Source organism: Candidatus Omnitrophota bacterium (assembly GCA_028712255.1).
Taxonomy (GTDB): domain Bacteria; phylum Omnitrophota; class Gorgyraeia; order Gygaellales; family Profunditerraquicolaceae; genus UBA6249.
The window spans coordinates 1-57,671 of the sequence record JAQTQJ010000005.1 but is presented as its reverse complement, the minus strand read 5'-3'; the positions used below and the strand labels follow the sequence as shown (position 1 = coordinate 57,671).

Below are 57,671 nucleotides of genomic sequence, written 5' to 3'. Positions count from 1 at the left end.
CCGTGCTTTCTAAGTATGCCCAGCATTTCAATATTACGTTTTTCTTTTTCGCTAAAATCTTCTTTTTGTAAATCTAATAATTGCATAATATAAAATTACTTAGCTTTCTAAAAAGTTAAATAAAATATTAATTTTACTGTACTACTAAAAAACTCTTAAGTCAAGCGATTTCAAGAAAAGTGAATGTTTAAATCTAAGGGGGCGGTTCTATTTTTTGTTTGTTTTTAAAACAAAAAAAGGAAAGGGACCGTTTCTATTTTTTTTAAAAAAAATAGAAACGGTCCCTAGTTTTCAGCGGAATCCAGGTTAATAGACATCCACCATGGTAAAAGAACGGTCTATAGTCCCTGAAGGTGAAATCGTAACCATATTTATTGCTTTTGTCCCGGGATCGGAATAGTTACATTGAAGACTATCATTGTTTACCGGGGAAATAACATCACCTATATCACCGCTCCAGAGATACTGCAATTGGACCTGGTTGCAGCCACTCTGAGGCATATTAACAGAAGAGAAAACTGTAACCGGCTCTCCTTTTTTTAATACATAACTTGAAGATTTCAATTCTGCTTTGCCCATTTCACTGAGAGAATTTTCATTTTTAAAACAAAGGTCTAAAAATGTTTTTAAATTGTAGTCGAGCTGTTTATTTTCCTGGATTTCCTTGAGCCTTTCCTTAGCCCGGTCAACAACTGAAGGGTATTGATCTACAGCATTCTTCAACAATAGCTCATAATACTCTTTGGCTTTGACTAAATCCCCTTCCCATTGCGCCAACAACCCTAACTGGTATAAACTGGAAATAACATGGGGACTAAACTCTTGTTTTGCCGCAAGTATATTAAAGTATTTTTTTGCTTCTTTTATATTAGAGAATACATACGCATTAATCATAGCAATTTTATAATTGGCCTCGTCAAAAATTTTACTGTCGGGATAAAGCTGGATCAACTGCAGATAAAGTTTTATTGCCCCCTTATAATCTCTTAGTTTCTCTAAGTTAAATGCGCGCAAGTAGATTGTCGTCTGGTTAAAAACATCTGCTTTGCCTAACCCTTCTATCTTGGAATAGATTTCTTCAGCATAAGCCATATCATATAAACCTTGCGGCTTATAGACGAAAAGGCTGGCAACTTCAAATAACTCCTGGATAAATTTTTCCGGTTCAAGAGTTTTTGAAATCTTTTCTATACAAATATTTATATAAATATTATAAAGAACCTCGGCTAATTCTACATTGCCTTCCTTATAGGAAGCGCCTGCTATGCTTTTGAGCTGCGCATCAGTAATCTCGCCTGCGATAAGCTGGTCGACATAAAGTTTATAGATTTGGCGGGCCTTTGACTTTTCTTCGCCAGCCAAAAGAGTATCGGCAATATTTTTAATTAACCCCGGATTTCTTTCATCTTTAGCATAAGCGCCAACGTCTGTAAGCAGGTCATCTAAGGCAGCCTGAGCAAGAACATCCTGCTGGCCGTGATGGTATTGCCAAAGTAAAAGCCTGGCTTTTAGCCTTAAGGGATTATCGGTTTGAGCCTGGCTGATAACTTTCTGGGCGCTCTGCTCTAACTGCTGGCGATAGCTGTTGCCATTAGTAAAATAATCATCCCAGGATTGCTTTTCTTCTAAATACTTAAGTTGCAGGTAACGCGCTTGCGCTTTATAATAATTAAGACAAAGCTGGTTAACTAAATCTTTCTCTTTAAAATTGCTGAGGAAGTCAATAAATTCATTATACTGATTGACTGCCAAATATTTTATCTTGGATTCTTCAATAGAAGAACAGCTTGTCTGCTCAACAGAGTAAAGTGAAGGCAGGCATAAAAATAAACTTAAAAAAATTGTCAATAAGTATTTTAAGAAAACTGTCATACGGCCTCCGTCTTAAAAATAAAGGGGACGGTTCTCTTTTTTAAGAGAACCGTCCCCTTTGTTTTATTTCTTCTTACGCGTTTTTTTAACTACCGGATTCTTCCAAAACTCCCTAATTACATAATAAGCCTTACGCGGTATGCGCTTATTTAAACCGTTTTCCAACTGCTCTCCTAATGCAACAATACCAAACCATTCTTCATTCATATTCATATTATTTTGTGCGCGGATATCAAAATAATAGCTTCCATTAGACCAACCGCTCTCGGTATTATGAACTTTCCATCCTTGCGGATTATCAGAAGCATATTTCCACCATTCATCCACCCATTCAAAAATTGTTCCGCCTATACAATTACCTACGCCTTCTTTTTTATTGGCTAAGTTTTTGTAAATCTGCTCCCACTGTGATTGCAAGAAAAACGCCTGCATATTTTGATCTTCCTTCTTAAGATAAGCATCATAACAATCCGCGCCAAATTCTGCTAACAGCATCGGCTTATCAAATGTTGCTTTGAGGGAATTAAAAAGGTTGCCGAAGGTTTTACCACGGTAAATTATACAGGCTACAAAATCAACATCCTGACAAAATTTATTGGCAGAATCTAAACCTACTAATTCGCCATTACCCAATCCTACAGGATGCTTTAGGTCAACCTTATGTATTTCCTTAGATAAATCATTTACAAAAGAATAATAAATTTTTGCACGCATCAATTTTTGTTTCTGTGGATCAGGTTCTTGATCAACCTCTGGGCTTGACCAGGGATTTACATGTCCAAGGCAGGAATAATTATTCTCATTTCCCAAAATCCAGCCTAAAATTCCGGGTTCATCTTTATAGAGATTAACCATCTCCAATACCTGGGCCTTTACCTTATCCTGAAATTTTTTGTCACCATAAAAAGGGCAGGGATACTCCCAGAAGCCCAACCAATCACCTAAAAGAGTACGGATTCCATACAAATTATACAGGTCTCGAATTACTTGTTTTACCTCCTCAGGATTATCATGCGCTTGATAAAGACGAATAGTATTAACCCCCATATCCTTCATAAGTTTCCCGTCAACAATCCAGGGCTTATTCGGATCACTCCACCAATCATATTCATGATTCTGGCCTATCGGGATTGGGTTATAACAAACCCCTTTGACAACATACGGGCGACCGTTAACGATAAGTTGATAATGCTGGTTTTTGAGTTGTTTAATAAAAACCTTGGGAGAAGGGGCGCAGGAAATACTGGTGATAACCGTAAAAATTAGCGCAAAGACGAGAAAATAATATTTTTTCACTGATTTTTTAAATATGCTTGTGTCATTGCGAGTCCGCCGAAGGCGGACGAAGCAATCTAATAAAAGATTGCTTCGTCGCTTGGCTCTTCGCAATGACACAGAACTAAACTCAAAATGTTATTTTATTCAAACTTAATCTCATCCAGATAGAATGTTGCGCCTTCCGGGTTATTATCCACATTGGCTGACCAGGCAAAACCTCCGATAATATATGACATATCTTTGCCTTTCAAATCAATAGTGTATTGAGTCCACTCTTTGTTCAAGAGAACTGGCCCGATGGTTGCGCTATCTGAATCTGAAAACTCTCCCATAATGCCGCCAACCTTAAACTCTTCGATGCGCTCACCGCCTTTTGCGCCGCGCGCCCAGAAAGTAAGCTTGGTTGCTTTGGAAAGATCAATACCCGCATCCACACTGCCCCAGTTGTTCGCCGGATTCTGCCAGAAAATTCCTGCCCAGCGCGCCCCTTGGGTAGCCTTACCACTATAGATTATTTTAACGCAAGTATCCCCTAAATACGCATCCTCTTTTGAGGCTCCATCATATTTTATGTCGCCGTAATCACCCATCCAGCCACTAGGAATAAAATGATTGGCTGCGCTTGATCGATCGGCATAAATATAAAATGGCATCGCCTGCTGCTTTTTACCTTCAGGTTTTAAAGTTGCATCAGACTCAAACTTTATGTCATCGATATAGAATGTGGCGCCCTCCGGATTTAAATCCGCAGTCGTCGTCCAACCAAAAGCTCCGTTAACATAAGAAAGGTCTTTGCCTACTAAGTTAACCGTAAACTGTTTCCATTCATTGGTCAATTCAATAGGGCCATCCTCAACCATCACGGTATCAGGATATGTACCTTTGATCCCGCCGACCATTACCTTTTGAATTATCTCTCCTCCCTTTGCGCCGCGCGCCCAGAAAGTAAGTTTAGTCATGCCGGTTAGATCAAAACCGCCTTTTTTATTTCCCCAATTGTTCGAGGGATTCTGCCAGTAAACTCCAGCCCAACCTTGATTCTGTGATTTCTTAGCGCTATAAATAAACTGAATGCTGCTTGTGCCGCTATGCGGATTATCCGCTGCCTGGTCATTCATTTTAATATCGCCATAATCACCCATCCAACCGCTAGGAATATAATGATTATCCTTGCCATTCTTATCCAAGAAAACCACAAATTCCTTAGGGGACATTGCGGCTTTTTCTTCAGCTGCGGCCATTACCGGAGCTAAAAGAAATAAAGCCAATAACACCACTAACAACTTCCTCATACCCACCTCCATCATTTCGTCATTGCGAGCCCGCAGGGCGAAGCAATCTCGATTTGGATTGCTTCGTCGCCTTCGGCTCCTCGCAATGACACCCTTGTCTTCTATTATTTATTTCCATTTCTTCTGATACATATAATATACTTTTCGCAACTGCCTTAAAAATGGGCTCTGTGAACCATCCCCCTGGCCAGCCACGCCCAGCCATTCTTCATGCATATATCCATCGGGAAATGGCCCAGCCCATAGACCTTTTGTATCATGAATCGCCGGTTCATACGCCTTCCACCATTCATCCAGCCATTCAAAAACCACTCCACCTAATGCATTACCCTGCCCTCCTGCAAATGCCATATTATTCTGGATGTCTTCCCAGGAACCCAAGTGGTATTGCGCCTGAAACTCCTCAGCCTCATCAACACTCTTTCCCTCAGCATATGCAGGACAGCCAAACTCCGTAATAAAAGCTGGTTTACCCGACTGCTCCTTAACCTGTCTCCAGAAAGCGCCAAAACCATAATCCCCGCGGTAAGCATTGGTCCCAAAAATATCTATGTCTGGGGTATTCTTACCAAATTTATCTAAAAATAGGATGTCTCCACTGCATATAGCTACCGGATGATTCGGATCAATTGACTTAATTATCTTAGCCACTTCATTGGCAAATTTAAAATAAACTTCCGGATATTCATTGGCATTACAAGCATAACCATAAACATTTTCATTACCCAAGAGCCAGAATAGAATATAGGGTTCATCTTTAAATTCATTGACCATCGCCTTAACTGACTCAACCATTTTCTTTTTATGTTCTTCGTTATTATAGTCGGTTCCAGGATTCCAGGCAGCGCCGCTACCAATGGCGTATTTACCTAAAAAATCACCCATAATTACGCGCATACCATAAGTATTATACATATCGCGCATTAACTCTTTATTAATCTTTAAAGGATGGTGGTAAAGCCTGATAGTATTAACCCCCATATCCTGCATCAATTTAAAATCACCGACAGCTGGCTCATCAGTATCATCGCTGTTATTTCTATTTTTATCTACAAAGGCATCATAAGGGCCATCGGTTTTACCGTTTTTATTTAAGTCTTCCTCCATCCAATTCTGGAGAGTCCCGTCATCCGGAGACTGCCCAACCTTGGTAGGGGCATAAGTAATTCCTTTGATAATATAGGGCTTATCATCAACCAAAAGCTGCCAGTCATCATTTTTATATTGCACTAAACGCACCTTACCTGTGCCAACTTCCTGTTTGATCCCCACAGATTCAGCTGTAGGTTTTACTTTGGCTGCCTCCTGGATCATGTCAACTTTCACGAATTTCCCAGGATTAGTTATGGCAACATCATTGGAGATATCATTATCAAAACCATTAACAATATCAATCTGGGCGCCTTCTAATTTATAACCTAGCTGCGGATTACGTTTGAGAAGAAAATTTATTTTAGCTAAAGATGCAGGCCCAACATACCAAGGAGTATGCCAATAAGTCCAACCATAGCTAGCAGGAAAATGCACGACTATCGAATAATAACATTTGATCGCCTGAGTAATTAATCCTGCTTTTTCTAAAATCAAGCCGGTGCCAAATAACCTAACCCCCACAGGCTCATTGGAGGTCGTCCATTTGACAAATGCTGCCTCTAAATCAGGAGAATAGATAAAATCCCAAACATCACCTTCTAAACGCTTATCTTTAATAACCTGCTTAAAGATCGGATCCTTCCTGACTGCGCTATTATTAGGATAAACACCTTCCCCTACCGCATCGATTAAGCCCTGCTGATCGGTAACAACATACTTATAATCTTTTTCGCCGATATTTTGAAACTCACCGTATTTTACATAATCGACAAATTCTTCTTTGCCCGGACTAAACAAAACCAATTTCGTCGGAAGCTGGCTGACCTTTTTTTTCTGCTCTATTTCGATAGAGCCGGTTTCGATTTTTTTGATGCTTTGTTCGGCAGCGAGCCTAATTGACCAGAACCATCCGCGTGGATCCCAGCCCTGGCCGTAAGAATATTTATCGATAATTAACTTGAATATTTTCTTAGCCTCATCAAGTTTTTCCTGGCGCATCAGGCTCTCTGCCTGGATAAAATAACAGGTAGTTACGTCATTTAAAACTTGCACTGCCTCAATCTCTTTTTTATTTTTGGGCAACGCAGTTAATGAAGCCTGCTCCTTATCTGCCTCTTCCTTATATAAATCTATACAGGTTTGAGTATATTTTTTTGTAGCTTCGATATCTTTTTTACCATGCGCAATCCAGGCCTGAGTAGTAAGTTCGCCTGAGGAAGGTTTGGCCGCCTGAGGAATTGATTCTTGCGCCCAGACATTTACACATTGGCACATTGAAAACACAACTATTGTCATTGCGAGGAGCCGAATAAAACCAACTCCGTCATTGCGAGGGCACGAAGTGCCCGAAGCAATCCCATTTTTAGAGATTGCTTCGTCGCTTCGCTCCTCGTAATGACTAATATAACGGGCTCGCAATGACACATTAAATTCAAATTTTAAACAACTCATCCTACCACCGCCCCTTGAGTAACACCTTTAATAATATATTTTTGCATAAATAGGTATACCAAAATTATAGGTAGGGCAGTAATGGTTAGGCCTGCCATTAATAGCGGATAGTTGGTAACAAACTCTCCCTGGAAAGATTGTAAGGCCACCTGAAGAGGCATAAATTTACGGTTATCAAAAATAATCAAGGCTAAAATATATTCATTCCATACGGCCAGAGCATTAAACACAATAACTACCGCCAAAACCGGTTTTGCTAGCGGCAAAGCCACATGCCACCAGATTCCAATCTTTGAGCAGCCGTCGATGCGAGCGGCATCTTCTAACTCTTTGGGCATCTTGTCAAAAAAAGTTTTAAGTAGAAATATACTCGTAGATAAACCCACATTAATCATACATAAAATATAACCAATGGGGGTATTTCTTAGATGCAATTTGTTCAATAAAACATAGAGAGCAACAAAACTTCCCGGTATAGGAATCATCATTGCCGCCATAAACATAATAAACAGAAATTTGCTTCCCACAAAACGCAGGCGGCTGAAAGCATACGCAGCCATGGAAGAAATAATCACTATTCCAAAAACTACTGATACTGTATAAACAATACTATTAAAGAAGTTCCCGCCAAAGCCCCCCTCTTTCCAAGCCTGAGTATAGTTTTCAAAATGAAACTGATGAGGAATCAAAGAAATATCTTTAAAAATCATATCTTGAGTCTTCAGGCTAGAAACGATCATCCAAAGCAGCGGGTACAAACAAGTTACCGCTACGCTGATTAGAAGAATATGAATCAGAGTATTTACAACAAATTTTTTACTCTTATAATAAAATGAATTCTTCAATTTTTATCTTACTGGCCTTTCTTAATAATCCCGTCATTCTGAGGAACCCCTCCAACGGCAGGGCGACGAAGAATTTTAAAACGAGATCCTTCGCTGACGTTCAGGATGACAAACTTTAGATTTTCACAGTATTTACTATTGCCCTTTCTTGGAAAAACGATACTGAATAAAAGATATCATAATTAACACCATGCCAAAGGTAATCCCCTGGGCGCAGGCATAGCCGAAACGTGAAGAGCCGCGCATAGAAGCCAAAATCCTTAAGACCGGCACCGAAGTATGGCCGGCAAATTCTCCTCCGACAAGGCTCACAATCAATACAAACACCTGCATCGTACCCAAAACCGTCAGGATTGCAACCAATACCATCACCGGAATCATTAGGGGAATAGTTACTTTTTTAAATGATTGCCAGGCGCTGGCTCCATCAACACGTGCGGCTTCGTAAAGTTCACGCGGTATGGTTTGTAGCCCCGCCAAGAAAATAAGGAACCCCCAGCCAAAACCCTTCCAGCAATGGACTAAAGCAACAGTGGTAAGCGCAGTGTTAGGATCTGAAAGCCAATTATGTACCAGATGCGGAAAACCCATCTGTGTAAGTATACGGTTAACTACATTTGCTCCATCAATATCGTTAATGATAAAACGCCAAGCCATACCCACGACTACTTCCGAAAGAACCGGAGGAATAAAAAAAATCACCCGGTAGAAATTTTTCATTCTGATTTCACGGTCGCATGCCCAGGCAAGCATAAAAGCCAGGATATTTTGAAAGGTAAGAGCAATCAAAGTAATGTAACCGGCATTCCATATCGACTGCCACCAATTCTTATCCTGCAGAAAAATCTCTTTAAAATTCTGTAAACCTACAAATGTTTTGGTAAAGGAGATACCATCCCACTCAAACAGGCCCAACTGAAAAACCCAAATAAAGGGAATAACATAAAATATGGCGAATATAGTTACTGCCGGCAGGATAAAAATATAATTCTCTAGTGTATTTTTTATTTTCATCTGGTTAATCGTTATTATGTGTCATTGCGAGGGCACGAAGTGCCCGAAGCAATCCCGGTTTAGATTGCTTCGTCGCTATCGCTCCTCGCAATGACTAACGGGCCTTCCTCTTATCTAATTCCCTTTCCTTAATCTGCTGCACTTCGCTGGCAACCTGTTCGGGAGTTTTTTCACCGATAATAATCGATTGGATTCCTCGATCAAAAGCTTCAATCACAAGAGAAAACTCTGAAACCCCCCAGATATTCGGATGAGTGGCATAATCCATGCCGCGGGCAAACTGGGCCAAAACCTCGGGAATCTTAGCTAAACAATTTTTGTTAGCAGGCAGATTATTGGTAACTTTAGATAAATATGCCTGTTGCTCCTGATCGGTCAACCAGATTAAAAACTTAACTGCTTCTTCTTTGTTTTTAGAACGGGCGTTTACCATAAAAGAAGAGCCTGCTCCTCCCCATATAGAAACCGGATACTTATCGGATACCTGTGGCGGAAGCATTGCTCCGTACTCAAGGCTAGGATTCATTCCTTTGTAAACGTTTACACACCATGAACCGTTAAAAGCAAACACTGCTTTTTCATTGGCAAAAAGCTGCTCAGCAGATTTATTAATCATCGTCACCAAGCCCTTAGCCAAAACACCTGAGCCCTGCATCTGCTTAAAAATAGAAAATACCTTGATCCAATCCGGGTCAGTGTAAGAAACTTCCCCTCTTATCGTAGCCAATACCTTATCTTTACCCATAATATTAAAGGCGAAATCATTGGCCAAACAATCAATCATCCAAACCTCTCCCCATCCGGAAACCAACCCCTGCATTCCGGCAGCCTGAATCTTAGGGCCAATATCCAAAAACTCTTGCAGAGTCTTCGGCGGCCGATTAGGATTCAGGCCTAATTGTGAAAAAAGTTTTTTATTATAGACCATCTGAATGGTCATAATATCTATGGGCGCGCCGTATATGCCGGGATTTATTCCGTAACTGTTACCTGCGGTAAATTCATTTACCGCCAAAGCCTTGGGAAAGAAATTATTCTTCCAAATATTATTGTTTGCATCCATATAAAAAGTAAGATCTAAGATATGTCCGGCTTTAATGAAAGAGGCAAAATCCCTCTTTTCTCCTAAAATACCAAAGACATCCGGAAGGTTTATACCTTGGGCAGCGGCACGGATCTTCTGCGAATAAGCATCTGAAGGAGCATAAAGTTCAAAATTTACCCTTATGCCTGTTAAAGTTTCATATTTTTTTGCTAATTCCTGGAAAGCCGCATCGCGGTCAGTCATCCAATGCCAGATACTAATGGCAGGTTTTGAATCTGTTTTTTGGCCTGAACAACCTAAGACTGAAAACAATACAAAAATACCCAAAAATACGTTCTTAAACAACATTTTATCTCCTTCCGTTTGTCGTGGAGGCTTAACCCAATAGGAATAGATTATAAAAAGACGTAATATTAAAATTTAACATATTTTAGCCAGCAGGTCAAGTTTTTTATTGGCTAAATCAAGCACGTAACAGGCGCGAAATACCCATAAGATCAGCTCTTTCCAGTTCAATACCTGAGTGATACCCCACCCCTGATCCCGAAAGCCTTGACCAGACGACCTGGCCCCGTGTATATAACGGTTCAGTACTGTTGGGAACGTCTAACCAAATCTCCAAAGGAACATTGGATTCCAATTCATCGGTAGTGGATAACCCTAAGCCTTTTGCGCTCACGTCAAAAGTCTGAGCCTGCCTTTCGTTTCCATCTAAACCGATAAATCGGGCGGAAAATTCCTTATTGAACCTTTCGAATATCCGGTGATCATTCATATCTTCACCTCCTTCCTCCTTTTCTAATTCCATAGCTCCCAAAGATGGTTTCTGTTCGGAATTACGACAAGAATACTTATTAATAAATTTATAAATTTTATCTTTATCAACATCTTTTATCTTACTAAAGAAAAGCCCATAATGATTAATACCATTAATAACCTTACTCCGAGCAACCCAAACCTCAGTATCAATAGAACAAGCATTATCAAGCTCCAAGCTTATCCTAAACGATTTATCCTCCGGTAACTTTGTGTTTAAAGTAATCCTGGCGCCTCTGGCATTAATATCTTTAACTTGACATAATAATTCTTTTGAACCTACGTCCTGCTCTAATTTAAGCTTGGCATGCTGATTTATCTGAGATCTGACTAATTTTCTATGCTCTTTCATTTATACGCCTTTCCACCATTGCTTAACTAACAATCCAGGAAAATTTTTCTTAACATATTCCCCTATCCTACTTTTTACCGAATCGTCAATCCTGTTGAATGAAAGGCCGTAGATATTTTTTTCATATGACTGATCGCGCCAGGCCACATGAGCGCCAATGTCTAACTCAAAATCTTGCGCCAGGGCTAACTTAAAATTTAAAAACACATCATCGAATAAGTTCCTCTTCAGAGAAACACAGACACCTGTAGGGCTAATATCTTCTACGACACAGGGGATAGCGCGAACCCCGTTTTCAACGGTTAACTCTGCCTCCTGATTAATCTGCCATCTAGGCTCAATCCTACGCTCATCCATTATTTTCTCCCATCCCTAAGCCACTGAGACAAGTTAACTTACAAATATTATCCCTTATTTCACCGAATAAATCAAGGAAAAAAATATTTTTCTACACAAACGCATTTATTCCAAACCATTTGCAGTACAACATGTTACACCGAAACAGTTTCCAAGCTAATCGGGAAATAGAGTCACTTTTCCCAATGGATAAAATCACGGCCAAGGTCAGATGAAATAAGTATTCTGGCTATTTTTTTGAGCTTACCTGTTTTGATATCCATAATACATAAATACTTATTATCGTAAGTTCCACTTATCGTTTTAGTTATAAAATATTTAAATTTACTAAAAACCTCATAACCTACTGATTTAATCCAAGTGAACCAATCATTAAATGGTCCATAAGGAAACGTGGCTACGAAAAGAATTTGTTTGCTATCTGGAGTAAAGACAAAAAGATCGTGTTCGATATCTTCAATTCCGCTATCGATACCATAAAAATCCCTGACAAAATTTAAATCATTATTTTCATCTAATATATAGAATGGCCTATTTTTAAAATGACCAATAAATGTTATTTTTTTACCATCAGGAGAATATTTCATCTCAGCAATGTAGCCTAAATAACCATGCTGATCAGGATTATCCAATATGTTAATTTGTGTCATACCTGCCCCACCTACATCCATAGAATAAAATACAAATCGAAAAGCATTTCTTTCTGTCGTTACCAAAGTAATTTTGTCTCCGTTTGGAGACAAAGCGAAATTATCAATAAATCGTAAACCTTCTACCTTATCAGGCCGATCAATATCACTAGTATTAAAGTGAGTTAATCTAGTTAAAGTACCTTTATAAATATCCACCACATGAAGATCCCCTCGAAGAACAAAAAAAACTTTTTGGCTATCAGGAGAAAATCTTGCCAACTGAGAAATTCCCCACCCCTTTGCTAAAGTTATTTCATTGGAACCATCAGAATTAATTATTTTCAGTTCTTCGTAAAGTGGATATTCGGGTAAAGGGTCTGAGTGAAACAGTATCTTCTGATCATTAAAAGAAAAAAATAGCAAACCACTTCCTATAGAGCTATAAGTTAAACGAGTCTGATGTTCTCCATTTATATCCATACTATATACATCACTTAATCGAGATACATGTTCCCACCCAATGGGTTCCCCCTTATAATCAAAAATAGTTTTTTTACGGGAATTCTTATCATCGCGATCTGATTCAAATATTATTCTATTGCCATTATGAGAGAAAGAAGATCTAAAATCTGATATCCACGTGTTAAATGTGGGACCAAAAAATGAGTATTCTGTTAGTCTTTGTAAACCAGTACCATTAAGGTTCATTAGATAAACCTCATTATCCCCACGCAAACCTGAACAAAATACAATTTTACCTTTAGGTAAGCCAACGGTAACGATATGAGCTTTAAAAAAATTATAAACTTGAAACAACATAAATAAAATTATCAATCCTACTAATATTTTTGATCTCTTTGTCCCTAAATGACTCATTCTACACTCCTTTTTAAGGTCCATTACCCGGTCTTTGAATAGGACTCGAGGGCATGCTAATACTAGGCGGAGAAAAATCAATACTTGGGAGAGGTTTAAAACTACTACCATTCCAAGAACTAAAATCTGGCACCTGATAATTTGATGAAGAATTAAATGGTTGCGGTGCAACAAATTGAGTAGACGGAATACTTGAATTCGAAAAAATCTGGTAATTTGAACCATAATTAGATGTAATATTTGTTTGGGTAATTCTTACATCTGGAGAAGGATAAATAACTGTCTCTCGCACGCTAAAAGTACCAGAAAAATAAGGATCAGAAAAAGAACCAGTAGAAAAATTAGAGTAACCAATAGGAATATTTACTCCTGTAGCCATTGAAAGTGCGGTTTGCCTTACACCTGAGTCTGAAAAATAACTCCCATGCGCTCCTATAAAATCTAAACCAAGAATATAATGCGTATCTGGATTCAAAAATGACAGACTCAACCAAGCAATAGGATCAGCTGTATTAACGAAATTTTCATACCTTACAATGTCTTTATTCTGCTTTAAAAATTTAAGGTAATCAATAGTCCTAAATGGAGACGGTGATCCGATGCTAACAATATTGATTTTTATCCCTTTCTTTCTAGCGTCATCAACTATACTAGAAATCCCATCAAAAGCCACATTGTTAGCTTCGCTATGTAATATAAATGTTAAATTGCCTGCTCTAGAAATCTCAGCTTGTTGAAGAAGATTTTTTGCATAATCTATTACACAGCACCGTTTCCTTCTAACTTTTTGGTATATATAACGTTCCAAAGGAACTGTCCCCTTTTTAATTATCCTTAAACCAATCTATCTGAATATAATCTTTAATTTTATTTTCTAATCCATTGCAAAATTGATAACTACTCCAAAAGTAATCTTCGACCCTTGTAACCATGCCTGCCCTTACGGGATTGTTATGGATATAGTTTAAACATTCAATAATATATCTATCACCATCAATGACATTACTTTTGAACCTTCCCTGCCAAACGTATCCAGAATAAAGATACTTTCTCCTAAACTTAACGCTGTAAGACAGCGTTATGGCATGCATAATCTTTGATATATTTATCTTACTGTTAGTCCCAATAATAAGATGAACGTGGTTATCCATTAAAACGAAAGCGTGGAGCTTAAATCCAAAACGAGATTTGAATCTTACTAAAGACTCAAGAAAACTTTTTTTATCCTCGTCTTGCTTCAAGATATTTTGTTTATTATTACCTCTTATTGTTATGTGGTAAACAGCATTCTCAAAGTAAATTCTCTCTTGTCTTGCCATATACCCTCCCTCCTAAGACAATAGACGGAGAAAGAAGATATTTCTAACAAGCTTTTCAAAGAACGGAACCGTTCCGTTGGAACTAATTAATCTACAAATAGATAAAAACAGACGGTCCTTACTTATGCTTATGTTTGTTCTGCTTATGTTTTAGATATATATTTAAACATGCTTTTGGTAGATGGAAGCATAAAATATATAACGAAAAATGACAATGAAATTATGGGAATGAACTGTTCGATCTTTAGGTACTTGATTATTTTAGTATTTAAAAAATACATATCTAACCCTATCAAAAACAAATGCATCAAGACTGTTATAATAAAAAATGCGTAATACGCCCATTTTTTAAATTTAAATAAATTTATAATCGAAACAATAAAGATGGTTGGCGCCGATATAACAATAATCAATAATAAAATTGGAGATAAATAATACCCTATAGGCATAGCGGTCATAAAAAAAAGAAAGTACCCAGCATAACAATCAACGCAGATTGCTATTAAGCTTATTACTATTAGTAAAAATAAATTTATCTTATTCATTATACTCTCTCCTCTCTATTTAACGCTGCGCGGTGATAGTGTATAAGTCTATTATGGCAGCGTGTATGATGGTATAGTTACCGCTAGGCTTATTTCCAAAAAAACACCTATAAATTAATAGTTTTTTTCATCTTCTTTCTTATTTCCCAATCCCACCGAAATTAGGTAGAGATGGAAGATTAGGTTGAGCCATCGAAGGCTGATAATCCCTCATCGGCGATTGATACTGTTGAGATGACTGATAATCATTTATCGGTGATTGTATTTTAAAAAGTTCACTTGGCGGAGGTTGATATAAAGGCTGCTGTGGTTGCAATATAGACGGCTGATACTGCTGAAGCGGCTGATAATTATTCAACGGTGATTGACTTGGAAAGGGTTGATATTGAGGTAACCCAAAATTGGGTTGTTGAAATTGTTGCTGTTTCCAATAATCAGAAGGCGCAATGCTATTAAAATTATAGGTACCCGGCCAAGAGCCACTTGTAGGAGTGTAATTCCAATGAGCTATATCATTCCCTAAATAAGAAATAACATTAGGATATTGATATGAAAAATGGGAAAGATTGGGAAAGTAAACATCATGTATACCAAGGGGTATTATAGACAATATAGAAATAGGGTCACTCATTGACCAAATATTTTTCCAATTAGGATCTAATAAGCCGAAGTTTTTGGTAGAAGGATTGCCTAAACTATCGATATGTATCCTGCCTGCTTCAAATGCCTCCCTTATTCTTGGAGATAAATCTGATTCAAATAATCTTTCTGCGACATAATTACCGCCGCTATAAAGAATAACCCCTATCTTGCCTCCATTAGCTAAATCTAATGCATGATTAATAGTTTTATCTAAATCTAATTGTGACTTCCGAAACTCTTTTCCAGTAATACTTCCTGGAAATCCAGGAAGAGGAAGATTTCCAGACCAAGGATGTTCAACCACCTGTAAACCACCCGCTTTTAGTATATTAACTAAAGACCAATTTTTCAATCCAGTCTCACCTGTTTTACGACCCGTCAAGGGAAAAAATCCTAACCAATCATCAATTCCAGATATAATAACGACAACTCTTATTTCTGAAGTGGCTTGTTTAATTAATGGTTTTACTTCCTCTACCTTCGGCGTATTTATACTTTGCAGAGAAAAAGCAGAGATTTGTTTAATCCAAAGATCGTTGTCTGTTTTTAAAATATTGACAAATTCTCCTGACAACTGCGGGTACAATCTAACTTTATCTCCTAAGGATAATACAGCGGCTTGCCGCACAAAAACATTATTATCTTTTAATAAAGGCATTAATGATTCCACCATCTTGGATTCATCGAATTGACCCAAAGACACTGCCGTACTCTCGCGTACCTGCCAAGCAGGATCATTTAGTCTAGGGATAAGAGAATCTAGAACTTGAGGATTATTAAAATTACCAAGAGAGGCCGTAGTAGCCGACCGTACTTGCCAATAACTATCACTTAAAAGCGGCTTAAGGTAATCTATAGTTTGAGGTTGGTTGAAGTTACCAAAAGAAGTTGCAGTAGCTTGTCTGACCTGCCAGGCAGGATCAAGGGTTAAAGGTTTAAGCAGATCTAGGATTTCAGGACCTTTAAAATTACCCAAGCCCAATACTGCAACCTGACGCATTCTCCAATCAGTATTAGCTAAATTACTAGTTAGCAGAGCTTTTACTTCAGGAGTATCAAGCTTAGATAAAGAAAACATCGCATTTTGACGCATATCAATAGGCATAGAAAGACCCTTAGCAATATCTAGGAATGGTTGTTTTAATTGTGGGAATTTATCTATACTTGGTCCTAAGACTGAAACGGCAGTAGAGCGAATCTGTAAATTTGGGTCAGTTAAAAACGGTATCAAAAGATCTAAATTCTTAGGAAAAAGATCTAACTTTAGACCTAAAGATGTCAACGCGGCTTGACGAACAGAAACATCATTATCTTTTAATAAAAATGCTAATGATTGCGCTGCCTGGGGTTCATCTAATTGGCCCAAAGATAATGCAACACTCACACGTACAGCCGAAATAGGATCTAAGGTTAAAGGTTGAAGTAGGCCAGAGATTTCGGGGCCTCGAAAATTACCTAAACCTGATACTGCAACCTGGCGCATTTTCCAATCAGTGCTAGTTAAATTACTAGTTAATAAAGCCTTTACTTCCGGAACATCGAGCTTCGACAAATAAAATAATGCATTCTGGCGTGCCTCGATAGGTTGCGAAACATCTTTAGTAATATCCAGAAATGGCTGCTTTAATTGCGGAAACTTATCTAGGTATGGGCCTAAAGCTAAGACAGCAGCAGAGCGAACCTGTGAATCTTTATTATTAAAAAGTGGAGTAAGAAGAGTTACATTTTCAGGAAAATCATCCAACCTTGAACCTATAGATAATATCGCACTTTTACGCACATTCGAAGAATCATCATTTAGAAACAGTTTAAGATAACTAATTACCTGGGGTTGATTAAAATTACCAAGAGAGGTTACAACGGCTTGCCTGACATTCTCGTAAGGGTCCCGAATTAAAGGCTTAAGTAAATCGGGAATTTCAGAATCCTTGAGATTACCTAAACCTAATACTGCAGCCTGGCGCATTTTCCAGTCAGTATTATTTAAATTACTAACTAACAAAGCTTTTACTTCCGGGACATCGAGCTTCGATAAATAAAATAATGCGTTCTGGCGTGCCTCGATAGGCTGAGAAACATCTTTAACAATATTGAAAAATGGCTGCTTTAATTGCGAAAATTTACCTATATACGGAGCTAAGGCTGAAACAGCGGTAGAGCGAACCTGTGAATCATTATCATTAAAAAGTGGAATAAGGAAAGTTAATGTTTCAGGAAAATCATCTAACCTTGAAGCTAAAACTAATACTGCAATTCGCCGAACACTTGGATTAGGATCAGACAAAAATGGTTCTACGGACTCAATTGTCTTTAAATTTGCCTGGGAAATTATTGACAGAATCGCGTCTTCCTCCCTAAACGAAGATTTTAATAAACCTAAAAAAATCTCCCTTACTTCAGGTCGATTTATATTGTCAGCCAAGGCGCTAATCGTATATTCTCGGACCCACGGATTATAACCTATTGGTTCTACTAAAACAGGGCGAGTTAACAGGGGAATTAATAATTCAGCAACTCGAGGATCATTAAATTTAATTAAAGAACGCATTGCTGCCACTCTCACTGGCCACTCATAATCATTTAAAAGCGGCTTAAGATAATCTATGGTTTCCGGTTGGTCAAAATTACCAAGTGAAGTAGCAGCGGCTCCCCGCACCGGCCCATTAAGATCCTTAGTTAAAGGCTTAAGTAAATCAAGAATCATTATACCTTTCAGATTACCTAACAATAAGGCTACCCTTTGAAGTTTTTCTGAACTAATTAAAAAATTATAACCACCAACATACTGAGCTCTATTGGGCGATGAAATATTGCGTTTTAAGAAATCTATATTGCATAAATATAGAAGCGTATCTTGCCTAACCTCAGCAGGTTGAGAGATATCCCTACCAACATCCAAGAACACCTGTTTTAATTCCAGAGGCTTCTTATCAACTAATATATTAAGCGCAGATTCTCGGACTTGCAAGTCATGATCCTCTAATATCGAGATTAAAATCTCAGAGACCTGAGGATCGTCGAAATGACTAAGAGAATTCACTGCCGCTAATCTAACTTTTGCAGAATCATCTTTTAATAACGGTCTAAGATACGATAAAGCTTGAAACTGGTCAAAATAGCCAAAAGAAGTCGCTACAATTTCCCGTATTTGCCAATCAGGATCTGAAGCTAGAGATACAAAATAATACCAATCTTTTAGATTACCTAAACTTAAAACTGCAGCTTTACGAATCTCAATGGGCTGCGAACTATCTTTAGCAATATTGGAAAATGACTGTTTTAATTGCGGAAACTTATCTAGGTGTGAACCTACGGCTGCTACGGTAGTCAAACGAATCTGCTGATCAGAATCAGTCAATTTAGGCATAAGAAGGCCTAAATTACCAGGAAAATCATCTAGTCGTAAAGCTAGAACTAATATTGCAACTTGACGAACATTCAAATCCGGATCAGACAAAAGTGGTTTTATGGACTCAATTGTCTTTAAATCCACTTGAGGAATTACAGCTGTGATTATCGGCGCCAAAGATTTAATCGCTGCTTTCCTTACCAGCGGATCGGGATCATTTAAAGCGAATATCAAAGCATCTTTAACTGTCTGCAAGCTTACTCTGTCCATCAACCCCCCTGCCGCAGCAGAACGGATATCCGAACGCGAATTATCCTTTAAACTCTTTAGTAGAAAATTCGTTACCTCAGAAGACTTTACACTTTTCAAACTAATAACTGCCGCTTGCTGAACCTGGCCTCCCTGCCTAAACGAAGCATTATTAAGCAAAGACGCTACTTTCGTATCGCCAGCTATACTTAAAGAAATTATTGCCATCGTGCGTACATCTTTATCCGGATCATTTAAAGCTAAATTAAGAAGTTCTCTAGACCGAGTATTGTCTTTCTGACCCAGAAGGAAAAGACAAAATTGCCTGACCTCCGGAGCAGTCGGCCCCTCGATTTTAATATCATTACCCGCCTTAAATTCTTCTAATAGAAATTCCAATTCTTGCTGGCCGTTCTCCATCTTCAAAGCTAAGTCGGAATTTATTTTTAACTGTTGATAAATAAAATTAGCCCTATTCCAAATTCCTGCATCCACTTTACCGCTAAGAGGAGCATGAATCGCTTGAGGAAATCTAATTCCAGTTGCTTGCTTGAAATTATTTAACATAAAACTACTAAGTCCGAGATTCCCCATTATAGCAATAATAACCAGGATGTGTACTAGATTAACCCAGAATTGCCTAAAATTATGAATAACAATTTTACGTAATGTTTTACGGTGGCGCGATGTGTATAGTATTGCTAACCCTAAAGCAATTACACTCAACTTAATAATATCCCCTAATGTAAAAGCAAAACCCAAATTATTTAATGTATTTACCAATTGTAAACCCGGAGTGATAAACCATTCCCATTTTATAAGTTTTAAAATTGTCGATAATATGCCAGTTAAGGTAAAGTTAACAATATCAATTCTAATCAAGGGGATAATTGCCAAACCAGCTAAGTAACCCCAGAAAACTATCTGGGCCTTTACTAAAATAAAGATAACAATACCGGCAAACACAGGAGATCTTAAAGTAAAATCATTCCATAAACTTCTAATGGAAAGTAAAGGTTGAGTCACCGACTTAATCTGTGAAAGCTCTTCTTTTATTTTATCTTGTACTTTTTTATCTCTTAGATATTGCCTGACAAATTCACTACGGAATCTATAGCGTTCTATATATGAAAAGAAGAAATTATAGATGACAGAAAGCAGGTATGGCAACAAAGTCATAAAGAATGCTCCGAGGGCCAAAGTAAGCCAATCATTGGAAACAGAAAGTTTAAAAGTAATCAATCCTCCGGCCAACATAAGGATCAGGCCCCTCAAGCTAAAGATTTTCTTAACAGTACAAATAAGGCTCGGCTGGACATCCTTAATCTGTTTAACGTAATATTGATCTGCCAGCTTGGCTAGAGATAGCCGTTCTTGAATAGTTAATTTATTAATTTCTTTACCCGACCCTAAGTAAAATCTGACTGGTTTAAATTTAAGAAATCCTTTTAAATTAGGAATAATGACCATTTTTTGAGCAAAAATAAATATTCGCTGTCTCCATTTAATAAAAATAGCTATTAGTCCTATTGTAAAAATTAACCACAACCACTTATCTTTCAAGTGATCTTTGATCCTATCCAACGTTCCAGGGCCTTCAACTGCGGAAACAGGTATTACTGTCCATGTCGCCACCCTAGATACGATAGGCATAAATGTTGGCGTTGGCGAATTGGTTACGATGGGAGTATGTATGGCTGTTGCTGTAGGCGTAGATGATTTAAGTACAGGAGTAGATGTTTTAGGTATAGGAGTACGCGTAACTGTCGCTGTAAGGGTAGAAGTTGGTTTTACCGATAATTTTCCTATAGCATCTGCTCGAAAATCTCTAAACTTTACATTATCGGGTTCTAATTCTATTGCCCTATCATAATCTTTTATTGCTTTCTCATTTTCTCCTTTAAAATAATAAGCGAGACCTCTGCTATTGTAAGCCTCAGCATATTTTGGATTTAGTAATATTGCCTGATCGTAATCTCGAATCGCTCTATCATAATCAACTTTGTTATTATATGAGACTCCTCGATTATGATAAGCAAAGGCATTTGTTGGGTTTAATTTTATTGTCTGAGTATAATCTTCAATCGCCGCATCATATTCTTTTTTAAAAAAATGTTCGTTACCTCGATTTAGATAATCATCTTCAGTAGACAATTGGGTAGGAGTTGGCGTCTGGGCACTCGCTGTAACCACCCCTGGAGCAATAAAACTTATATTACTAGGCAAGGGGCTTAAGAAAAAATACATGGCAATTAATAAACTTAAAAATAGTTTCTTTAAATTGGGGACAACGGTAATTTTTTTAGCCAAAACAAACATTCGCTGTCCTCCATTATAAATCCTCCTAAATATATATTCAGCGTAATATCTAAAGTGCATAATATGCCTTGAGATTCCGTCGTGAGGCTCTATTAAATCTATAAGATCAAATATTTCTCCTGTTTCTAAATCTAAAATGATCCTACAATCTCCGTAGAAAGCGTCCCTGCCATCAAAAATAAACCTCTCGGGATTATTTAAAACATCAATTCCTTCGATTGCTATCTGTTTTTCTTCAAGGCATTTTGTAATTTTTAGTGCAAGCTCCTGAGACTGCGTCCACCAACCACCGACCAGTTGCGCTTTGAAATCCTGAGGCCTTAAATTAAACTCCCTTTCTAATTCTAAAGAAACTTTATCTACCACCTTGTCTACTTTGGAACCTCTATATAAATGCAATAACGCCCCTACTCTATTTTGTCTGTTATATAAAGTTACAGCTATGCAATCACATATGCCATATGTTTTAATATATCGGCCATGAAAAACTCTTTTTGAACCGCTAATTAACCGCTTAAAGAATGACAGTTCGATATGTCTTCTCTCTACGCAATTACTTCTAGCTATTCTATAAACATCAAATGCGCTTACCCTGATTGCCTTTTTAGTATCTGGCATTGAGTCTCTTGTTTTCTTAGGATTTTCTAAACCCGCCGCTTGCGCCAATTCTTCCCATTCATAAAACTCGAATGAATAATGAGAATATTTTGCAGCTAATGCAAATAGGTATGCTAACTTTTCACTTAACCTTTCGGGAATATTTTGCCCTTCTTTTGCTTTTCTTAATTCCAACAGAGCTAATGCAAACGCGCCATTAGATGTTTTTTTACTTTGCAGTAAAGATTTAATTAAATTTAATACTCTTTCAAATATTTTTTGCACTGTTAAGGACGTCCTCAAAAGGGACACCCTGAGATTATTTTTTAAGCTAGCCCAGAAGGTACTTATAAATCTTCTTAAAGAGGGAAAAGCAAAGAATGCTACAAGAGGAATTAAAAAGAGGGCTGATAAATCAGAGGAAATACCGAACAACTCTACAGGCGGGCCTCTATTCATAAGCTCGAGCAAAAAAGCAGGCTGGAAAATAGAATCTGAAAGCGGATCCAAATAATAGGAGTTATTGTTTAAAACTGTCTGCGCAGAGGCCATAATTAATCCCGCGCCTGTAAAAGCACTGAGACGTACGATACCGTCAGTTACTACTTGCTCACCATCTAAACCAGTAGCTGGAAGGGTGTACCCTTGGGAAACGTCCCCATTGCCGTCCCTGCTCTCGAATTTAACTAGTGGCCTAGAGATACCTTCTCTTCTCACCGCAATACTTACTGATTTCTGTCCTCCGGCAATCTTGCTAAAACTCTCAAAAAATGCCGCAGCCTCATGCGCATAACCGATGAAAAATCCGCCGGGCTGAAGCGCTAAGGCGATTCTGCTCCATATAGAATCAATGACGGCATCAGAAAGGATATCGCCTACCATTGTATACCGTGAATAACAAATAGTAAAAACCCCATCAAAAACCATGCTTGCTGCATCGCTATAACACAATACTATCTTTTCCCTAATAGGCTGCTCTAATCCTGCCATCTTTTCCAATATATCAATAATATTTGGCAGATGCCAATCTACAACTACCACTCTCGCTAAGCCCGGGTAATTTCTAATAAAGTATGCAGCTTCATCTAAATTATCCCCTGGGCCGATAATCAAAACTTGTTGGCCGTCTAAAACCTTTGCTAACTGATTACTTGTCGCGGCTTCAAATTGAAATATACGCTCTCGTATGCCCAAGTCTCTTTCTTCTTCTAAACGAAAATACCTGCCCACATAATGCTCTTGCCTTTTTTGCTTAATATAATCCTTCCCGCACAACCAAGATGCCCCCTTATCTAAGAGAATTCCTAAATGAAATTTGCCGCTGGCATAGCTTATTAAGAACGGATGCTGCGCTCGCCTCACTGCTTCGATTAAATTATTTAAATTAGAAAATTCCTCATAACAAATCTTACCGGCTTGGTGGTGGGCAGGGGCAAAGCCTTGAAGGTGGAAGTCAACCTCTTCTATTACAGCGGGGGGAGCACGGATGATATCATTCTCTACTGCCTGGCGCTGGGAGCTAAGGATGATGGCGCGGATAACAGGCAACTGCTTCGGAGCACCGTGGCCTAATAAAGTAAGCCTTCTTAATAACACCCGAGGCCAAGCAAAAAGACGAGCCAAAGGATGGCGCGGTTTCTGTTGGCTAAAAAGGTCTATCCGCCGCACCCCCTCATCTAACAATCTATAGGCGATTGGTAAATCACCCAGTCCAAGCATGTCCCTTATGCCTTGAGTCATTTCAGCATATGGCAATCTTAATTCTGCCCCTTCAGGAATTATGGGTGTATATCCTATACCTGGTAACATTTCAGGTACGGTTTTTATTCCTGCGCAAAAAGTTTCCATAGCTAGGTATTCTTCGCGGGTTATTGCTCTTGCGCCAACCAAAAAGCGTATCTCGCCTTCAGCTGCTGCTACGACTACAGGCGAACTGTCTCCAAGTAACATTACATATATGGCCTTAAGAAACTCCTCCAGAACATATGCCTGAAGCTTAATTAGCGGCGATTTTCCTTTTTCCTGCTGAGCTTCTTCTCGTTTTGTTTTTAGCCCGGAAAGACAAGACGATACGCTTTGGGCTAATCTGGCGCGCACCGGGTATGAGCCGCTGAGGCATAAAAGCCATATTAAATCGCAAAGCATTCCTGCTTCATCCAATGTCGCCGTAAGCCACACCCTGGGTATGATTCTTTCTGCTAATTGTTCGTATATCTGATAACTACTCTCCTTATCCCATAGATAACTGTTTAACTGCGCGGACTCAACCAAAAACTGAATTAAAGGCTGGCGCTTGCCCCGAGGGTATTTATCCCAAAGGGCTGCTACCTCTTCAATCTGCTCAGGCAGGATATATATGAGCCTGCCCCCTTCTCTTAATAATCCTTCTTCCTGGGAAATAACTTCCTGCGATTCCCGCGCTATTAAATCATCCATCGCCCTATATAGAAGGTCAAACCCTTTTATCCATCTAAAAAACGGATGGAAATGGAACCAGGCATGGAAAAATTTTATTTCAAAAGGCCTGAGGCGGGATACTGTTTTAAAATACATCAAATACAATGCATCTGCCGTTTTAGGGGTATAGATTCTCTCTATATCTTTAAGTAATTCTCTATTTGGCTGCTCATTTTCTAACCCCCTTAACCGGCATAAATAAGCAAGCGTTATCTGATAATACCTAATACTGCAACTGATAAGCGATACTGCAGACGTTTTCTCTATATAAGGCCTTATTCCCGATAAAATGCCTCCTCTTTTTTCTGCTAAGGCAACAGGCATATCTAAATGGCCAAAGAGAAGGTAATAGCGGCTGTTGGCGTTAAATCCGCCGAAAGCGCCAGTTAATATTCTTTGCACGCAGGGATCATCGGCGTTTACTATTTCTGATTGCAGACAGCCATGAGAAAAAGGCTCTTCATTTGTAACCATAAATGGGCCATGCTGCCTCACGTTTTCTCTCGCTATAATTGTAGTTGTTGAATTATCAATGCCTACCTTTATATCAGCTGCTTTTCTGGCCTGGCCTAAATCTAAATACCTGCGTATCGCATCCAGCGCGCGCTCACATGCTTTTACGAAATCTGTCCGTGAAACCTCCATCATAACATTCTCCACAACCAACGCGGAACGGAATTTGTCTTTTCTGCTATTACGAGCAAACTCTACAGCCCTTCTGAAATACCAGCTTGCCATTTTGTATTCCCCACGGTTCAAATAATATACCCCGAGAGATTGATTCTCAAAAGCCCTCTTGGCGGATTCATCTGTCATAGCGTTTATTAGCGCTGCCCCTAAGAACAGCACGCAATACAATACTGCTAAAAAACTAACGGCAAAAATTACTATATAACTATACACATCAAAAGAGCCTTCAGTGCCGGCAGTTGACTTTAACCCATGCGCCATCATAAAAGCGCTGCCCACAAAAACCGCTACGATACCTATAGATTTAAGGACGCTTCTTACACCAAAGCTGAACCTGTCCCCTTCACGGATACAGGACACTTTTTCGATTAGCTTAAGAAGTATCCCTGCTAATAGCTTACCCCAACGCGCCAATAATGCGGGGTCAACCGGAATAATGCTGCAATAAAGGGTGTCCCCTTGGGGAGCGTCCCCATTTACCGGGCCGCTTGTAGTTTGAGAATCAAGCATAGAAGAAACATCCTTGCGCCCGCGGGCATATCCAACAGAATGCTTAAACCTAGCAATATTTTGAATAATACCTGTGATAAAAAGCGGCTCTCTACGGTTCATAAGGTACCCTACCGGTATCATCTTTATTATTTCAACAGGCAATGAAACTAATACACGCAATACCGGCTCAAACGTTAAAACGATGAAAATTAAAACAACTGGAGTTACAAAAAGTTTATACAAGAGCACTTCATAAAGTTTCAAAGCCTCTATTCCTCTGCCGGTTTCCTCTTCTTTTCTGAAATTAGCTTTTAAATAAGAGATGAGGCGGCCATAACTTACGGCGATGCCTACGCCGATCACCAGGACAACGCCTATGGCTGCCACTTTTGCCAACAGGATATTGCTTGCCAAAAGTGACATAAAATAGGGAAGAACGGCCTCGGGAAAATTATAAAGTAAATGCAAAAGGGCGCCGATAAAGAAACCGGCAAAAGCCAAAATAAAGGCCTGTTTTAATATTATGCGGCTGCCTTTTAAATACTGCCCGGCTAAATCAGGCAAGCCCCAAATCAATACCCCCGTGAGCATATCTAATAATATGGCTTTCGGCGAGCCTATCAAAGAGCCTTCAGGAATAACTCCCTTTATTTCCAAATACCAATTCATCAACCCGCTTATGCTCGCGGCATAAAAAAGCCCTATTCCTAAACTTATAAATGCCGCTAAAATAAACAGGCGCCTCAAAAAACTATTGAAGACGATTATTGAGCCGAAACTAAAATGCCCCTTAAATGAGAAACGGTTCTCTATTGGTTTCAGAACTGTCCCTAATTTATACTGCGCGATTAAGCCTTCTAATTCTGTAGATTGGGATTCGTGTTTACTAATAGAGGCAATGGTTTCATCGGAAAGGTATTCTTGAGTAGTAAATTTAACCGGAATAAGCCAACAGATAGCGCCATCAGGAGTAAGGCCGCGGGCAATGGGGCGAGTAAAAGCAAGAAATTTCTTTAATATAGGCGGGCCTCGGTTGCCATTGATTTCTTGAATGTAGGCTAAGTTGGCATTGTAGGTTTCCCGATAGACTTTAAAGAAAATATTATCTTTTTGACGAGCAACAATCCTGAGAATCTGGCCAGCCAACCACTGCGTAACGGGGCGCAGGTGATGGGGTTTTCCAATGGAAGCAGAACTGTTCCTATTATTTATATATGTTCTAATGGTTTCTTCTGCCGCGCCAGGCTCATAGCCATGGACGCGTAATATTATGTATTCCAAGGCATCCCGAGCAATAAAACTGACCTCTTGTGGGCCATTCAAAACACTCGATAATGCATAAGCATTGGCTGCTTGGAGGCGCCCATACATATATCCCCATGATCTCTCAGGTAAATACCCGAAAACTTTTCTCATCAATAAAGCAAACCTGCTGATTCTTGCAGTTTTTAACAAAATTTTTTCCCTAACTTCCGGATTTGGAATCCCCATAAGTATCTCTCCAGCTTCCAACCAATCATGATCATCAAGAGCTTCTTCCCCAAAGTGTTCCAAAGTAAAAAGCATGTCAAAAGCTGTTGTTAAATCAGGATTTTTAATTAAACCAATGGAATTCAGATAATGATACATTTCATGCGCTACCATAGAGACCAGTTGCTCATCAAATATATAAGAGCCAATAAGAATTTTATGCCTCCTCCTTATTCCTTGAATATAATACGAAAAATCCGAACTATAGAACTTATAGTTTATGACAACCCATAATATTGCTACTACAACTAGATATGTCGTAATATTAAAAAATAAATCTCTGCCTAGTATGATGTTCACGACTGACATAATTAACACACTGAGAATGTACAAAGTACATATGAATTTATGATCCACAAGCACATCAAACGCATTCACTCTCTTGAAAAAAAGTGGGTGTAGGGCTAGTTTTTGCTGCTTCTCTTGAGGGACAAGCAAACCAATAACTTCGGCTGTTATTTTTTGAATCAATTGCTTCTCGCGCGAAGTGAATTTATCTGATATAAAAACGAAAGGCGGTACATTTTTAGGGTCGTTTCTTGTGTCAAAGCTAGAAGTGCCCCTTTTAAGGGACAGCTTACCAATTAGAGCAAGAACCGTCCCTACTAAAAACCTGCCTAAACGCGCAAATCCCCCATAAGAAGCAAAATCTACAGCAGAATTATTCCTACCATTGACAATTCTGTAAATAAATCTCCTTGCAAATAAAGGCAGGTAAGCACAACTAAGAATTACATTAGACAAATGGCCTGTCTTGTCTAAAATAGCCAGGAATTCATGCAGGATATCGTACGCCGTAGCCTCTCCTTTTATATATATTTTTATTTTGTTATCTTCGCGCAACCAGAAAGCGCGGTATCTACTTGCGAAGGGAGCTCTTCTAAAATGAATATTGGAAATTCTAAGATCAACTATCTTGCCAGTTAATTGCTGATAGAGCTGACTGGCTCTTTCTATTATATGATCCTCTTCTATTAACGTATATTCAGAAATCAGCCTTAACTCCCTCAATCTTAATAACTCCCGCCTTACATCATCTTCAGTTGCACCAGAAACAGAATGATCATCTATTCTTGTCCCGACCATATCTTCCTCGGGAGGTAAAGTATTAAGACATCTTCTAAAAAATATAATGGCTCGAATATACACCTCATACGCCTTATCCCGATTACCTATCTGCCAGTAAGCTATACCAAGATTATAATGGGCTTGTGCAAAATCGGGTTTTATTACAATTACTATTTCGTATTGTTCGATTGCTTCTAGATACCTACCCTGCGTCATATAAATATTGGCTAAGTTATAACGGGCTTCGATTAAAAGGGGATTAAGCTCAATTGCTTTTATTAATGCCGTCATTGCTTTTTGTTGCCTGCCTAATTCTAAATTAATCGTGCCAAGATTATAGTAAGCATCGGTGTCATCGGGATCATACTTAGTAGTTAACTCTAATTCTTCAACTGCTTCTCTTGGTCTATTCTGACACCAATAGGTAACGCCTAAGTTAAAGTGGACATCAGGAAGACTGGGCATTAATTTAATAGCTTGCTGAAAATAGCCACCTGCTTCATGGTACATGCCCAATTCCTTATAAACAGTACCCACATCATTATAAATACCTGTGGTAAAACCGTAGGCTGGGACAATTTCAATATATGGATAATATGAACTAAGTAATTCTTCGTCTAAAAGGCTGCTTATGTCTTTTAAATTACCATCGCGGACTTGCTTACGAATCGCAATTACTCTTCCTAACGGAGCCCGATATTCTTCTATTAGAACAAATTTTCTTCCTTTCCGAGTATATTTCCAAAGGTCAATTACACGCACCACTTCAAGGCTGTAATCAACAATTATGGCCTTTTGCCGGTTAATTGGCATAAGGAGAAACGCATGGCTTGGAGCAAATGCAGCCTGCACATTAATACCCCATAGACTAAAAATAATATAGGCTAGCTGATGGAAAGTAGCGCAGGAAATTATAAATTTCTTAAGGACCCCTTGTTCTTCTAACGGTATATCTAAATTTTCTATAAATCTGAAAATATCTTTGTCTAGTAAACCATTAACCAAAAACTCAAAGATAGGCATGTATTTATTTACATTACTATAACCCTGGCCCCAGAATACCGAAATTAACCCATCCAGAACTAACCTTAATTGCTCAGTATCTCTGGCTGATTTTATTTTATCCCGGAAATCAGTGAATTCTTTACGCGAAGATAAATTTTGGATTTCGGTAAACATAGAAATTAAATCCACTTCATTCTTATAGCCTAAGTAAATAAGAATCTGCAACAATTCCAACCTTGCCCTTACCAATTCATATCCACTTACCTTCCTTTGTTCACCTATCGCTTTCCAGTGTGACTTACCTTTGGCTTCCGCATTTTCATGGCGCTCAATAGAATAACTAACAATTGGTAATTCTTCGGGAGTAAACAGTCTTTTAATCAACCTCTCTGCCATCGCTTGATCTATTTTTATATGTTTTCCAAAGAAACCGTTGGCAACAGAAGGAATCACCATATCTTCTTTAGTGACGGATTCTCGTCTCCATGCCCTCACAATATAAACGCCCACCTCTTCTGCCACATAGGGCTCACTAATCAAACTACTATATTCAACTGACCGATTGCCATTTACATCATAGAAGAATTTATTTCCGCGTGAGCTTGAAGTTAATTGTTTTTGAGAGACAGTGCGTTCTCCTTGCGCCTCTTTGGTTACATAAGAAAGCTTAACTTCATAACCTAATTCATTAAAAATGCTACTCAAGACTGTAAAGAATCTTCTCCATCCATTATTCATCACTCTTAAAGCAGGAGTGGATAAACCTAAAGACTCCATTACCGACCATTCTTCAATAGTAAACCAATATTGGGTAAGCGGCCGATCAAAAAGCTGATAAATCCTTTTTACCCCGTCAGGGCCTGCTTTAATTACCCGGTCAATTTCCGTAATTAACCATCTTAACTCTTTTTCATTTCCGGCAAAATAAAGCGCATTAACCCCGCTAACTGCATTAAAAAAATTATCAGAAAATTGCATATGATACCATCCGCTTTCAATCACCTCCTGCAAAGGATCTTTCTCTCTTGCCTTTTTCACATACTCAGGCATAACTTCAAGGCCAACAATCTTATGTCTTGTTTGCGAAAGAAGGCTGGCTACATGTGAACCTTCGCCGAAACCGATATCTAATATTCTCACCCTATCACCTAAGCCAATCTCTTTAAATATCTGCCTATAGAAATCTCCTGTAGCCAGATTAAATGCTCTCCTTGCTAAACCCCGAACAGCCTCATCTTCATGTAAAAACATATATCCTTGAGGCTCAAAAACATAGTTAAAATGTGTGAAATTTCCGATTAAACAAATAAGGGGAATTGCAGTTACAATTGATATGGCGGGTAAAGAATTAAAATTAACTTGTATTGGAGGGCTATGAAAAAGCACAGTAAGCCAGGAGCCGATCTGATTAATTATATCTAAAATCTCTACATTAAAAACTAAACCAATAACTGCAGTTAAAACAGAAGCCATACCTATTACTATTGCGTAATCAACCCTGGTTTGGCCCCTTTGAAAACTAGGCTCAAAGGCCTCTAAGAGAATACGCGCAAATTTAGATATCCCAGGATTCACATCAAAACAAAGATATTTTAAAGCCATTATAACTTTAGCTTGGGCTTCCGGATTAATTTTCTCCTTATCTAATTTAACTAGAATTTCTTTTAAAGAATTAATTGTTTCATCGGTAATACAATCACTTAATAGATACATAATGCGTTTTCTAACTTCCTCTAAGGAGAAATCCGGAGTAATCATTAAAACGCTATAAATAGTGGGTTCGAAATTATGATCAGGAATCAATGAAAGCATCTTTCTTCCAATAACAACCATTATCTCCCGGTCCAATACTGCTCCTTTACGTATAACCCATTCAACATCTAGCTCTTTTATAGCTATCCTGTATAATCGATTCATAAATTCGCCGAACTGGCGAGCATCTACCTGGCTCTCCATACTATGCACAACACCTTCCCACACACTCAAAATACCGCTGAAAGTAATAAGCCAAGCACTATGTTTGACAACTGCATCAATAAGATAACGCCTAGCTAAGTCAACTATTTCAACGGAAGAATCTTCAAACAATTGCGGCCCTAAAATAATATTGGCCTGCTGAATTATTAATTCTAAAGCGCGAGAATATTGATCCTGTTCCTTGTAATCCCTATCCACAAGAGCATTTCGTAATTTCTGCCTTATTAATAATTCACTAAAACTATCCAAAAATTCCTTGGCAACATGAATACGTACGCCCTCCCTCCGGAAAATACCTTCTGAGTACCCCTCAACAAAACCAATAACAATCCTCTGCCGTTCATGTTGCAATTCTCCTTCTATAAGCCAACTAATAAACCCTCGAATTTGTTGAGCAGTAAAAACTCGCTTATATTCACTATGAAAACGCAAATCATCTCCTAAGACTAGCATTGCCCAGAAGAATACTATATTGTATACAAAGTGCACACCGATAAAAGCCATGATGCCATAAAGTACGGATTGAATTATATTCGGCAGAACGTTAAAAGATGGCGCGGTTAAAAACAGGTATATGGCAGGAAATAGAAAACATAGCATAGCCGCATACATAAATATTACGCCAGTAATCCGCGAAATAAGCTGCCATATGTTTTTATTAATGTGCGCTCTTATAAATTTTACAGGATGCAAAATCCACTTGAATTGAAATTCATACCAAGGGCTAACAAATATTCCCACCACCCATCTCGGTAACGATTTCCAGCCTCGGCGAATAAAGAATTCTTCTGCCGCCTCATAGGTATCAATAATAGTAAGGACAGGAGGCGTCGCGCAAGGAACATCTGAATTGTAAGCGTTGGTAGGTAATTTTTCAGAAGGATACTTTACCTGCAGTATAAGCTTGTTATCTCCTCCAGTAAGAGAACCAGCGAATCTTCCGTCATTAACACCTTCTATCGCTTCTTTGATACTAACCGGTTTACCGCCTAGAACGGAGATTGTTTTTGCTCCCTGCTCCTGCTTCACTTGAATCCACATTATAGCCTGTTCATTGCTTAGCACAATATCTTCCTCCGTAGCCCTAGGAGATGTATGGCCTTTATGCAGATTCACATCGCTTATAACTATAGAACCATCATCCATGATAAACGAAGCAAACATTAACCCCACTGCAATCATAGTCTCCATCATAATCAACCAACCCCATGTAATATTTATCCCAAATATATCCATTAAATTAAATTGTGAAGCACCACCGAACATAATCAACAATAATAACCATACCGCATGGGCTACAATAACTACAGATGCTAAAATTAAACATAAAATAACTTTCGCTACCCTTGACAATGAAGACACGGTAGGCTCAGGCTGGCGTTTTTTGGCTGATGCGCCTAAATCTAGCTTCGCATCGATTACTTCCTGATGAGAAAGAATAGCTCTGAAAATTATACGACGCAACAATCCATGTGGATCATAAGATCTTAATAACTCGCCTATTGTCATTTGCTTTGAATCCAAACAGAAGGAGGTATATAAACATTCTAGGGCTAGGCTGTTATTGTGCCCTTCTTTACCGGCAAAAACAGGATTTCTGCTTGCCGCCAGTATCTCATGAAGAATTACTTTCTGTAAATCAAGAACATCGGATGCGTATGTTTCTTTAATATAGATTATCAATCTACCATTTTCAATATTCCACCATCCGCGGTGCTTAAATCCCATACCTCCTATTACCCGAACCTCAATTTCTTTATATTTATCAGCCAATCGGAATAAATCAAGCTGCCTTAAGAAACAGCGTACGCCTTCTATCAATTCATTATCATTATTAAGCTTACTCACGCAGTGGCTCTGCGCATATTTAACCTCTGCTGCTCTTTCTGCAAACATTGCCTCGCCTTCGAAACCAGAGGCGCCTAAATCTAATTCTGAATGATTGCTTCCATTATTAGGATGAGATGCTTCCCGCCCTACTATAAGCTGCGCTAGCTTTTCCTGAATCCTGTCTCTTATATTTTTATTTTTCACTCCTTTAGGTAAATGTACTAATGCCAACCTCAAAGCAGCTATGGCGCAGGCGTAATCACCGTTACTTAAAAAATCTGCGCTTATTGCTTCATGGGACAACGCTAAACGCCGTCCCCACGAATCTGCATCCGTAGGCAAAGCCTCTGCGTTATCTCTGCAAACTAAAGTTACACCCCCGTTTTTAGCATAAGATGCGCCAGGAATACCTGAAGCAAATTCTATTTTTTCTATTCCTTCATTCTCCCATCGGTGTGTAGAAAAATTATACTTTTTGCTCATACAAACGGCATAGTTTTCTTGAACGCTGCAATGTAGTAAAAGAAATTTAAAACCATTCCTTGTTTCGCTAATTATCAGATCATGGCTATCTCCTGTCCCCATAACTAGGTCGCTTTGAGAATTTGATAATCCTACTCTAAAAATAGAGCTCCACCTTGTCCAGGCTATGCCAAAATCAACATCCATGCTAGAAGCTCTCAACTCTTCTTTTCTTCTTTTTATGCCGTGGCTATGGACAAAAATAACCTTTTCCCCGGGCAACACTCCCCGGGCTGATCCTGTCTGATTATCAGAAAATATCTTTAAACGAGGCAAGTAACTATTCCACCAGGTAATCTCGCCTGTATCCGCTTTGTATTTAAATTGTTTAACCTGCCGCCCCTCGATCATACGTAATTTGCCATCAGAAGGGTTATAAATAAAACAACAACTTGCCTCAAGAAATAAACTATTCTCTTTGATAGCTTCGGGTGCAAAGCCTTTTTCAACTATAAAATCCAGTAAATTCTTTCTTATGCCACCAACGACTATTTCTATATCTTGAATTCTTGTACTACCTGGAACAAAAGAGCCTGCTACAGTAAAATCTTCAGATTGCAATGTCTGTCTGTCAGAAAAAGCAACCGAATATTCTCGGCCTATATTAGGCTTTAATATAATCGCATATCGGCCGGCTATATCTTGAAATACAACCTGCGTTCCTGCAGGAACTATGCAACGATTCTGAGCTAATAAAGATTCCGCAAATGCAGATAAGGGGCATTCCTGTGTATCTTGGATTTTTAATTCTCCAAAACCTAAAGCAACTATAGCTTCTCTAAGAGAATTCACCAATTTACGTTTGCGTTCTTTTGTAACTTGAGTCTTAATTTGAAAAGTAAGACAGGGCCTTGCAGTCTTACCAACAACTAAATCCCCATCTTCTAATCCATCATTTTGGTATGGATATTGCGCATTCAATTCTTCTAGTAACGCCAAAGCAGAGGTTAATTTTTCTATATCCGGGCTATAGAGAGCGAATATCCAGACATCCAATAATTTTTGCTTTATCTCTGGACTATATTCTATTTTTCTTAACTTGGGATTATTGGTTTTAATAAAGATGATTCTTTCCATCAAAGCTTTTATTTTTTCTCTATCATCAGGTGTACTATTCAAGATTTGCTCAAGGGCATAGGTGTGTCTTTTTTCTACTAACCAAACTAAATATTCATCCCAATTAACAGGCTCATTAGGAGGTCCGTAATTGCGGAATTTCTCCCTGGTTAATGTTACGGCGGCGATTGGATCGCCATATTCCAGGGCTAATTTAAGCATCTGTGGAAGAGTAGCCTGATCGGTCGCCGGTATCACCACCATCTCTGAAGGATACTTTGCTTTAACTTCTGCTTCGCTCCATAACGGATGTTTAAGATGCCCTAAAACTTCGTGCTTCCAAAATTCCACTTTGGTATCTTCATGTAAACCTTTAATGAATACCCATTTGGCTTCTGAAATAAAAACCCGCATACCAAACATTTGCCTATTTGCATACGCCACTAAAAAATGATCTGTAATAGCTAATTCTGGCAATACATAAACTATCGTTTTATTTTTGGATACCGTCCCTTTTGGATCATGCTCAGCGAGCTCTTCAGCGGTAAGCATCCGGCCACTATTTTGCGTAAGGCCATCAACAATTGCTTGCCGGACAATCTCTTCCTGTTTAAAAGTAAGCGGCTCTGCGGTTACGGTTATTGCGTTGCCTCTTTTGATTTCCGTTACGCTTGTCTCTAAAATATCACTTCTCTGTACGTATTTATCTTTAGCTAAATTTATTAAAACTAGCTGCCGAGGCAACTGCGCATGAAAAGTAATTGTTCTCTCATTTACCTCTAGCACTTCGTGGGTATCAGCTCCTGCTTCTTCAATGCTTGCCCTTATTATCCTTTTCCCAGGGTCCGGGCTCAGTTCATAAATTTTTCTGATATTGCGCCTAAAAATCGGCTTAAGCATTTCAAACTGAGGATGCCCATGCCCAAGATACACCCGGATAAGCGAACTTACAGATATTTCAGTAGCTTTGCTCACTTGTCCTGGCTCAACATTATAAGTACGGCCCCCAAAGTTAAACTGGCCTTTAGTGGCAAAAGGCACAACAACATTACTAAAAATATCCATTAAAACATCTTCAGAAAAATAGATTATGGCTTCTAAAAGGCCTGCCATCGCCTCCTTATTTAATAAACCGTCACCTCCAATAAACTTTTTAACTTTTTCGGCTATGATTGCATCCGCACGCTGTAAGCCTGATCTTGACATAACCGCAGGGCTCACACATTCTTTAACAGATGCAATCAAAATACTTGCTCTTGATTTGATGTTTTTTCTTGTATCGCTAAAAATCCCGATGTCTTCATCAGACAAAAATCTGACTAACAATTCAATCTCCAGTGCTTCTCCTAATGCATCCCTTTGCGGAAAACTATTTAATCTTTCGTTAATCTCATTAACAAGTTCTACTTCGGAGGCCATACCCGGATAGAAGAATCGTTTGAAAAACTTTTCCACATTAGAATAACCTACAAAGAAATCTAAGCCTTTAGCGGCTGGATTTACAGCTTCTGCCATGGCTGTTTTGATTAAAGTATTGAGCGGGTCTATTTTTAATAACTTCACTAATCTTTTAGAATCGGGTTTTATAACTGTAAGATACATGGTATGCATCAATAAATAATCCGCCAGGAATACACCATCGATAATAAAATCTGTTTCGCCAGCTTCATCTATATCCGTTGCGGTCAGAGCAGAAAAAAGGAAATCAGCCTTCTCTATTAATATCCAATGAAATAACTCCATGGCTAATTCCATATCCTGCTCTAAAGCAACCTCCAAGACGTCTCTCACATTTAAATAACTTTCGGAAATAAAGGTTCTAAGAATACTCAATGAATTTTTAAACAAAACACCATCTCTACCGTTTTTATCCTGATAATAAAGCATGGCCATGAGCCCCACAAACGCTGCCAAATTTACTCTTTCTTTTAATCCAACCCCTGTCAAATACTCTTTCTCTTTCTCCAAATAAATTGACATAACCTCTGATACATCTATCCCCGGAAGGACAAGGTAAACAATTGAAACAAGTGCTGCAAGATGCAACTCTTTATCTGCGCCGGTTATATTTATCCGACCAAAAGCCTCTGCCAAAACTTCTAGAGCCCCATCTGATATTCTTCCTCCTTTTGTTATCTCTACAAGAAACGAAAAGAAATAAATAGGTTCATTCTCAAGATAAACGCCAATGGCTTGCCAAGCTGCTTCTTCTCTTTTTGTTAACAAACTAATTTCTGCTTCCACACTTACTAATTCCTTAGTTAAATCTGCAATCTTAGTTTTATTTGCGTGCTTTGCCTGCCTTTCTTTCTTTATATTCTGAGCAATAGTCCTTTTCCTGCTTTGCGAACTTCTCAGTTCTCCTCTATTACTAATAAGATCTTCCAATAAGACAGATACTTCTGTATATTTACGATAAATTTCCGCCAGGGCTGACTCTATAGTCATTCTCAAAGATATTGCTTCTGGATTCTGCGCATCAAGCTCAAACACAGCCTCTAAAATTACCAATGCCTCTGCTAAATTGCCTGCTTGCTGCATAACTCTTGCACTATTTAAATACCCCTCTATTTTCTGCCTGGTTTCGGCTGCGACTCTTCTGTCTTTCTCCTCATCAAGCAACACCTTAACTTTATCTGTCTTGCTAATCGCTCCTTCTAACTCCGGTCTTGCGTCAATAATTCTTAATAATTCATCGGGCCTTCTTACTGCGGCGAACCTTATAATATCCTGACGGATTCTTCTAATTTGAATTGCTTTTAAAACATTCGGGCCGGTAAGAGCAAAAAACCAATCCCGACTTAAATATGTAAACACCTCATCAAAAAATACCTCAATGAATTCCGAGTAATCCTCACTACCCATAGAATTAGCTAATTGTTGGAAAATATAAATTAAGCGATTGGCTTCCGTGCTCTTGTATTCTGGCCTGCTCAGCATAATACTTGCAAGCTCGCCATTAATAACAGTTATAAAATCTCCTATCTTATCCTTATTTTGCTGGCCAATTCTGTTGCGCACCGAATCATCCAATTCTAATAATAGTTCTTCTAATTCTTCGGCTAAAATTCCCTCAGGTAATTGTAATCCTAGCAAACTCAATGAACCACTCATAACTGTGCCATTGCGTAGTTGAGCATTCACAATATCCAATACCGACTTTACATGAGCCTCATCATCTTTTCTTAATCTTTCCTGCCGGCTAAGCGGATTCACAAAAGCAACTTTGTCTCTAGGATCAGGCGACTGTTGATGTTTTACTTTTTCTTCACTTCCTCCATTACCTTTACGTTTCCTATTATTGAACCTTTCAAAAGTTTCTCTCTCTTCTTCATCGCCACCGATTCTTCTGCCTGACGAACCAAATCCTGGCCTAGAAGAATACCTCTGACGCAGGCGATGAATCCCTAATAAAGAAAGCGGATTAGAATCTTCATCCATTCTAAACGGCCCCGGCAGGAGCCTGCCATTTTCTAAGCGGTGAAAGCCGCGAAATCTCAATCTTTCATCCCCTAAGCTATTGCCACTAACAGGATTACTGTTCCCCTCCCGCGCGCAGCCACTGGGAAAATCGACAAATGCGCATACTGCGGAAACCTTTGCCCATAATCGTAGGTTAGTAACCACATAAGCTGATTCGGCTGGAAATGTACGTTGAACCTCCTGTACTAAAAGAGGCTTGTTTTCTATCAATTTCTTTATTGCCTCACGTATATTAGCCCTGTTAGATATCGTATCATCATTTGTGCTCAGTAAGAGTTGTCTATAACCATTCTCTTGAGCTATCTCACTAAGCTTATCCAACAAGCCTTCTACAAATCTTCTTGCATTTACCTCATTGGCTAATGGAGTTTGCGGCTCAATACCACAGATAACCATGCTTTTTTCGCCTTCTATATTCAAGGTAAGAGTATGAATACATCCTACAATTTTGCCATTGCGTATTATCCTTATCGGAGTAAAATTATCATTAAGTAGTTCTTCCGGATGTTCTGAGGTACAATTTTCGCCAAAATAGCCAAAGAAATAATCAAGTTTTGTCTTCGCCGGTAAAAACTCAAGCTCAATAAAACCCTTACCTTCTTCGGTCTTTATCCTCTTTTTAATAATTCCCTGAACAATGTTTAAGCCGCTAGCATCATCAATAGCTTCCCTTAATGCTGGCTCTGCTTCCGGTTTTATCTCTGCGAGAATTTCCCTCAAGAGAAAAAGATTGGCGGGATTTAATGCCTGTTCAATATCCACCTTATCCAGACCAGCTTTAAGGTGCGGTTGTAAAATAAAGCTCAACATTATCATTTTATCTAACGCAGCTAAAAGCTGCTTTTTAGTAGGCTTATTTTGCGAATGAGCGGTCGCCTGAATGGCCATCTCTTTAAAAATAATAGCATAATCAATATTTCGCTTTGAGGCAGTTAAAACGGCAATAATAATCTCTTTTAATTGCATAACATCTATGTCTTTATTCTCCCTTAAAAGCTCTTTCTGGATGCGACAATCTTGTTTCAAAATCATAACAACACCATTTAAACCTACAGGCAGGGTATCAATAGAAGCTTTCAGATATGTTGTGTAGAAATTGCTTAAAATCTCTGCTAATAATTCTAAAGGTTTTTTATTAGAGATACCCTTAAGATACGCCAGCCTTTCTTTAATGAAGGCTTCTTCCTCAGTTGTCATTCCAGACAGAACCAATTCACCAGAAGCAGTGACAAGCTTAAAGGGGGTATTAAAATTGGGTTCGGGTATCTTTTGACCAGAGAACCTTGACATAGTCCAACGGTACGTTCTAACTTTAAGGTTAGTTGAACCAATCACTAACAAATCTATCTCTTCCATAATTTTATCTTCAAGGAGGCCTACCCGCGGCTCAACGCCCTTAACCAATAAAGAATAATATTCCTTGAAGTTTCTGATAAACTTAGCGCACTCTTCTCCTCTTAGCTCTCTAAAATACTTAAATATTCTGGGAAGGTATAAAGATATCTGTAATTGAGCAAAATATTCACTTATTGAATCCAGCATGGCAACGATGTTATGCTTAGCAAGCTTATTTAAGAATGGGCTATTATTGCTTATATTGGCTCCGGATTGATTGATGAATCGAATTAACTTGTCACAGATTATACCTTCTTTTATCTCATTAAAATTAAAACTACGGAACAACATCAAAGCTATGAATACTTGCGCAAATTCCTTCTTTTTAAGTTGGGTACGTTTCTCTATGCCCTCTATTATTTTGTCAATACCTTCTAATACCTGTGAAGTCTCAAACTGCCCTATCCTGGCTGAATCTACTAAAGCTTGACCAAGTGCAGCAAAGCTTATTGCTTTGTAAGAATTGAAGTTGTATTCTCTAAATACGCTAAAAAGCTTATCAACTACCTTATAAGCATTTTTAAGGTCTTCCAAAGTAAACAGAATTTGAACTAGGAGAATAAGATATTTAATAGTATGCCAATCATCCAGACTGCTATATACTGATTCTCTGGATGCTTCTTTAGCCATCTTTCTTGCTTGCTCCATATTTCCCAAAGCTATCTGAACTTGGATGCGGCTAAATATAAAGTATTTCTCCCGGTAATCCTGCACAAGGCGTGGCTGGCTAGCAGATGCCTTTTCAACTATTTCATTGGCTTCTTCTATCTTACCTGCGGTAATAAATGCTTTAACAATAGAAGCAAATATTTCAGGCTCGCCTTGAACAAAGAAGAAATTTTTACTAATTGCATCTTCGGTTATTTTTTTAGCTCCTACTGAATCACCTAGGGCTATCAAGACTGGGGTAAACGAGGAAAAAATTACTTGGGCATCCGAAAGAGAAATTTGTCCACCCCGAACTCCTTCTGCAATGCTAACTATCTGCGCGGATATTTTCTTAGCCTCTTCCAAATTGCCCAAAGCTATATGGTTTTGAACAAGTAAAATAAGGGCTTTTAGTTTAAGGTCGTAAATCGCACACTTATCGTTTGCATAGCTACTAACCTCTTCAGCTAATTTTTGTGCCTTTAGATTTCTTCCTAAGGCTATCAATAGCGGTATAATATAAACGTAAGCTTCTGCTCTTTTGTTTTCATACTCACTATAGTATTTGTTTTCTTCTATTACTCTTAGACACTCTTCGGCTATTTTTTGTGCCTCTTCTGGCTTTCCTAAGGCAATAAATAACTGCGCAATGGAGATAAAAGACTCTATTTCCGGATATCGATAGTCTGCTTCTCTTGCAATATCAAGCGCCTCAAGACAGATTAAATAAGCTGCTTGGATATTAGTTAACTCAGCATTCATCCTTTTTTTTAAGTCTCGGTTTATCTTCCGCTGCTCCTTATCCCGCGCGCCACCGATTCTTCTGCCTGACGAACCAAATCCTGGCCTAGAAGAATACCTCTGACGCAGGCGATGAATCCCTAATAAAGAAAGCGGATTAGAATCTTCATCCATTCTAAACGGCCCCGGCAGGAGCCTGCCATTTTCTAAGCGGTGAAAGCCGCGAACGGAGACATCTCTGCTTAATGCATCTGACTCTGTACAGCTAAAATGCTCATTTCCTAATAACGCAGCCCTTGGCAAAACTGATACCTCACTCCCAGTCAATGGTAATTTAACACCAATTTCAGAATCTCTTATTCCAAAACTGCTTGTAGCTACCTGAGAAACCCCATACTTTATTAATTTATATTCTTCTCCTTCAATAAATCTAATACCTTCTATGCGCCATCCACACTCACCCATATCTTTCATACTAAGCTTCTCTTGTTTTAAGGCATCAATTACAGAATATTCCGCAATATCTTTACTTGTAGTCCTTGCTTCCTCTAAAACTCTCCAAGGAGCTTGAACCCAAATATCTGCTTTGTCATAAGGCCTTGTATTAAACACAAAAACTGTCCAACTGTTATCCTCGGTTTTCCAACCAAAACTTATAAATCTGCTGCAATCAGCATTATCAAGAAATTCAGTATATTTTTCTTCCTCTGTATTAATCCCGCTAAAGAACTCCTCAATCAAAGAAGCCCACGGCGATTGCTCAATGGCATCTTTTAACCGATTAAAATCTGTCCTTATAAGAAATTCTTCATCGCTGACAAAAAAGTGCTTATCTTGGCCGCCAACCATAGGAATAACATGGCCCCAATGGCCTAACCATTCCCTTAAATCAACCATTACCGGAACACCTAAATGTGCCAATGTTATAAATAGCATACGAAAACCTCTTAGAGGCCCGCCTATCTCTTTAAGCGCAATCTCATCGAAATTAGAAGGGTAAACTAAAAGCAGCATTCCTTTAACCTTGGCTTGAACAGCAGACCAGACTGCTGTAGATAAACGGCCTAGTGGCATCCCTTGCCGCAAATTCTCACTATAATGGTTATACACATCTTCATAATAACTTACCTTAACCCCTAATGCGAATAACTCCCCCCTCTTGGCTTGATTATCAGAATACGACTCTGTGATAAAATCTAAATTCTTTCCTTGCTCGTGTGCATACCGCTGTGCTTCCCCTATAATTACCCCTAAAGGCTCGCCATTATTATAATAACCCAGCCTAACCTTCTCTTCTTCATTTAAGAAACTCCCGATATCCGCCTTTAAAAGAAGATGCCCTAAGTCGATACGTAACATATCTACTCCTGCATCAATATAGTATTTAGAGGAATTAGTATAATATTCCTGTACTTCTGGTAAGAATGGATTTAATAGAACCTGATCTACATTAAATGTGCCACCAAACCCGGGGATATGCCTTACCAGTATGACCCTCTCGACTCCTGCTTCATTAATTCTCCTAGCAGCGTATGGGCTGTTATTTTCAAGAAGACGCTGGATAAATTGTTTTTTACCATCTTCGGATAGCGATCTATAATGCCCTATATCACTAATTCCGGCTGCCCAATAATCTCCTATGTTTAATTCCCTGTAGAATGTCCATTTATAATTACTCTCATTAATGGCATCCGGAGCAAGCCAAGGAATAAAATCAACAATCACCCGGATGCCGAAACTATGGGCTACCCTAACAAACCTTTGGAATTCTTCTTCTACATTAGCGGAATCTGATAACTGCGGGTTTAACTTACGCATATCATATATAGAAAAAGGATTACCATACTCATCTCTAAGCAGAATGTCTCTGCCAGCCGTATCTTTTCTTACAACACTTTTTGTATTATAGCCATATGTTGCAATCGTAGGAATTTGGCCACGTGGAATAAAATGCCTTCCGTTTGTAGGCACTTGGTGTAATTCTTTAGAAATCTCACTCATCTGGTGCAAACCACCGTATGCGTACACATAACTGACTCCCTTTCTATCCAAAATAGGCAACAGTTGAATCGCCTTTTTAAGGCTACCCCTATAGGTTACTCTGCCGTCAATAACCTCGGCTCCTAAATCCATAAGGCTCATTGCTATAATAAGGCCTTTGAGCTTTCTATTTTCCTGCAAAGCCGCTATAATTTCCGGGCGTTTATTACCATATTCTCTATTTGTTAACCTAAACGCCTCATTATGAGCCTTTGTAAGAGGAAAACCTTTTGCAATTAGTCCTAATTCTGTATCTTCATGAAAGGAAATTATCGGTAGGGCAATTTGGAGCTTTTCTTCTTCAGAGAGCCCAGGAAGGGCTCCGGCTAACCTATCTTCGATAAAGTTATCTTCGGTTAATATTATCTTTAATTCATCTTCTGTTTGTATAGCAAATATTCCCGGAGGCGCGCGGCCGGCAAAAATCATCTTATAAAATTTAACTGGTTTACCTCTTGAATCTAAATCAATTTTGAGTTTATTAAATCTCTGAATAGGCTCAAGTGTAATTGTGCCATTGACAATTCCATCTCTATATTTTTCAATCTCCTGCGGCGTAAAATTACCAAAATAACCTATTGCGCGTTCTTCCGGCAGAAATAATTCTCGCAAGCTAACCTTTTTTGCTCTTAGATATTCTGGGGGAGCGCGGCTGGCAGGAATATTGAACCATTGAATTAAATCTATATCTATCTTGCCTGATGCGCTTATCGGCCATATAGGCAAATCCAAGAAACTTAAATCTTCCATATTAATCTCACCAAATAATTTTTTAAATTTCTCTTCTACATACCACCTAATCATTCTTTCTAAGCCAGTTAATTTTTTTCTTTTATCGGTTATGCCGGGCCTATATTTCATCCTCGCCCAACTCTTAGGGAGATCAATCCCCATTTCTTCACAATAACCCATAATTCTTCTTTTTAATTCACTTCTACGTATAGAATACAAACGCTCAAAAAGCGCATTCCTATCTTTTATTTCTCTTTCATCGTACTGACTACTCTCTCCCAGTAAATTATGATTCCTTGCCCAACGCTTATTTTTCATTCCGAATATTTCATCTGGCTTGTCTTCACTGCCTACTTCAAGTCTATAGTTTTGATATTCAACAAAAACCCTTCTTTGTTCATCAATATAGATCGAGACGGATGGATAATCTATATGGAGTGGCGTAAGGTGGCCCGGCCAGATATTACCAGATGTTTGCCAAGAAAGATTGTTGGGCAATGGCTGTAAATAAGTTTCAACCTCAGGCAATTCCACAGGCACAGCTTTGGCCCGGTCTGGAGCTTCTTTTGGCGAATTATCTTTTTCTTGTGCATTTTCTGGAGCTTTCAAAACAGCAATAACTTTATCAATCTCCCCAAACATCTCTTCCATCGTTAAAACGGGATCATAAGTAACAATACCTTCATCATCTACTCCTATCAAAATAGTAATCAACCTATCCAGCTCCTGCGAAACTTGTTTTCCCAAATAAATTGCCAGGATAAATCTTTGTTTTCTAAGGGTATGCCGGCCGGTAACTATTGAATATAACATTTCTCCTATTTGACTTCCGGGAAAAGATGGCCATATTACAAGATCGGTGGTAGCAAACTTAAAATCTATTAATTTAAATTCTCCATCCCAGGTCAACATACAATTTCCAGGTTTTATAGCATCAGGCAATAAGGTTCGAGAAAGATTAAAAGTATCCAATAACGCAACTGCTGCTATTTTAATAATTCTAAGGAGTTCAATTAATTGTTCATTTGTGTAATATTCTGATTCTCTTAAAGCAGCGCCGGTTTCTTCCAGAGAAAAACCTGCAACTCGTTCTAAAATAATGATCTCATCATCAAGATTCCAATCTATCAAACTAACAGCATAGGGATTAGCTTTATTTCTCTTAAGATAACATACTTCAAAAGCAGTAAAACTTTTTCTCCTACGCGCTCCTTTAAGCTCCGGCCTTGTTTCTTTAACAGCAACTTCCTTGCCTGTCTTTAAGTCCTTGGCAAGATAAACAATACTATTGGCTCCTTCCCCTAACCTAGCAAGCAATTTATAAGCCCGGCCCCTATGCCCATATACGATACGCTCTTCTTCAATCGCTACTGGGCCAGACCCCTTGGTTAATCGATATTGTTTCACTAATTCGGTAAGGGCGGGAAATAAATCCGGAGTTAAACCGGGGTTAGAATCTTCAGAAATAACATCTGCTTTGGGTAAAAGTAAACGCACTGAATCCTTTAATCCCGGAGGTAACAATACCAATAAGCCTGGCTCTAAAGCTACTGCTTTAGAGAAAACTATAACTGCTTCTTCAGTTTTCTCCATAGCAATATAGGTAAGCCCAAGCCTAAAATATGGCTCAGCATAATCTGGCCTTAAAGCAATTGCTTTTTCATAAGCTCCGATTGCTCCCATATAGTCGCCTAAACTTCTTAACAACTCTCCAAGATTATAATACGGATCAAAGAAAATCGGATTTACTGTACTGGCTTTTTGATATGCCTGCCTGGCTGCTTCGAAATTACCTAATTTAAACTGAGCAAAACCTATACTAAAATAAGTTTCGGCAAGAATATCATCCATAGATAGTACTTTTTCTAATATCCCTAAGGCATCACTAATTCTGCCTAGTTTAATATATGTAGCGCCAATATTGTTATAAATGCTGGGCGTTAAACCAAAACCATCTGCTATATGCAAATAAAAATAATAAACACTAAGCAATTCTTTATCATCTTTTAATCTATCTGGATCTAGTCTACCCTCCTTGACCGCCTCTTGAATCTCAATAACCCTTTCAGCTGAAATCCTGTATTTTGGCTTTAACACTAAATAATTCCCTTTTCGTTCATAGTAATAAGATAGGTCTATTTCTCTGATTACATTTAAACTAAAATCTGTAAACAAAACACGTTGATTATCCAATGCTATCAAAGTAAAAGCATGGTCAGGAGCCTTTGCCCCCTTTACATCTAATCTCAACATAACCAGCAATACATAAGTTAGCTGGGAGATAGCTGTACAAGATACAATTTCCTTCCTTAAGCTTTCTTTGGCTTCTAAAGAAATTTCTCCTTCATCTATAAGCTTAAAGATATCGACTCCCGATAACATATTCGTTAATAAGCCGATAAGATTACGGGGCGACTCGATATTACTATAGCCTTTTAACCAGGCTGAAGCCAGTAAGCGCCTGAGCGATTTTTTTAACTGCTTAATTCCTTTTACCGTTTGAAATCTCTTGCGAAAATAAATAAGATCTATCTCTGAAAAAATAATCTGGAATTCATCTATAATTGCAGGTATTAAATTTTCATTGTAACCTATACGCACAAGAACCTGCAAAAGCTCTATTTTATCCCTTATTGATTTATAATCTCTTACATCTGCTTGCATAACCATGGCTTCCTCGTGAGATCTACCTTCGCTTTCAGCATATTCATGGCGAGCAATTACAGAAAAAAGAATGGGTAACTGATCAGGAGTAAAGATTGCAGTAAATAATCTATATGCGCCTATTGATAAGTAAATCTCTAACGTATTTTCTTTTGTTCTGGCATATACAAATAAATCAGGCGTATTTTCCGGCTGCGTCGTTAACACATAAAATCTTACGCGTTTATTTTTTGACTGTTTAATAAAATCTTTCGGCTCATCAATGATGAGTTTATGTTCGCCAAGCTCAATGTCTGCCTCTATTGCCGTATTAGGCTTAAAACCTAAATTCCCAAAGAAACCTCCAGCAGTATCTGTGTATTCGGCTTTCCTTTTACTTAAAGCTTCCCGTATAGCATATGCTTCAACCGGGCTCAAGATATCAAGCATGCTAAGGGCCGCCTCAATATAGATGGTATTAGTCTTATCAGAGCTAAATATAACACGCATTAATTCCCTCTCGAAATCTCCGTAGCGCCTTTCAGCAAGTTCAATGGTATTGGCGTGATAATATTGGAGCGCCCTCTCCTTAAGCCTATCCGGTAACCCTGCAAACCAGTCTTTTTGGAGAATTCCTGCTAGTTGTTCTTGCCTTCTTCTTTCCTGCAATATAGTTTGGCTGTATTCAGAATTAATGACATCCAGAATATATAAAGCATCTATTGATACAAAATCATCTCCGCTAAATGCTAAACGCATTAACATATCTATCGCATCCTGAAATTCCTTAATTGTCTTTGCCTCTAAGTAGCGATTAAATCCAAAATTAATTAATGGGTGTTCTGAAACGCCCTCGCCTTTCTCTATATTTTCCAATACTCTTTTAATACTTTGCCCTTGCTCCGGGTCTAAAATAACCAAGGCATCAAAAAACCTGCCTGAAGTAAATGCAAGTCTTACCAAAACACTATAATTCCAATCTAAACCTTCCAAGCTAATATTGTGGGTATAAAAATCTAGGGCCTCTCTTGTGCCCCGCACAACATATGCCTGATACAATTGGGTATTGGGGCTATCTTCTTTAACCCGCCCTATTTCAATATCTCTTAATCCCCACATTTCGAATACCAGACCAATATTTAAAGAAAAATATATAAAGAGGGCTTGATGAATAGGTTCAAATTCTACCAGGTAATCAAAAATAGGCTGCTGCAAAATTCTGCGTATATCTAAATCTACTCTCTCCGGTGAAATTACACTTACTTTTTTAACCACCCCTTCCTTATCTAAAAGTAAAGTTAGTTGGCTTAATTCTTCTCGTGAATTATGATCAAAGGTGCTTACCAGTATGCGTAATCTCAAAGGAGCGCCAACGCTAACTGTCTTTAACCTCTCAAGCCTGGCTAGATGAAGAACAAATCTCCTTGCTTGAGAAAATAAAGGACCATCGGGATCCTTCCTAAGTAAACGAGCTATTTCACATTTAAGGATAAACCTGGAAACAAAGCCTAGCTGCTTATATATTGGCGATTGCGTTATTGACTCCCAAACGCTTAGAAACTTAATGAATTGCGGCCATCCCAACTCTTCTAAAAAACATGCTTGCTTAGGAGTAAGGCCTTTAACTACCATTACACTTGTAAAATCTTCGTAGGGATGTAAAGCATTTAAAATAGAGGTACCAACATAGCGTGTCCAAGGATTAGTATCGCCAAGATATGCCACCCACACATCAATCTCCCGGATAAGTGTTGATCTGACCGCCTTATCACCTATTTGCGCGATTGCTACCTTCAACACCTCTAACCGTTTCTGAATATCATTGCTTTTTAGAATCGCGATTATCTGTTGGATTTCTCCTCTTTCGGATACGCCAGTTGTTTGTGGGTTCTCTTGGAGTAATATCCCTGTAACATACCGAACTAAATCATCACATTCAAACGGTTTTAAGAGCACATACTCTATACCAAGTTCTTTTCTTAACTTTTCAGCACGCCTTTCATCAAATCCAGTCAATAGCATGACGGGAATACGCGATAATTTTCCAGAATGTATTTTTAATAATTCCATTAATTCTTTTGCGTTTGTACCATCAGTTATAATAAGTGCAAACCGGCCTTTGCCGTTTAGAAGTTTATTCAATGCATCCTGGCTATCCCTTGCTGTTACCACAGCATATTCATGTTCATCTAATACACAACTAACGCATGCAAGCACTCCAGTATCATGATCCAACACCAATATTTGTGAATAAAGATACTGCGTATTAGTCAACTGACCCAACTGTTCAATTGTGCCTTTTATTAATTCACCTAACAGGCCTTTAAATATTTTCCTGGATGATCCTTTGATGTATTTAATCCCATTTTTCTCTTGGTATTCACCAGAAAGGTAGTTCTCAGGATAAACAACTTGCTGCCCGGCGATTGCCTGTCTGTGGCCTAGAGACGGGCAGATGAATTCGTGATAAATATATTCTTGCCTGATTAATGAATTAGGATAATTCAAGATTTGGTTTGTTAAGACAAGGGTGGGAACGGGAAAAATGCGGTCAAATTCTTTCTTGCCTAAGAGTTTAATAAGTTTCCTTCTTACGGCAGGCGCATGCGAATAGAAACCTAAAACAAAATCATCTTTAGCCACGACAACCGCATCGGTAGCGATAATCCGCAAAGGCACATTGTCACCAACGGCTAGGCTCCCTCCTATCCTTGATTCTATTGCACTGATATCTTGTCTTAAGTTTTTGTTATCGGTTATATTTTTAAAGCCGCCTTGTTTTAACCTTTCAACTAATACTGCTAGTGCTTTATTGCCTCGGAGTATAGAACCGTTGTCAGAAGAACTTTCTAGAAGTCCATTTTCATGCCTTGCCTCAAAAACATAAATACATGGGAATATGATACATTTGCCATCCCGAAGCCAGCTTAAGATATGCTTGCCTACCACACCACGCATGATTAAAGCAATTTTTACTTTTAACTCACCAAACGAAGAAATCTTAGAATCTTTAAAAAACTTGACTATATGTCTGGTATAACGATCCTGGCTTTGAATAAGATATTGCTGTTCAATAGAGCTTAAGGGCCTCTTCAAATCAGTATGTAATAACCGGTAAGCAATATAATCAACCGGCTGGCCAAGTTCCGGGTCCATCGTTGTATCAATGATCGCAATAAGGCGACGATATCGCTGCAATCGACGTTGTTCTAATATAGCATGATGCATATCACCGCGTAAGACTACGATTATTGATCCGGGCATAAGTTGTGCACACTCTTCAATTTGTTTAACAACTTCTAAATCACGCAGCTCACAAGAGCTAGCTATAGAGCGGGCCTGGGCCTCTAGCGCTGACTCATACTCTTTCTGCTTGCCTTTAGCCATTTGTGCATCAAAATTGTATACATAACTTTTAGCCGCAGCCAACCATCCAGCAAATCCTACTCTTTCATTAATTATTGCAATTTCAGGATACTTATCAATAAAAGCCTGCAATCTTAAGAGGTACTGAGTAGACGGATCAGACATATCAACATCGACTGGTAGAATACGCCGTGCTGCCATAGGTACCAATTGTTCTGCTATTTTAAGAAACTCATTAAAAATTTCATCCGCAAGAGGCCCTCCATTAAGGATTTCTCCTCTAATCTTAGACAACATTCCATCATCTGATATAAACTCTTGCAGCATTAACAATATTGCCTCAGGATTACCTTCATCTTCAGAAATAACCACTACTTTACGATTCTGTATATTAGCAATTTTAATGATATTCGCTAATGCAGGTTCAATGGCATCAAAGCAATCTCTATAGACGTGAGGGAAAAATAAGCCAACAATATCAGTTGATTGTAAAGGTGCATCTTCTTGTATATTCGTTCGCCCCAATAAGAAATTTGCTAATGCTTCAGGTAAATAGGCTAATATTTGTTTACGTTTACCAGTAGTAGATGTAGATACTGCTAATCTAGACACTTCATCGCCTAAATCTCCACCATTTCGTGATCCTATTCCTTTCTTATCCAATTTCCTTTTTTTAACCGAAGAGTCCAATGCAAAAGATAAAGTTTGAGAATGGATATTACCATCAAAAGAAAAATTATTTACTAAAGTCGGAATGCTTGAAAAACATATAAGAGCAAAAATTATAAAAAGGTTAATCTTAACCGCTATAGGCGTAAAATCACTCTCACTGTCTTTTAAGCTTAACAATGGCTCAAATATTACAAGGGTTAAATTAGATAAGAGAATCCAAAAGAAGATAAAGAAAACTACTGGGGAGGAAACATTAGATAATACGAATAATGATATAACGCTTAAGCAAACATTAACTAGCCAGCCTTCTAATCTTAAAACCGGCGGGCCTCTTTCAGAAATAGAAATACCTTCCAATAAATCCTGAAGCTTAAATCCGTTTAGTTCATTCTTAAAAACTGCTCTTATCAAATGCGCCAATTCATGCGGCACAATTGCAGGAGCCAATGGCGCTCTTCTAGAATTATATTGCAAATATTTTGCCAACAAAGATGGCTGCCTATGCGTAGCTGCTTTTCTTTTTTCCATTGCCCGCCTGTAAACATCCAAGGCGTATCTTCTTTCCATTGCCAGAGCAGTAACTTTGGCGCTGGCTAAATAAGAATTACGCATAAGCTGCTTCCACTCTTGCACATTTTCATAGAACATCTTTGAAGCAATCTCTAATTTTCTTAGTATATCCGCTGGCGCCTTACGATAAAAAAGCGCATTATCAGCCACAACACCGTCTTGACCTAAGATTGTAGTATAGGTATCCAATAAAAACCCGCTTCCTTCCTGCGTTTCCTCATTATAATCTATAATCCATTCCACAGGTCCGGCTCCTCTTACAGCAGCATTCACGCCTCCGTTCCTACCTGTTCTCTGGTCAGAAGTACCACAGGCTTCTTCAAGAGGCCGGGGCATATTGATACAAATGTCTGCTCCGATTGCCTGCATTTTAAGCAGCCACGAGTCAGAATTAGGAACATAAACAAATTTACCCTGAAATTCCGGCATCTGCGCCCATCTTTTAAATTCATATACCCAAAATTCCATATACTCCGGGCCACCTACCACAATCTGCATACCTAAACCATTTACTATTTCTCTACCTGCAAAAATATAATCAAGAACTGATTCCGACAGATCCCGGTTAAAACCTCCCTCTAAAGTAGAGATATCTTTAAACCATAAAACCCGAAGCTCTTCTTTTGTAAATGTAACAGTAGGTTCTGCACAAGCAATATGAACTAAGTATCTAAGTATCGGATACTGACTCTTATAATCCACAATCCTTCTTACTATCCAAATTGTAGGTTTATTCGGGTCAAGCTTTACGCCAGTCCTGGCTTCAACTTCTTTAAAAGCCATGGCTTTGCCTCTTCCGTGAATATCCCAAAGTTTATCTACTCCGGGAACAATCCCCTTTGCTTCCATAGCTCTTAATTCATCATTCACCCAGCAATCTCCAGAGCCATTAAGGATGCCTATGACCTCTACTTTGAAATCACTACCATACATCTGCCTAAAAAGTTTCTCTGTCGCAATGGCGTGCTCATTACTTACGGCATTAATCACATCCGCAAGGTGGGTAGCGGCATAACAAAAATCAACCACACTTCCATCTCTTAAGAATCTAGAACGAAAATGCTCGGCTTCCGCTTCCGGAACGCCTATCTGATACATCATTCGATTAGGGTCTGTTCTTAGGGCTGCTGCAGAAAAAATCTCTAATCCCGCAGGAACAATAGTATGATTTGTATAAACAATCGCTGTCTTATCGAATAATTTATCCGACTTGACTAAAGCCGCTGCAACAACCGTGTGCGCCTCATTAAGATGTAATATATCCGGTATAATAACCAGCTCCTTTAAAAGTTGATAGGCAGCCTTGCCAAAAACTACTTCCTGAGTAAAACGATGCACTCTGTTTTCAGTATAAAGAATGTCAAAAACAGAAGACATCAAAATAAAAAGAGGAGTGCCGCCACGGTTAACCTGCCAGACTGTAACATCAATCAAAGAATTATTCCCGTGATTATACATATCATTTTCATCCCAAGCATGAACTTGAATTACTAAAGGAAAGCCGCCTTCACCATAAACCCGTTGCATAATGCCTTTATCGATAAGCTCCTGGTAATCGACATCAAAAGTTACTCCTCCTTTTACTATTTTAGAATAGCCTATTTGAATACCCCAGGCCTGAATACCTAACTTAGCTAAACCTTCTAATTTGTCACCAAAATAAGCTCCTAACCCTCCCCTGGTATTGGCATGTTGGGCATCATAACCCTCAAACTCGGGAATATTACCTTCTACGCAAAGAGTAACAAGTGTCTTATCTTCAAGCTCAGGAGTATTTTCTTTTAACCAGGAAATAGACTTAATCTTATTCCTTGTTTTTAACATGCTTTTTACTCTTAAACTTCTTAACTTTACGTATAACAGATAAAATATTATGAAAGAAGATAATATTCTCTGTATATATCTACCGGCGTATTTTACTAATCGCTCCAATAATGCAGGATCAATGGGAATAAAACTGCAATATAAAGTAGCGAAAGCAGCGACTGCTGTTTTCATTGGCATGGATAAATTATCAGAATCCGGCTGATCTAAACTACCGCCTGTATTTATTCCTCTTGATACTATCCTTCTTAATTGATGGACAAAGTTAAAAAGCGCCCTACTTTCTTGGTGAATATCATCCAAGGTTAAAGCCTGATCAGAAGATAAATTTTCCCCTTTATTACATAAAAGCTGTATATTACCTATAAGAATAGTCAGTGAATTATTAACTTCATGCCTGCCTAATCGCAACAATTGCTCGGCAAACTTCCCCATCATATCTTCGCCTTCACAACGCTCGCTTGCTTTTGGTAAAAAGATCCTAAATGTAGTTCCTATCCCTATTTCACTTTTTCGGACAATAATATCTCCTCCATGTAGCCTCAGGCTATTGCGCAGGGCACACAAACCTTCACCGGTCCTATTTATAGTACTATCGTCAATACTTCCGGTAACTATAAACCCTGAATCAAATATTCTTTCCCTGTACTCTTCAGGTATGCCTTTACCATTATCTTCAACCTCAATAACAATGCGTTTTTTATCATCTCTAATGCGTATTGCAACGTAAAGCTTTCTTGTCTTGTCCTGATATTTAACGGCATTGCGGATTAACTCAGAAAATATATGCTGAATAATATCAGGCACAACTTGGATAGTTAATAATTCTTTCGGGGCATCAATAGTAACTATATCCCCCCACCCTGATTCGCCTGTGATAACGGTAGAATGGATTAAATCTTGAAGGCCTATTTCTTCCACCTCAACAGTCCTTTCCAACCCTTCAAACAATCCAGCAATTACCATCTTTGTTCTATTAAATGCGCCATAAGCGGCAGTAAACCATAACTGTTCTCTCTCGGAAAATCCACTGTCAGCATTTTTAATCAATCTAAAATTTGTCTCTATAGTTTCTAGGCTATCTATAATGCGCCCTTTTATATTTTCTTGAAGCCTGACAAGCCAACTATCTAGGGGGTAAATATTTTTCACTTTAGCCTCTGTTATTGCTTTCAGAAAATAATCATAAGCTTCTTGAATGATATATTCATCAATGGTTAAATGTACCTGTTGCGGGCCTTCAGGATAATAGTAATGCAGAATTTCTTCGGAGAGGGTAAGTTTAATTAGAAGCCAAGGCGGCGAGCGGATAACTATTGCCCAAGAGAAGATAATTTTAAGTATTCCGTCTTCTTCTATTACTTCAGCTAATTTTTTGTTGGGTGTGTGGAGTCTAAATTCTACAGGGATTTCGCCAATAAAAGGAATACGAAAATTCAGTTGCCTTGCCATCTGTAATGCTTCCGGCAAATATTCGCCTAGAAAATCTTTAGTTCTCGAACCTGCTGCACCTTCTCCTTGAGTTACTACAAATGCCTTATTTTGAATATTAATCGTACCTGCAACTATACCTTGAGATTTTTCAATTGGGCTGAATTGGATATGGGATTCTACAATAAACCTGGATGTATTGCGTATCTGTTCTTGGATATGTATTCCGTTGAGGCCGCGTTTGACGCTTACATCAATATCCCCCCCCTGCGCGCGGCGGGAGGAGGGGAGTTGCGCCATCCGCTTACGAAGTTCTTCGATTTTTTGCTCAACTAATTGCTTATCAGAAGGCGCAAGATCAGTCCAAACCCCGTCTCTCATGCTAAAGGCGCCGAGTAAATCATTTATATCACTTGATTCAAACCATCGGCTACTGCTGGCTTCACTAGAGGAGCCCGAATAATAATCCAAATAATATTCAATCAAACCTCTAAGATCATTTTCAGGAAAGCGCACTTTCACAGAAAACTCATCGCCTTCCAAAGTTGTCCATTTTCTTCCTTCCAAGAATTTAATCGCTTCCTGCATTAAATCCTCGGTTATACCACTAACAGGCTCAATTGCCTCAAAGCGCAATATGTCTTTAAGTTCTTCATAACGCTGGATCGCCTGGGATTCGGAGATAATCTCCCAAGTGATACCGTAAACATCATTGTTCCCTCTGAATCTATACGTACCAATCCCTCTTCTAATAGCTAGTTTCCATCCTTCGTCAGAAAGCACAATCACCAGATGTCCATTAGCCGAAAAACCAATATCCTGCACAATATTAGGAAGACCTAATTCTTCAGGAATAAAGATCTCTTCCTCGCCCCAGCGCCCTCTTACCCCTACGCCTTTAATATTACCTGTCTGTTCATTATATGAAATATAAACGGTACCCTCAATTAATCTAATACTCATTGTCCGATTATACAGACCTACTTCTTGTATTATTAAGCCTAGAGTTGACGCTTCTCTACTCAAGAAGTTAAGCAAATATTCAGATAATTCCTTAATTGTCCGTGGCACCAAGCGCCAGGCTTGAGGTTGAAACATCTGTTCTGGTTCTCCTGCATACTCATCAACCAAGGCAACATCATACTCTTCCCTCTTTAATCTGGTATCTTGGAGTATGAAGTTGAGTAAAGCTTCTTGGTTCTCTGGGGCAAGGATGGTTTCCTTGGTGTATTGGTCTAAGAAGTTAAGGATTGGCAGGAAGCGGGCATGGTTTGGTGCTTTGTTCTCTAGGGTATCTAAGGTTTGTAGCGCTTGTCTGAGTAAAGATTGCTCTTCTTTAGTTAAGCTGTAGTAAGCTTCTGCTTCTCCTTTTAAGAATGCAGCTAGTTCTGAGTTAATGTTACAGTAGGTGGTTTGGGTAGATTCCTCTAGGAGATGAGCTGCTTCATGTTTGAGTAAAAGATATAAAATTAGGGCAACCTGTTCAGGAGTAAGCTGAGTAAAGAGCTTTTTGAGGGGCTCATCGATACAGAAGAGGAACTTACCTTCCTCTATTATGTTCGAGATGATGGCTGCGGCTGAAGGCATGGAGATACTTGTTGCCCAGAAGAAGTCAAAGCTTTCTGATTCAGGGTTAAAGGTTTTTGCATGGATTAATTGGTAGGCTTTAGGATCATTACCTCTTAACCTGGCTAAGGCTGGTGCAAACAAGGCTGGATCAACTTCCTCTGTAATCTGCGGGTCTAGGCTCCAAGCTAAGGCTTCAGGCTCAAGCTTAAGGCCTAGGCGGGAGGAGGTGGGTTGGGATTTATTAAACTCTGACTCGGAAATAATCCGCCACTTCGCCTTTTTATCCGGGGTCTCGCCGCTTAGAAATTCTCGCTCATCAGGCCAGGCTTGAAAACTTCCTACTACCTCGTCTCTCAACACAATTAAAGTAAAATTCTCTCCCCTTTGTGCTCGCCACTCCGTAAGCGTAACTAAGAGCTCCATAAGGTGGTCTTTCTCGTTAATAAAATGCTCCTCTTGGGCAAATCGTTTGATAAATTCTTCTAAGGCTTCAATTGGGTCTCTAAAACCAGTGGATATCTCCACTTTTGTCAATATGGACCTATAAGTAAGTACTGTCCAATCGAACCCAATAGGATCATTTTTCGGCCGCCGACAGAATATAATGTTTCCTCCTAACAGTAATACTCTTTCCAATAGCTTCTTTAAATCATGCATTGCAGGAAACGCAGCCCCTTGCCCTTGCGCTAGCCGCTGGCGTAACTCAGAGATTTTCGCTTCTACTAATTGTTTATCATGGCCTGAGAGTCCGAAGGTAATCACCATCGGCTTTGGGCCGCAAAAAGATAAGAGTAATTCAATTATATCAGTAAACCTTCCCATCTCATTAATCAAAGTTGTGCCATCATAATAATAAACGTAATAATGCCCTTGCTGATAAACTACTCTTACATTAAATTGCTGGCCTGTCACACTTACCCATTGCCTTCCTGATAAGAAGGCATTCACTTCTTCGAGGAAGCCGTGGGTTAGCCACCAGGCTTGGGCCAATACGATTATTTCGTATAAAGATTCGGCGATATGCTGCCAAGAAGATGTAGCTGCGTTTGGAGAATTGTTAAAGTTACTAAAGGCTGAAAATAAGTTTTGGATTCCATTTATAAAGAGGCCTCTTAATTCGGAAGGGGGATTATCGGCTCTGATATCTGTTATATGGCTACTCTTTGCGGTACTACTATGCGCTAAGATATTATTGGCTTCCTCAATAATCCTATCCTGGTTATTGTCTAAGCCGGCTATTTTGCTTCTTACCTCATCAATAATGGGATGGAATTGAGGTAGCTTTAAAATTTCTTTTTTAACCCAGTCGGATAATGGGTAACTGCTTATAGTATCAACTATCCCGGCTTGGGCGAGAAGCCATTGAGAACTATCTAATAAAGTTATTGTTTTATCATCTTTAGCCGCAGCGATAATCTCCCAGAGTATGGCAGTGCGATCATCACTGCCTGTAAGTATTCTTGTGCCATCAGGGCTAAAGGCGACGGATCTAATAGGGGCAGTATGCCCTGTTAAGGTTCTGAGGCATTCACCGGTTTGCGCATCCCAGAGTATGGCAGTGCGATCATCGCTGCCTGTAAGTATTCTTGTGCCATCAGGGCTAAAGGCGACGGAGGTAACAAAAGAAGTATGTCCTGTCAAGGTTCTGAGGCATTCACCGGTTTGCGCATCCCAGAGTATGGCAGTGCGATCATCGCTGCCTGTAAGTATTCTTGTGCCATCAGGACTAAAGGCGACGGAGGTAATAGGGTCAGTATGCCCTGTTAGAATGGCTGTTTGCAAGATTAGTTTAATTTTTGCCGGGTTAACCTCCGAAGATGTTATTAATCGTGCCTCTACTGTTTGTTTATCATACTCCTGCCTCTTTAATCTGGTATCTTGGAGTATGAAGTTGAGTAAAGCTTCTTGGTTCTCTGGGGCAAGGATGGTTTCCTTGGTGTATTGGTCTAAGAAGTTAAGGATTGGCAGGAAGCGGGCATGGTTTGGT

General features: G+C 38.8%; 16 protein-coding genes (1 of these 16 running past the window's edge). 1 reads left to right on the top strand and 15 read right to left on the bottom strand.

The window, feature by feature from the left end; all coding sequences use genetic code 11:
• The 15 genes from PHC29_03460 to PHC29_03390 form a co-directional block, all read right to left on the bottom strand.
• A protein-coding gene (locus tag PHC29_03460; protein MDD5108550.1) for an ROK family protein crosses the window boundary here: on the bottom strand, positions 1–86 show its 5' end (the start). 1,147 nt of this gene lie to the left of the window's left edge; only the first 86 of its 1,233 coding nucleotides appear in the window; the start codon lies at positions 84–86; the stop codon falls past the left edge of the window.
• Between the two features lie 220 nt (positions 87–306).
• Positions 307–1,872, bottom strand: a complete 1,566-nt coding sequence (locus PHC29_03455) for a hypothetical protein (protein MDD5108549.1) — start codon at positions 1,870–1,872, stop codon at positions 307–309.
• A gap of 63 nt (positions 1,873–1,935) precedes the next feature.
• A complete protein-coding gene (locus PHC29_03450; GenBank protein ID MDD5108548.1) occupies positions 1,936–3,168 on the bottom strand; it encodes a hypothetical protein in 1,233 nt (410 codons plus the stop codon).
• A 122-nt stretch (positions 3,169–3,290) separates the two neighbouring features.
• Positions 3,291–4,442 (bottom strand): hypothetical protein, encoded by a 1,152-nt coding sequence (locus PHC29_03445; protein MDD5108547.1) that lies wholly within the window; start codon positions 4,440–4,442, stop codon positions 3,291–3,293.
• Between the two features lie 108 nt (positions 4,443–4,550).
• Positions 4,551–6,986 (bottom strand): glycoside hydrolase family 2 TIM barrel-domain containing protein, encoded by a 2,436-nt coding sequence (locus PHC29_03440; protein ID MDD5108546.1) that lies wholly within the window; start codon positions 6,984–6,986, stop codon positions 4,551–4,553.
• Positions 6,983–7,831, bottom strand: a complete 849-nt coding sequence (locus tag PHC29_03435; protein ID MDD5108545.1) for a carbohydrate ABC transporter permease — start codon at positions 7,829–7,831, stop codon at positions 6,983–6,985. Before PHC29_03435 ends, PHC29_03440 begins: the two co-directional genes overlap by 4 nt.
• A 135-nt stretch (positions 7,832–7,966) precedes the next feature.
• Positions 7,967–8,845 carry a sugar ABC transporter permease gene (locus PHC29_03430; protein MDD5108544.1) on the bottom strand — a complete coding sequence of 293 codons (879 nt, stop codon included), beginning with the start codon at positions 8,843–8,845 and terminating at the stop codon, positions 7,967–7,969.
• A gap of 94 nt (positions 8,846–8,939) precedes the next feature.
• Positions 8,940–10,238, bottom strand: coding sequence for an extracellular solute-binding protein (locus PHC29_03425; GenBank protein ID MDD5108543.1), 1,299 nt, complete (start codon positions 10,236–10,238; stop codon positions 8,940–8,942).
• A 115-nt stretch (positions 10,239–10,353) separates the two neighbouring features.
• Positions 10,354–11,058, bottom strand: a complete 705-nt coding sequence (locus PHC29_03420; GenBank protein ID MDD5108542.1) for a PilZ domain-containing protein — start codon at positions 11,056–11,058, stop codon at positions 10,354–10,356.
• Complete coding sequence (locus PHC29_03415; protein ID MDD5108541.1) at positions 11,059–11,415, bottom strand: PilZ domain-containing protein; 357 nt, start codon at positions 11,413–11,415, stop codon at positions 11,059–11,061.
• 173 nt (positions 11,416–11,588) lie between these two features.
• A complete protein-coding gene (locus PHC29_03410; GenBank protein ID MDD5108540.1) occupies positions 11,589–12,923 on the bottom strand; it encodes a hypothetical protein in 1,335 nt (444 codons plus the stop codon).
• A gap of 13 nt (positions 12,924–12,936) precedes the next feature.
• Positions 12,937–13,731 (bottom strand): hypothetical protein, encoded by a 795-nt coding sequence (locus PHC29_03405; GenBank protein ID MDD5108539.1) that lies wholly within the window; start codon positions 13,729–13,731, stop codon positions 12,937–12,939.
• Positions 13,732–13,747: 16 nt separating this feature from the next.
• A complete protein-coding gene (locus PHC29_03400) occupies positions 13,748–14,242 on the bottom strand; it encodes a transposase (protein ID MDD5108538.1) in 495 nt (164 codons plus the stop codon).
• 143 nt (positions 14,243–14,385) lie between these two features.
• Positions 14,386–14,787, bottom strand: a complete 402-nt coding sequence (locus PHC29_03395) for a hypothetical protein (protein MDD5108537.1) — start codon at positions 14,785–14,787, stop codon at positions 14,386–14,388.
• Between the two features lie 139 nt (positions 14,788–14,926).
• The gene (locus tag PHC29_03390; GenBank protein MDD5108536.1) at positions 14,927–57,466 is read right to left on the bottom strand and encodes a HEAT repeat domain-containing protein; all 42,540 of its coding nucleotides are present in this window, start codon (positions 57,464–57,466) and stop codon (positions 14,927–14,929) included.
• Between PHC29_03390 and PHC29_03385 the strand changes: the two genes are divergently transcribed.
• On the top strand, positions 57,453–57,671 hold a 219-nt coding region (locus PHC29_03385), incomplete at its 3' end, for a hypothetical protein (protein MDD5108535.1). The genes PHC29_03390 and PHC29_03385 overlap by 14 nt on opposite strands.

Excerpts from the sequence above, each read along its gene's own strand:
- PHC29_03455 (MDD5108549.1), bottom strand. The coding sequence starts at position 1,872 with ATGACAGTTTTCTTAAAATACTTATTGACAATTTTTTTAAGTTTATTT.
- PHC29_03445 (MDD5108547.1), bottom strand. The coding sequence starts at position 4,442 with ATGAGGAAGTTGTTAGTGGTGTTATTGGCTTTATTTCTTTTAGCTCCG.
- PHC29_03440 (MDD5108546.1), bottom strand. The coding sequence starts at position 6,986 with ATGAGTTGTTTAAAATTTGAATTTAATGTGTCATTGCGAGCCCGTTAT.
- PHC29_03430 (MDD5108544.1), bottom strand. The coding sequence starts at position 8,845 with ATGAAAATAAAAAATACACTAGAGAATTATATTTTTATCCTGCCGGCA.
- PHC29_03425 (MDD5108543.1), bottom strand. The coding sequence starts at position 10,238 with ATGTTGTTTAAGAACGTATTTTTGGGTATTTTTGTATTGTTTTCAGTC.
- PHC29_03420 (MDD5108542.1), bottom strand. The coding sequence starts at position 11,058 with ATGAAAGAGCATAGAAAATTAGTCAGATCTCAGATAAATCAGCATGCC.
- PHC29_03415 (MDD5108541.1), bottom strand. The coding sequence starts at position 11,415 with ATGGATGAGCGTAGGATTGAGCCTAGATGGCAGATTAATCAGGAGGCA.
- PHC29_03410 (MDD5108540.1), bottom strand. The coding sequence starts at position 12,923 with ATGAGTCATTTAGGGACAAAGAGATCAAAAATATTAGTAGGATTGATA.
- PHC29_03400 (MDD5108538.1), bottom strand. The coding sequence starts at position 14,242 with ATGGCAAGACAAGAGAGAATTTACTTTGAGAATGCTGTTTACCACATA.
- PHC29_03395 (MDD5108537.1), bottom strand. The coding sequence starts at position 14,787 with ATGAATAAGATAAATTTATTTTTACTAATAGTAATAAGCTTAATAGCA.